Below are 41,510 nucleotides of genomic sequence, written 5' to 3' on the forward strand. Positions count from 1 at the left end.
ATGCCGATTATATCGTGCTGATGGGATATGATCAGCATTGGTCTGGATCGCCGAAAGCCGGATCCGTCTCTTCCCAGCCCTGGCTATCCGGTGCGGTGAACAAGCTGCTCACCCAGGTGCCGGCCAGCAAAAGCATCCTCGCCGCCCCGCTGTATACGCGGGACTGGCAGCTCGGGCCGGCGGTGACCTCCCAGGACATCAGCCTGGTGGAGCAGGGCAACCGGATCCGCCAGCGCCGGGCTCAGCTGGCCTGGGATGAGGTGATGGGGCAATACACGGCTTCTTATACGCTCAGCGGGAATGCGCATCGCATTTGGACCGAGGATGCGCGTTCCTTGTCGCTCAAGCATGCGATTGGCGCGAGCCGCGGTCTAGCGGGGTATGCTTACTGGTACATGGGCGGAGAGACAGCGGATGTGTGGCCTGCCATCTCGAATGCACTGCAATTTACGGATTATCGGTTCAAGCTGTAGGTACGCGTTCAGCCTGAACACAGCAGAAAAGCACCGGCTCGCCGGTGCTTTTTCATGTTTGGCTGAATCACTACAGGCTCGAGCCTGATGATTTACGGATATGGGACAGGGCTTTTCAGCCAGTCGAACATCCGCTCAATGGCAGCCGCATGCTGCAGGGCAGGGAAGTGATGCCGCAGCCCCAGGTAAAAATGCGCGTCCACGTGGTAACGCAGCTCCTTCAGCCTGTGGAGCATCCGGTGGCTATGCTCAATTGCCACCAGCTCATCGCTGGTGCCATGCACAAGCAGAACCGGGCAGCGTAGCTGCTCCGCCAAATGGAGCGGAGAGCGCTGTCTGTACTTATCCGGCACTTTGTTGGGCGTGCCGCCGATCACTCTTTTCATCATCCGCCGTAAATCGATCCGTTCTTCATAGGTTTGGGTCAGATCGGACACGCCGCTCCACAGGATCAGGCGTGAGATGTGGCTGCACCTTACAGCTGCCTGTGCCGCATTAATTGCGCCTCGGGAAAAGCCGAGCATATGCATCCGTGCCGAATCGATCCAGGCCAGCTGTGACAGCCAGTGGATAGCGGTCAATACATCATGGGTATCCGAGCCGCCGAACTCATCCCGGCCTTGACTTCCCTCGTTGCCGCGATAGGCAGGCGCGAATACGATATAGCCCTGGGCGGCAAACTCTTCGATCCACTTGAGCTTCACTGCGCCGACTCTTCCGATGCCGCCCCGGCAATAGATGATGAGCGGGAATTTGACTTTGCCTGGGGAGGAGACAACCTGAGAGCCAGCTAAAGTGTCAGCATTAAGGCCGGCCACGCCAGGCTGCCCCGTATCCGGGATGTTCTCGCCATGGTTCGTTCCCGACTGATCATGATGTCCATACGCCAGCCCATCGGCTGACTGGAGATCAAGCGTGCGCGGTGCGTCATGACGCGTGTCAAGGTCAGAGGCCTGAACAGGGCAGGCCCCTGCATCGCTGCTTGGAAGTGAAGCTGTGTCTTTATGAAGATCCCCGCTCGCGGAGCGGTGATGAAGGGAACAGGCCAAAGTGTTCATGACACAGACCTGATCCATGCGCTGAATGTGCTGAAGCATCGCTTTGATTGTATCGATCGAGGTGTCGGGTGGAAATCCGAGATACCCCTTCACCCGCAGCTGATCGGATATGTAGTCGATCTGATAAATCATGGGTTGATTCCTCCAGTGATTGAACAAGCCTCGCCATAATCGGGCATCCGCCCGCGCGAGGTGAATGCTCCACCAGTATAGACCATTGCAGTTGGGAGAGCAAATGCCGGTCGGCATCGAACTTTGGAATGTGAACAATTACCATTTGCCTTTTGGGGTGATTTCTGCTACATTATTGTTCTGGACGACTTGATGCGTTCAACATATATGGCGGTCGTGGCGAAGGGGTTAACGCACCGGATTGTGGCTCCGGCATTCGTGGGTTCAAGTCCCATCGATCGCCCTTATTTTCTAGTACAATGGAAAAGCCTGGTTACATATTGTGAGGGATTGGCCGAGCGGAAATCCAGAGCTCTGACTCATTGATAGACTCGGTTCTAGTCTGATCACGTACCAGCTACATAGATTAAGCTCTTAGGTTTATGGAAACCTGAGAGCTTTTTTAGTGCTTAAATTATGGAAACGGCTGAATAGAGTGCTTGAATTATGGAACCGCTGAGTAGAAGGAAGAGCAGATAAGAGCAGAGCTTTAAATGATAATTGGGATTATACGAGGGGAGGAAATGACAATAGCCTGAAGCATATGTGGATGTGTGACGAGCCTATGTACCTGATACCAACTGCTGGACTGTGATGATCGTCGGAGGAAGCGGCGCATGCATGCTGCGACAAAGCTTCCCCCCCCGGGAGAGAAACTTATTAATGGATATGAGCGTATATGAGCGTTTTATAAATTCGGCTTCACTACAGTCACTGTCGTTCCTATATTTTTGAAGTGGGTAATATAATCGATCGGCGCCGCGTCGTCGGTAATCAGATGGTGTATTTTGTCCAGGGAACACACATATGCAGTATGAGCCTTTCCAAATTTGCTGTGATCGGCGACGAGCACAACCTTTTGAGAGTTTTCGATCATTTGTGCCTTAATGTTGGCAGCGGATAGATAAGGGTCGGTTATACCGCTCTTGATGTCAATGCCCGGCGTACCGATAAAGCAGATATTGGCGCGCAGCTGTGAAATCATCTGTTCCGCCAGCGGCCCTACGATACCTGCCTTGGAGTTTCGTTCGGGCCGGGCTCCTCCGCATACATATACATTGGCACGTTCCTGCATCATAAACTTGTAAGCGATATCTATACTGTTCGTGACAATCGTGATGTCGTCCAAATCCGGAAGGGAGACCAAATGATCGGCAATGATGCTGTTCGTTGAACCGTAATCAATAAATACGGTATCTCCTGGGTTCACAAGCGCACTCACCGCTGAAGCGATCGCTTTCTTATAAGGCAGCATCGCGTCCTCGTCTTGGCTTGTCTTGGCCATACCGCCCCGCTTCGAGTCGTCCTTTCGCAGCATAGCCCCTCCAGGAATTCTTACGATAACTCCAGCGTCCTCCATTTCCGTCAAGTCTCTTCGCGCCGTGGCAGGGGAAACATTAAGTAAGCTGCATAACTCCTGGATCTTCAACAGTGTATGTTCATGTAACAGCTCCACGATCATTTGCTGCCGTTTATTTTTCAATGTTCTCACTCCATTCATATTTTCCAATACAACTATATCAAATGAAAAATATGAAAGTAAATGATCATTTTTAATCAAATTGATCATTTCTATTGATTTCAATCAAAAATGATTACGAATAATCATAAAATTTACACAAATTGATCTTAAAATAACATTCTAATAACAGTACGACGCTAAGATGGAGTGGAAAAGTGATTGAAATGAATATTTGCAGAAAAAGGAGTGATTGATTTTAATCATGAAAAATGAAGTGAATCCCTTGAGAATGACTCCACAGACCGTAAGGATTGCCGGGCATCGGGGACATAGTGCAGGCGCCCCGGAGAACACCTATGCGGCTTTTCGAAAGGCACGTGAACTTGGTGGGGAGGGTGTGACTTGTGAGACTGACCTCGCGCTAACCAGTGATGGTGAGTTGATATTGATTCATGATGATACTGTAGAACGCACCACGAACGGGCATGGTCTTGTTCGAAACATGACCTATTCGGACATTGCCAAGCTAGACGCTGGCCGGTGGTTTGGAGAAGAATTTGCCGGAGAACGTGTTCCGCGGTTAAGAGAAGCGCTGCAGTTTGCCCGCGAGCTCGGAATCATCTATCAACTTGAGCTGAAAATATATGATCGGGATGACGAGATTTTCCCGAAATTGCGGGCGCTGATTGATGAGCTCGGATGTGCTGATCTTCTACAGTTCTCCTCATTCGACTTCGTTCAATTAAAAGCGCTGAAGAGCGCTTTTCCTGAAATTCCAACGGTGGGTCTAACACATTCCCGGCTCATTGATCCCGTCGCACCTGCGAGGGATGCAAACGTGGATGCAATCAATCTTGAAATTTATCATTTTCCAAGCGGTGAAGCCAGACAGCTCCATGAAGCGGGGATTGCGACATTTCTGCATGTGCCGCGTCAAGAGCGAATCGATAAGCTCAAGTCCTATGGTGTAGACCTGCGTGCTCAGGTTGTGCAATGGGTTCGCGAAGGGCAGATGGACCAAATTATCAGTGATGACGTAGCGCTGGTAACGAGCATAAGGAACGAAGCGAATGGACACTGAACGAAACGGTGCGATAGCTCCTGAGCACACGATAAAGTCAGCCGTCGAGAACATTGCACGACAAGCAGGAGAAATTGCACTGGATTATTTTCGCTCACGCTCGCGTGTTCTTGTCGAGCAGAAGGGACACCTTGATCTGGTCACCAAGGTAGATCGAGAAATCGAGGAATTTCTGACGGTTCGCTTGCGCAAGGAATTCCCCAATGACGGCATCTACGGTGAGGAAGGCGGTGACATCCCCGGCGATTCAGGGCGGATCTGGGTCATCGATCCGATCGATGGGACGTTCAATTATGTACGAGGCAGCGAGAACTGGGCGATATCGATTGGACTCTATGAGAACAGCCAGCCGGTGTTTGGCGTGATCTATGCGCCTGTCCGTGACCTTATGCTAAGCGGAGGGGAGGCCATCGAAACTGAGCTGAACGGCAAACCGCTGCCGAATTTACCTCCATTCGAACCATCACTAGCTTCGGTGGGAATCGGACTGCATCCGTCTATCGCCACGGAAGACTGCTTGGAGGTGCTACGCTACATCTCTGACGAACTCCGTATCAGCTTCCGCTGCTGCGGTTCTGCAACCATCTCGCTGCTGGAGGTGGCCATGGGCCATACAGACGGCTATCTTTCTCTGGGCGATTCGACTTGGGATGTAATGGCAGCACTGCCTATACTGAAAAACTTGGGACTATCCCATACCATCGATTGGAGCAACCATACTGACCTTCAGACTAAGCTCCGTTTCGCTTGTGGAAATGAGGATTTTCTGGTAAGCGTGCGTCCGCTATTGGCAAGTGTCGGCGGCAACGTGGTATGTAAAGACATTTAACATTTCAAACCAAGAGGTGAAAGTGATGAATAAGTTCAAGAAGTTTGTTGGTCTATTATCTATAGTGTCTTTAATCGTTGTGTCAGGGTGTGGGACGGCGAGTAATAATGCGTCTCCAGAAGAATCTTCTGCAACGACGACCGATCAACCGCTCCCTAAAATCTCCATTTTCCAAACGAAAGTAGAGATTGCGGAATCCTTGGAAGCGCTGGCGAAGGTGTATACGGCTGAAACGGGCAATGAGGTAGAAGTATGGGGCTCGGCGGGAGATAATTATTCAACCCAACTCCAGATCCATCTTGGTGCCAACTCGGGCCCGACTATTTTTACCGTAAGCTTCGGCTCTGACGCGGATAAGCTGCAATCGTACTTCTCTGATCTTTCCGATGTTCCAACAACGAAGGATATTGCACCGAATATGGCGCTGGAGAGAGATGGCAAGATTGTCGGCATTCCTTTAGGCGTAGAAGGCTTCGGGATTGTATACAACAAGGACATTGTGGATCCGGGTGACGTAACAGACCTGGCGTCGTTCACGAACACGCTGGAGCAGTTGAAAGCTGACGGCTTGCAGCCATTCAGCTTATCTCAAGAAAATTCATTCTTGATCACCCATATCCTCAATACGCCGTTCGCTTTGCAGCCAGATCCTCAGGACTTTATTGAAAAATTAAATGATGGCGAAGTTAAAATCACGGATACAAAGGAGTTTCAGGAGTTCGCGAAATTTATGGATGTCATCAAAGCATACGGCAAAAATCCAATGGAGGTTACCTATGATACGCAGATGGGTGACTTTGCAACTGGCAAAACCGCGATGATTCATCAAGGGAACTGGAGCTATACAATGCTTGATGATTACGACAATATGGATGACAAACTGGGCATGATGCCGCTTCCGATAGAGGGGAACTCGAAATTGTCCGTAGGAGTAAGTCAATTCTGGGTAGTCAACGCAGATGCGAGCGCGGATGAAATTGAAGCCGGCAAACAATTCTTGAACTGGCTGTATACAAGCGATGCAGGGAAAACGGCCATCGTGCAGGATTTCAAACTCATTCCAGCTTTTACGACGATTCAAGCGGATCTGAATCCATTGTCCAATGCAGTATATGAAGCGGCGGAGAGCGGACAAACCATTCCTTGGGCCTTCAGATATTTCCCGCAAAATGTCGATTTGATCCCTGTCACGCAGCAATATTTCCTTGATCAAAATATGACCGGTCAAGAGCTGCTAGAGAAATTTGATGAAGAATGGGCGAAAGCGACAAGATCGGTTTCCTAGATTTGCATGGTGTAATAAGAGCCCAACCTCAATCAATGTGTCAAACGTTGAGCGTTGGGCTTTTGGCTTATTATCGGAGTAAATGGGGGAGAGAATATGAACACGAAGGAACGAGCATGGTTTCTCTTATTTACTGTGCCCCTCCTATTTATCTTTACTACCGTTGTTGTTGTCCCTTTCACCATCGGTATCTTTTATTCATTCATAGCATGGGACGGCATTTCTGCCAATCCGAAAACATTTGTCGGCTTTAAAAACTTCATCGATCTGTTTCGGGACGAACAATTTTATTCATCCGCTTGGCACACGGTGAAATTTACCGTACTATCCCTGCTTGGCGTAAATATCGTGGGCATTGTATTGTCGCTGCTCGTTACCAGCAACCTGAAGGTGAAACATGCTGCGCGCACCATGTTTTTTCTGCCCAATCTCATTGGCGGACTAATATTGGGCTATATTTGGAAGTTCATTTTTAGCGATGTGACGACCTTGCTTGGCGAAAAGACGGGGATGGATGTCCTTTTCTTCAACTGGCTCCTCAATCCGCAATCTGCACTATACGCCATGGTGATCGTATTCGCCTGGCAAATGGCGGGATACACGATGCTGATTTATGTTGCTGGCATTCTAGGGATTCCTGATGAGATGCTTGAAGCAGCGAAGGTGGACGGCGCAAATTTGTGGCAAAGAACTACTAGAATCATTTTTCCTTTGTTGATGCCTGCCTTTACGATTTGTTTGTTCCTCACGCTCTCGGGCGCGTTCAAGGTGTATGACATCAACCTGTCTTTGACCGGAGGCGGGCCTTTCAAAGCGACCGAAATGTTCGCGATGAACATTTTTAACGAAATGTTTACCTTCTCGCATTATGGACTCGGTCAAGCTAAGGCCATCATCTTTTTCATTGTTGTGGCACTTATCACTCTACTGCAGGTTGTAATCACAAAGAAGCGAGAGGTGCAAATGTAATGGTGAAGGCAAGAGTTTATATATTCGAAGTGTTTCTTTTCATTCTTGCACTCGTTTTTCTTTCTCCAATCTACATTATGGTTGTGAACTCATTTAAGAGTCGTGCGGAGCTGTATGAGAATCCATTAGCCTTGCCAACCTCCTTTAGTTTCGAATATTACATCCAGGCGTTTGAGAAAATGAATTTTTTAAGCGGGTTTGTGAATTCCCTGTATGTGACGGTGGCTTCGGTGGTGCTTACGGTGATCTTAGCGTCCATGACGGCATGGATGCTGGCGAGAACGGATAATAAATGGAGCAAGACCATTTACCTGGTATTCGTCGCCACGATGCTGATTCCGTTTCAAACGATCATGATGCCTTTAATGCAATCGATGAATTGGGTGCAAACGCATCTGAATATTCCTATGATGAACACGCATGAGGGACTGATCTATATGAACGTAGGCTTTAACGCGAGTATGGCGGTGTTTCTGTATCATGGCTTCATCAAAACGATTCCGGTTGCCTTGGAGGAGGCAGCTGAGCTAGAGGGTTGTAATAAATTCAGGCTCTTCTGGTCCATAGTCTTTCCAATGCTAAAGACGATTACAGTGACGATCGCGATTATCAATATTATGGGGGTTTGGAATGATTTCCTTCTGCCTTCCCTGGTGCTGACCGATAAATCGCTGCGGACAATCCCGCTGAGCATGTTCTATTTCTTTGGTGAATTCACCATTGTGTGGAATCTGGCCATGGCAGGACTAACACTTACGATTATTCCAGTTGTCATTTTCTACATGTTTGCTCAGAAATATATGATTAAAGGGATTACAGCCGGAGCTTTAAAATAAAACGTGATGAACACAATGGAGTGATTAATTTGATTAGAGTCACGATCTGGAATGAAAATATACATGAAAAAAGCAATGCCGAAACGCAAGTGATTTACCCGGAAGGGATCCATGTTGCAATACAACAAGGAATTGAACATCATGATTTTGTGATTAGAACGGCGACAATGGACGAGCCGGAGCAGGGGCTGTCAGACGAAGTGCTGCAGAGCACAGATGTGCTGATATGGTGGGGACATAAAGGACACCGATTGGTTGAGGATGGGATTGTTGATAAAGTGCATCAAAGGGTGCTGGACGGCATGGGATTAATTGTGCTGCACTCTGCGCATTTTTCGAAGATCTTCAAAAAAACTGATGGGCACCACATGCAACCTGAAGTGGAGAGAAGCCAATGAAAAGGAAAGGTTATGGGTCGTAAATCCTGCACATCCGATAACGGAAGGCATTGGGGCGTTCATTGAGCTTGAACAGGAAGAGATGTACGGGGAACACTTTGATATTCCGGTACCGGATGAGCTTGTGTTCATCAGCTGGTTTGAAGGCGGGGAAGTTTTTCGCAGCGGGTGCACCTATTACAGAGGGAAAGGAAAAGTGTTTTATTTCCGTCCTGGACACGAGACATATCCGACCTATCATAACAAGGATATTCTTCGTGTGATTAGCAACGCTGTGCGTTGGGCAGGCTTGCCACGTGGAGCAAAACCCGTGTATGGCAACGCTCAACCGCTGGAGACCATTGCCAATCCTTAACGGACATGATGGAGTCAGCACAACTATTCAAGCGAAGGAGAATGAGGATGAACAAGCTTAAGCTGGGTGTTATTGGAGCAGGAAGTATCTTTAGAAATGCACACGTGAACGCGTGGCATGCGCATCCTGATGTTGAAATTCATGCCGTATGTGATGTGATCAAAGAAAAAGCAGATGCGGTTGCCGCTCAGTATGACATCCCTCATGTGTATACCGATTACCTAGAGCTGATAAACAACGAAGAAATCGATATGATCGATATTTGCACCGGCAATATTTATCATTCGGAGATCGCGATCGCAGCGCTGGAGGCTGGAAAGCATGTATTTTGTGAAAAGCCCGATGCCATCAACGTAGAAGAAGCCGAAAAAATGCTGGCCGCTTCTGAAAAAAGCGGTAAAGTGCTTATGACGATGCGGAATAATCGTTTTCGTGCCCATGCTCAGTTTTTGAAAAAATATATTACCGCTGGCCACATGGGTGAAATTTATACAGGTCGCTGCGGATGGATACGGAGACGGGGAATTCCAGGTAAAGGCGGCTGGTTTACGAATAAAGCTCTTTCCGGCGGTGGCCCGCTCATTGATCTGGGTGTCCATTTCATTGACCTCGCGATTTGGCTTATGGGGAATCCAAAGCCCGTTTCCGTGTTTGGTGCAACCTACCGCAAGTTTGCCGACTCCACAATTTCCGATTCAAAGCACAGTCAATTTGGTGAGAGGAACGAGAATGGGATATTTGATGTTGAGGATTTAGCCACAGGCTTTATTCGATTCGAAAATGGAGAAACGCTGCAAATTGAGTTCAGCTGGGCATCGAATATTGAGCATGAAATGAATTTTTTAGAGCTTCGAGGCACTCAGGCCGGGTTCAGCATGAAAAATGATGAGCTGAAATTATTTACGGAGTTAGAAGGCGCGCTATGCGATATTTATCCTAGAATTCCGATTGAAAAAGGGGACCAAGGTCACAGCAAACACATTGATCATTTTGTCGATTGTATCGCGAATGGAACCGAGCCGATTATATTGCCTGAACACGGCGTTGATATGATTAAAATATTAATGGCCCTGTACGAATCAGCGGAAACTGGAGAACTGGTCAAACTCTAAACCTATCCACCCTATGGGTGTCTATGAATCCGATTGTGCATTCCCCACAGAAAAGGTCGAAGACGGCGCTACACTGAGCCGAATCTTCGGCCTTTTTCGGTTATCATCCGGTCAAGAACGACAATATAATGAGAAGGCGGGCCCATCGGCTTGCACAGATGAGGTTGATGAAGCCGGTATTTTTATATCCGTCATTTACGCTGCGCTAGCTTCCGAGTATGATATTGATGTTGGGTTGCTCGGTATTACTTGCGAAAAGGGGACTACATAAAGTATGGAATCTGCATTGCTGGGAAGTCTCATATCTGCGATGGCGACGGTGCTAGGCGCTGTTCCGCTGCTGTTCGTCAAGACGTTGTCGGAAAAATGGAAGGACATTCTGATCGCTTTTACAGCGGGCATCATGGTGTCTGCGTCTACATTCGGGCTGATGCCGCAGGCGCTGGAGGAATCGGGGATGATTCCGCTGACGATCGGGCTGCTCGTCGGCATCCTCGTTCTGGATTTGATCGAAAGGAATATTCCTCATATCGATGTAGAGAACCGGGCAGGCATCAGTTCGTTTGATACCTCATCTCTGCTGGTCATCATTGCGCTGTGCATCCATAATATTCCCGAGGGCTTGAGCACCGGCTTCAGTTATGCCAGCCAGAACGAGGGGCTGGGACCGATGGTGGCGATCTCGATCGGGGCGCAGAACATGCCGGAGGGGCTGGTGCTGGCCGTGTTCCTGATCAATTCCCGGGTGAGCAAGGCGAAGTCGTTTCTTGTCGTATTTTTGACCGGTTTGATGGAGATGATCTCGGCCGTTATAGGCTATTTCGCCGCCAGTTATATCGAGTGGATGATCGGTTACGGTCTGGCGTTTGCGGCAGGGGCGATGATGTTTATCGTCTACAAGGAATTGATTCCGGAAAGCCACGGCCACGGGTATGAGCGCCCTTCTACGTACTCCTTCATCGCGGGTCTGCTGATCATGGTCTACATCAGCTATTTCTTTGTCTGACGGCTTGCTGTCAGGCGGCTGATAAAGCAGCCCGGAGATGCTATAATAAGGGGGAAACCGAGGTGAGCAGAATTGGCGAAGAAAAAGCGTAATATGCATACGCCGAGACCGGAGCCGTCCGACAAGCCCGCAACGTTAAAGGATATGCTGAATCCGCAGGTGCTGGAGCAGCTGAAGGCGACAACCGAAGCGCTGAAGGCCAGCGAGTCCGAGCGTCTGGAGAAGGAGCGCCAGCAGCGGGAAGCGGAGCGGAAGGCCGAGCAGAAGCGCCGCGACAATGATTTCGAATATTTGCTCGAGCATAGCGAAATGGATTGGCGCAAATATAAATAACAGGCAGCCTATGGCTGTCTGTTTTATTTGGCTGCATCAGTCACCAGGCAGATGACCCTGATTACATCACCTGCTTTTCGGCTCGAAGCAGACCAGATGTGAAGGATAGCCGGAAGCCATTGCAGTAGGACGGATAGAAGGTTACAATTAGTAAGCGGATCGTTTTGAATTTTATGTGAAAAAAGAGGGGGCCTTCGGGATGCAAGTGGAGATTTGGTCGGATTATGGGTGTCCGTTTTGTTATATTGGCAAGCGCCGTTTTGAGCAGGCGCTGGAGCAATTTCCTCATCGGGATCAGGTTCAGGTCGTTTATCGCAGCTTCGAGCTTGATCCGAACGCCAATTATAAGCCGGGCTTGACGCTGGATGAACTGCTGAGCGGCAAGTACGGCATGTCCATCGAACAAGCGAAAGCAGCGAATGAGAATGTGACCCGGCAGGCAGCAAGCGTCGGTCTCGAATACCGCATGGATCAAGCCGTGCCGGCAAATTCCTTCGATGCGCACCGGCTCGCGCATTATGCGTCCCAGCACGGTGTGATGAAGGAAATGACGGAGCGCTTGTTCAAGGCTTATTTTACGGAAGGGCAAAACCTGCAGGACCGGGCGGTCCTTGCCGATCTTGCCGCCGAAGTCGGCTTGTCCCGGGATGAAGCGGCCGCTGTGCTGGATAGCGAGGCGTTCAGCACCGAGGTTCGTGCTGACGAAGAGGCGGCGGCCAAGCTGGGCGTACGGGGCGTGCCCTTCTTTGTGCTCGGCGGCCGGTATGCCGTGTCCGGCGCCCAGCCGCTGGAAGTGTTCACAGATGCCCTTCAGCGGGCTTATGCGGAGTCGAATCCGCTCGTCATCGTCAATGAGGACGGGGATGGCGGAGTATGCACGGATGAAACCTGCGAAGTGAAAGGTAAGGAAAACCAATAACGAAGTCACTGGAACCAGGGAACAGCGCCCGAAGAACGGCCACGGCTTGTGGCAGCCCTTCGGGCGCTGTTGTTGTTGGTGACTGAATGCGCACCCTAATACGAACGTGATTTTTTTGTAGGACCCGGGGATCTTTTTCCTTTATACTAGAAGAAATTGTCCAGAGAAATGGGTGGATTCATTGTATATATCGTTGGGTAATATGGATATCATGTCTTATTTCACAGAAAGCAACCTGGAGCTATGGCTGGAAAATTTCCGTTCCCTTGGCCCGCTGCCGGGCATTTTGCTTACCTTTCTCAAGTCCTTCATCCCGCCGCTGCCCACGATTGTCATCGTCGGGGTCAATGCTGCTGTATATGGCATGTGGCCGGGATTTCTATATTCCTGGATCGGGATGGTTGCAGGCTGTCTGACGACGTTTCTCATCGTCCGGAAGGTGTCCTCCTCGGCGTTCATTGAGCGCTGGGCAGCGAAGCCGAAGGTGCAAAGAGGCCGGCTCTGGATTCAGGAGAACGGATTCAGTTATGTATTTCTGCTAGGCATATTGCCAGTCGGGCCGTTCGTTGCCGTCAACATTGCTGCCGGTCTGGCCCGGATGAACATCATGTCCTACTTGCTGGCTGTTACGCTTGGGAAAGGGATTATGGTGTTCTGCGTATCCTATATTGGAGCGAATGTGTCGGATCTGCTGTCCCAGCCGTTCAAGCTGGTAGGCGTGCTGGCCTTCATTATCGTGTCGCTGGTGCTCAGCCGCAAGCTGGAGAGCTATTACATTCGAAGACATGCTCCCCAGCAGTAACGAAAGCCGCGCGTGAAGCGCCGCTAGAGTGCGGCGGTCGTGGAGACGGAGGGGTCCTTCCGCTCGCGAAACAACCGGTAATAAAGGATGGATGATACGACATACAGCACGCCCGTAATGCAGAAGGTAATGGCATAGCCCCAATAACTGCCGTACGTTGTCACCAGCGAGGATTGAACAGGCCCCATCGTCGCCCAGCCGAGCATGAACGCCGTTTGGGTGATGGAGTTGGCAATGCCTCTGCGGTGGTCAGGCACCCGGTCGATCAGAATGGACGCCTGAATCGGATTGGCTGCATTCATCAAGGCCTGCCGGAACAGGAATCCGAGCGACGCCACTAACAATATGTTGGTGAAGCCGGTCAGCAGCAAGAATGGCAGGGACAGCACCTGGAAGAAGACGACCGCTTTGATCGCTCCGATGCGGTTCACCAGTGTCGGTCCGATCATCATGGACACAATGGTCATTACCTGTCCGAGTGAGATCAGGATGCCGACAGCCGACAAGGAGACGGAGAACCGGTTCGTAAAATATAGATTCAGGTAAGGCACGACGAGGCCTGAGCCTAGCCCGATAAGCAGCTGGGTGGCAGCGAATTGACCGATGATCTTGAACTCGCCGCGCCGATCCTGCAGCTGTAGCTGCGGATTGGGGGCAGCGTCTGCCGCAGCTTTAGGCGGTTCGGATTTTCGCTGTTCGCTCTTCTTCATCTCGGTTGTGAACAACAATGGAATAAAAGCCAGAAAGGTGGCCGTTCCGCCGATAAATAGCGAGATTTTCAGACTGTCGATTCGGTTTAACCCGAGCACTTGCAGGAAGTCGGCCAGAAATCCGCCGCCCATGCTGCCCAGCACCTGGGATGCCAGCACAAGCGAGGCGTGAATGCTGAAGATGCGCATCCGGTCCGCTTTGGTTGTGTTTTCCGCCAGGAACGGAATGGCAAGCACCTGGAAGAAGGAAGAGAACAGTCCGGTATAAATCGCAAGTCCGAGCAAGCTCCATTCGCTTTCGAGAAATGAGCGGACAATGAGTCCGGCACCGCTAAGCAGTGCGCCGAGCACCAGAATGTTTTTGCGGCTTGTCCGGTCTCCCATGAATCCGATAGGAATAAACATAAGGGCCGTTGCCAGCGACTGAACGCTGACGACCGTACCGTTCATGGAGTCATCATACCCCAGGTTTTGTATGTACAGATTGTAGAGCACGCTGAACATGCCGGTTCCGATCTGGTAAAGCACGTTGGCCAGGAAAAACAGCTTGATATTTCGGGGCCATTGTTTCAAATCTTTCGCTGACTGATGTAATAGTTTCATAATGATGAATGCCTCCTGTTTGCAGCAACCTTTATATTTTAACAGTTTCTGTATGGAGGGGAAAGGAAAAATGCAACACTGCTGGTAAGAGGCGTGACGAGTTATCATCGCCCGACCAGCCCTCTTTAGCCCGAGGCTTCGAGGCGGCTTAATGTTTTCCATTTGCATGCTTGGCCCGGGTAGTCTATCATTGTTGTTTAAAGCGGTATCATTTCAGATGCCGTAGATGAATAATGAAAGCGAGACGTGAGCAGCAATTATGAGATCCATTGCATGGGTGACCGACAGCACTTGCACCATTGATCCTTTTTTTGCCAGGGATAACCACGTGTATATCGTCCCGTTACGATTGATCGTGGGGGAGGAAGTGTACAGAGAGAGCATTGACATTTCAGCAGAAGACTTCTATGAAAAAATGAAGAACGAAAGCAAAATCAGCAGCTCGCAGCCGCCAGTCGGCGAATTTATCGAGCTGTACGAGCAATTGAAGGACAAGTACGATGATGTTATTGCCATCCATTGTTCATCGGAGCTTAGCGGTACTCTCCATGCGTCCTTGCAGGCAGCAGAGATCGCTGAAGTGAATGTCGTCGGGATTGATTCCCAAGCAGGCGCATTCCCGCTGCGTGAAATGATTGAATCCGGCATCGAATGGTACAAGCAGGGAGATACGGTAGGGGTTATTAAGGAGAAGATCCAGAACATGGTGCAAAATTTGCGGTTCTATCTGATTCCGGCGAGCCTGCACCGGCTGCACAGCAGCGGCCGTGTATCCGGCACACAGCTTGCGGTCAGCCAGCTGCTTCGCATCCATCTGCTGCTTCGCTTCGATCAAGGGAAGATCGTTGTTGCAGAGAAGATTCGGACGTTCAAAAAAGCCCGCCAGCGTATGATGGACGTGCTGAAGGAGGATATTAAGAAAATCCGCAAAGTATGTATTATGCATGCCAACAATGAGGAAGAGGCCAAGCAGATGGAGCAGGAGATCACCAGTTCCCATCCATCCTTGCAGACGGAGATTATGACCTTTATTCCTGTGGTCGGCATTCATGCCGGTGAAGGAACGATCGCCATGTCATGGATTCGCAATCATACAAGGTAAGAAGCAGCACATTAGCATCGCAAGTTGCGTGCGAGAGGGGGCGGGGACAAGATGTTCAGGAAATGGTCGATAGCGTCCTGGCTGCTGCTTGTTGTCCTCCTGGTGCCGCTCGGCAGCTGCGCTGGGGGCGCTAGCTCAGGCACGGGAGCGACAGATGCCCCGCACGAGGCGTCTGAGTCTGGGGCCGGCGGAGATACGTCAGGGCAGGAGTCCTCTTCGCCGGAAGAGCCCGGTGAGCAGGATGCGGGGAACGGAAGCGATGACTTGGCACCTGTTGAGGATGAAGGGGAAGACAACGGTTCAGGCCCGGACTCCGATGCTATGCTCCAGGCTGCAGCCGAACTGAGCCGCCTTGAGCTTGATGAGAAGATCGGCCAGCTCGTCATGGTAGGCATCGACGGGACGAAGATGGATGAGACCACCCGCCGCCTGATCCGAGACGATCATATCGGCGGCATTATCTTGTTCAGGGATAACATCGATAGCATGGAACAGGCGGTAGGGCTCATCAATGAGTTGAAGAGGGAAAATGCCGACAATCCGGTTCCGCTGTGGCTCAGTATCGATGAGGAAGGCGGGCGTGTCACCCGCTTCCCCGAGTCGTATGTGAAACTGCCGTCAAGCCGCGACGTCGGCGGCAAGGGGGATCGCGAGCTTACCGAAACCTTCGGTTCGCTCATAGGGGCAAGGGTGGCCTCGCTGGGGCTGAACATGGTCTATGCACCGGTGCTGGATGTGGATAGCAATCCGGACAATCCGGTCATCGGCGACCGTTCCTTCGGTACGACGCCGGACAGAGTGGCCAAGCACGGCATCGCATCGATGAAAGGCATCCAGCGCGAAGGCGTCGTGCCGGTGGTGAAACATTTTCCCGGCCATGGCGATACCGCGGTTGATTCCCACATCGGATTGCCTGTTGTAAAGCATAGTCTCGAACGTCTGCACGAGATCGAACTGGTGCCGTTTCAGCAGGCGATCGAGCAAGGAGCCGATGTGGTCATGGTGGCCCATCTGCTGATGGAAAGCATCGATCCGGATACGCCTGCGTCCTACTCCAAGCCGGTCATTACCGGTTTGCTGCGCGGGGAGCTTGGCTTTACCGGCGTTGTCATCACGGATGATCTGACGATGGGCGCTGTTGCCGCCACCGCGGACATCGGCGAGGCGGCTGTGGCCTCGATAGAAGCCGGAAGCAATATCGTCATGGTCGGGCATGATTATGCCCAGGAGGAGGCTGTCATCAAGGCGCTGCAGCAGGCGGTTGAATCGGGGCGCATATCCGAGCAGATGCTCGATGACAGGGTTCTAGCCACTCTGGCGCTGAAGCAGAAGTACAATCTGGATCACGAGGAAGTGCCGATCCCGGATATCAACAGGCTGAACAGCGAGGCGGAAGCGGTGCGCAAGGCCATTAAATAGGTCCGGGCTCAGGCAGGCCTGGCGCTTCCTATAACATGATAAAACCCGATCTCAGGAAGAGATCGGGTTATGATGGTTCATTAATTATACTAAAATGTTGAAAAAAAATCGAAAACATGATAGAATGAGGGGTAAATAATTATTGGGCATTTGTCATAATAATCTAATATTAGATTAGCACAAAATATTGGGAATGTCAACAGGGGGGCATAGAATGGAAAACCGTCAGAGTGCGGATTTTGCATTGGAACGTGAGATGGAAGAGGCGGAAAAAACGGCAGCTTCTCCAGCAGAAGATTTTTCCGTTCATGATGATCTATCGCTTCCGCCAGGCATCAAGATCAGCGATCCAGTTCGTATGTACCTGAAAGAAATCGGTCGTGTTCCCCTTCTCTCGGCAGATGAGGAAGTGGAATTATCGAAACGAATAGAGCAGGGGGACGAGGACGCCAAACGCCGGCTTGCGGAAGCCAATCTTCGTCTCGTCGTCAGCATTGCCAGACGCTATGCAGGCCGAGGCATGCAGTTTCTTGACTTGATCCAGGAAGGCAACATGGGTCTGATCAAGGCAGTTGAGAAATTCGACTACTCCAAAGGGTTCAAATTCAGCACATACGCAACCTGGTGGATTCGTCAGGCAATCACGCGTTCTATTGCGGATCAGGCCAGAACCATCCGGATTCCGGTTCACATGGTTGAAACGATCAACAAGCTGGTCAGAGTGTCAAGACAGCTTCTGCAGGAGCTGGGGCGCGAACCGACGCCGGAGGAAATTGCTAAAGAGATGGACATCAGTCCGGAGAAGGTCAGAGAGATACAGAAGGTATCCCAAGAGCCTGTATCGCTGGAAACCCCGGTCGGGGAAGAGAGCGATTCGAATCTTGGCGATTTTATCGAGGATCAGGACGCGCTTGCTCCGGCAGACGCGGCAGCGTTCGAGCTGCTGCGGGAACAGCTGGAGGAAGTGCTGGATACGCTCACCGAGCGTGAAGAGAATGTGCTTCGCCTCCGCTTCGGGCTCGAGGACGGAAGAACCCGTACCCTGGAGGAAGTCGGTCAGGTATTCGGCGTTACCCGGGAACGGATTCGCCAGATTGAAGCCAAGGCGCTGCGCAAGCTGCGTCATCCGAGCCGGAGCAAGCGGCTGAAGGACTTTCTGGAATAATTCGGTACGATATGATGCTTTAAGCATACGATGTTCTGCAGATCCCTTGAGACGGGCAGCTCGCTGCCGTTTCAAGGGATTTTTGTTTAATCTGTCGCTTGTGACGGCTCAGATTGACACCGGTCAAGGTGTTGCATCATAATGATGTAGCATCCCGCAATGGATTAGAAACTGTCCCAACAAGCGGGCGGTAGAGGGAGTGACAGACAATATGAATGTACATAATTCCGCTGTAGAGCGACTGTGCAGGCGCAATGTCCCTTTGGCGAAATTTTCAACATATGGCATCGGCGGTAACGCCAACTATCTGGCTATGCCCGAGACGAGCGAGGAACTGGCCGAGCTGCTGCAGGACTGCAAGCGGCGCGGAATGCCCTGGTTTATCTTTGGCATGGGCTCCAACATTCTTTTTCCGGACGAACCGGGGAGGGACACGGTGTTTATCACCTTGAAAAATATGGCGGAGATCAAGGCGAACGAAGATCGGTGGTATGTATCTGCGGGCACGCCGATGTCATTGTTATCGCTGCTCGGACTCGTTGGCGGAACCGATATGCTGGATTTCACATTCCTGCTGCCGGGATGCCTGGGAGCTGGCATTTATATGAATGCCAAATACAATGCACAGCAAATTTGCGACATCGTGGATGTTGTCTATTATATCGATACCGAGGACCCTTCGCTTCAGGTGCGTTCCATTTCTGCCGAGGACTGCCGGTTTGCTTACAAGCAATCGATCTTTCAGCAGCATCCCTGGATCGTGCTCGGAGCGGATCTGAAGCTTTGCGTCAGCTCCGAGGAACAGGTGAGAACCGCCGCTGTATTGCTGGCAGAGTGGAAGGCCCGGGGGAGTCACCCGTCTTCGTTGCCGAGCTTCTTTTCATTCTTCCTCGGAGAGATCCATTCTTTGGCCGGACGGGGCATTCAGACACCGCAAACGATGCTCGATATTATCCGCTACCGTACAGGCAAGAAGCACTTCGATTATCCATCATGCGGCTCGGTGTTTAAGAACAATTATGATTACGGTGTTGCGACAGGCTTCCTGGTTGACAAGCTGAACCTGAAAGGGACGGAGCATGGGGGAGCGATCATCTCGCCGCATCATGGCAACATGATTTTGAATTACAATCAGGCGACCGCCGCGGATGTCATCTATCTGATTAATCTCATTACCGAGGCTGTCCATAAGGAATTCGGCTTTGTTCCGGAGCCGGAAATTGTGCTGGTTGAAGAGAAGGACAAAAATTCTCTGTAAAGGAATTGGAATAAGTAGATTTTAACGCTATAATCAGATAGGTGAGCCTCTTTTATCGAGGTCGAAGAGGAATATGAATAGAATGAAAGGAGCAGTATACATGGCAAAAACATTGATCTTTGGTCACAAAAATCCGGATACGGATACGATTTGTTCTGCGATTGCCTATGCGGATCTGAAAAATCAACTGGGTCTGTCCGCCGAGCCTGTACGTCTGGGCGAAGTGAATGGAGAGACGCGTTACGCACTGGATTATTTCAAGGTGGAAGCGCCGCGTCTGGTTGAAACGGTAGCGAATGAGGCGGAGGAAGTCATCCTGGTCGATCATAACGAGCGCCAGCAAAGCGCTAGCGATATCGATAAAGTGCGCGTGGTGGAGGTTATTGACCATCACCGGATCGCTAATTTTGAAACAAGCCAGCCGCTGTACTATCGTGCTGAGCCTGTCGGCTGCACAGCGACGATTCTGAACAAGCTGTACAAGGAGAAAGGCGTGGCCATTCGCAAGGAGATCGCCGGACTTATGCTATCCGCCATTATCTCGGACTCGCTGCTGTTCAAATCCCCGACCTGCACGGAGGAAGACGTTGCCGCTGCGCGCGAGCTTGCCGAAATCGCAGGCGTGGATGCGGAAAGCTATGGCCTGAGCATGCTCAAGGCCGGTGCGGATGTCAGCGACAAAACGATCGCCCAGCTGCTGTCGCTGGATGCAAAAGAATTCCAGATGGGAGAAGCGAAAGTGGAGATCGCCCAGGTGAACACGGTGGATACCAACGATGTGCTGTCCCGCCAAGCTGAGCTGGAAGATGCAATCCACGCAATCATCGCTGACAAAAATCTCGATCTGTTTGTGTTTGTAGTAACCGACATCCTGAACAATGATTCGGTTGCGCTCGCGCTTGGAAAAGGGTCACAGGCGGTTGAGAAGGCCTACAATGTCACGTTGTCTGATAACAAGGCGCTTCTGAAAGGTGTCGTTTCCCGGAAATCCCAGATCGTCCCAGTACTTACGCAAGCTTTCACAAGCTAATCGCTTGCAAGCTGACCGGCCTCTTGCACAGAGACCGGTCTTTTTTGCGTTTTAATATACAATCCCCCGCCCCCAGTACGGCTGCTCCTGGACGAAGATTGAAATATTGTCATGTAAATTATAACAATCTGAAACCTTTATTCCGGAAATCAGATCATATAATAAGGATGCATATACTTATAAAAGGCGCGTTTGAGACGGCCAGCCTCCGGGTAATTTTTTCTGAAGGCAAAGCCTGCCCATATTAGACCTATCAATCACATCCCAACGTGAAGGAGCGACGACGGGAAATGAAAAAATCAGCATGGAGAATGGTATTGTTCACTATCATTGTGCTCATGATGACAACCACCTCAGGAATGGCGTCAAGCAATAGCTATGAGCCTGTTCCGGAAGCTTCCAACCAGCAGGCGGTGTACATTCACTCCCTCGACATCCGGGGTGGTCAGCTGTACCTGGATGTGGATCCGATCACCTGGTATGAAGGAGAGGAAGCGGACAAGGTGTTCCGCGAGCGGGTACAGGATCCTGAGATGACAGAAGCGCCGGACGGTTATTATATCGTGAACGATACCGAGGAGCATATAACACTGCCAGTGGATGAGCATGCGGAGATTCTGCTACAAATTTATGATCGCACAGGCCAGTGGGAAGATGTGCAAATCGTCTGGAATGAGAAAGTAGCCCTGTCACGCTTTGGGGAGCTGTTCGCCAACGATGAGCTTGTAGATATGAAGTGGTTTCCGTATCACATCACCGTCAAGGACGGTGTGGTTGTCAAAGTGATCCAGCAGTACATTCCATAAAATAATCTGACACGCCATAACGATCAGCATAACAGAAAGCTGCCCGCGACCGGGACCGGCCACTGTCTGAAGGACAGGGAGGAGGTTCTCCGGATTTCGCGGGCAGCTTTTTCTAATGGTCGCGGCTTGTACGTATTCCGCGGTGCAATCAGGCACTGTGGTTTTCACCTTCGCCTCAGCGCGAACCGTAGCGCCATGCTTCCGGCATCAGCTGTGATGGCCGGCCGGGGGCTGCTTCGGGTACATCAGCTTGCCATGTACAAAATCAGTCACAAACTGGTTCAGCTTGGCGATGCGCTCGTCATATTTTTCCTTGCTGATCTTTCCGTCTTTCAGCTTCTGGTCCAGGCGCTGCGTAATGGATTTGACCTGGAAATCGATCACGTCCTGTACCGGCACGCCCTGCGCTTTGGCAATCTCGGCAAGGCTTTTGCCTGCCTGAAGCTGTTGTCTCAGCTGCTCCGGTGTCATCTTTAACAGCCTAGCAAGCTCGTTGCTGTCGGCCATCGCTTTGCCGTAGTGGTACGCCCGCGCATGCCAGCCGCCTTTTGAATCAAGCAGCCGATCCGCTGCGGCGGAGTAATCCACCGTTTTTCCGGATGTGGATGGATGGGAAGTGGCGCGATCCTTCATGATTTCCATCACTTTTTCCTTGATTTGCTCACGGGGAATGCCCTGTTGCTTGGCGATTTCAGCCAGTGAAGAAGTTTTCAGCTTTTCTTTCAGCACCTGCGGTTCCAGCTTCACATAGTCAGCCAAGGCCCGGAACCATTTGCCATGCTTCCCTTCTGCATGCGGATGGCCCCCCGGCTGCTGTGACCGGACTGACGGCATTGTTTCTTTCGGATTCTGCGCAGACAGCGCTTCTGCAAATGCAGGAAGACTGCATCCGAGGGCAAGGATTAACAGCAAAGGCAGCAGCGCTGCCAGTTTCAGATTGTTCCTGTTCATATGTGTAACCACCTTTCTTGATGATGGGCTTTGGATTGGCCCATGGTTGTCCAGTATGCCAAGTTCATCTTTTAAAGTAACCGTATCCCTGGAGAAAAATACATAAAATGGATCTCGATTTGCCGAGTTGTCATCCATGTGGCCGGGTTGAAAACGTTTAATATTTTCGGTTGACGAATGCATCATGTCGGCGTTATTATTTGTTTAAGTAAATGATGAATTGTTTTAATTAAATGTGTAAAAAAGAAAACGTGAGGAGAGAAGAAGCGATGAGTCATGAAATCACGATTAATACGGATGTAACAAGAGGGAAGATTAACCGCAATATTTATGGCCATTTCTCGGAGCATTTGGGACGCTGCATCTATGAAGGAATCTGGGTCGGAGAGGATTCGCCGATTCCGAATACCGAAGGGATCCGCAACGACGTTGTGGAAGCGCTTAAGAATTTAAATATCCCCGTATTGCGCTGGCCGGGCGGCTGTTTTGCCGACGAGTATCATTGGAAGGATGGCGTGGGACCGAGGTCGCAGCGCAAATCGATGATCAATACCCACTGGGGCGGCGTGGTGGAGAACAACCATTTCGGCACGCATGAATTCCTTCGCCTGTGCGAGTTGCTGGAATGCGAGCCTTACATATCCGGCAACGTGGGAAGCGGTACGGTTCAGGAGATGTCCGAATGGGTGGAGTACATGACCTTTGATGGGGTGTCTCCGATGGCGGACTGGCGCAAGGAGAACGGCCGGGAGCAGCCGTGGAAGCTGAAATATTTCGGGGTCGGCAACGAGAACTGGGGCTGCGGGGGCAACATGCGGCCAGAGTATTATGCGGATCTGTACAGACAATATCAGACCTACGTGCGGAATTATGGCGATAATACCATTTATAAAATTGCCTGCGGTCCGAACGTTGACGATTACCGCTGGATGGAAGTGGTCATGAGAGAGGCGCATCGCTTTATGGATGCGATCAGTCTGCATTACTATACCGTGCCTAGAGAATGGTCGGATAAGGGGGCGGCGACCGGATTCCCGGTTCAGGAATGGTTCCAGACGCTCAAGAAGGCGCTGTATATGGACGAGCTGATCACAAGACACTCCGCCATTATGGATCAGTATGATCCGGACAAGCGGGTCGGGTTGATCGTGGATGAATGGGGCACCTGGTATAATGTGGAGCCGGGAACGAACCCTGGATTTCTGTATCAGCAAAATACGATTCGCGATGCGCTGGTGGCCGGACTTACGCTCAACATCTTCCACGAGCATAATGACCGGGTGGTCATGGCCAATATCGCCCAGATTGTGAACGTGCTTCAATCGGTTATCTTGACGGAAGGGGAGAAGATGCTGCTGACCCCAACCTATCATGTGTTTGAAATGTATAAAGTGCACCAGGATGCCGAGCGTCTTGACACACACTACAGCGGTGGTGCCTATGAGATGGACGGAGAGTCGATTCCGCATGTATCGGTGTCGGCGTCCAGAACCGAAGACGGCAAAATCAACGTCAGCTTGTGCAACTTGAGCCACGCGTCGAAGGCGGAAGTGTCAGTGGCTCTGCGAGGCTTGAAGGGATCGCTGTCCAAAGTGAGCGGTCGTCAGCTGACAGCGGGAGCGCCGGATGCTCACAATACGTTTGAGGCGGCAGACAACGTCAAGCCGGCAGCCTTCACCGACTTCGAGGTTGAAGATCAGACGCTTCGCGCCAAGCTGGCCCCGATGTCGGTCACGGTGCTGGAGTTGAGCGCCGGGTAAAGGAGGGGGAAGCATGCGGCAGCAGGAATCCGGCTGCAAGGGCTGCAGGGAAGAGTACAAGGTAACGGAGGAACAGATCCAGCGTGTGCTGTCCTCCCCGATGTTCAGCGAAGAGCGCTGTGTGCCGAACGATCAATACGAGGCGCGTCTAAACGCCTGCTCCTCGTGCCCGAAGCTTCAAAGCGGGACCACCTGCACCCTGTGCGGCTGCATCGTGCAGATTACAGCGAAGCTGATTGAGAAGCGTTGCCCGTATCCCGGTCAGGACCGGTGGGCTGCAGCGACAGCCGCCGTCTAGCAGATCGAAAGCCTGCCTCCCAGATAATGGGGGCAGGCTTTCCTTATGTCTTTATGTGATGAATCATATCAGCTGTTTGCGTGCTTTCAGATAACGGTACAGCATCATGCCAAAAACAGAGCAAAGCAGCGCGCACAGTCCGATGAAGCCGTAACCGGCCTGAAGGCCCCGCAGCAGGCCCAGCTCGGTATCCTGCCCGAACAGCTGCTTAAAGCCATTCGTAATCGCCCCGATCAGATAGTTACCGATGACACTGCCGATGCCCATCATCGTCACCACGAAGGTGATGGCGGTGTCGCTCTCTCTCGGATAGCGTCTGGCAATCAGCGCCATCACCGTCGGATAGATCGGGGCAATCCCGATCCCTGCTGCCGCAAACAGAAAGGCATAGCTTTCGCCTCCGAAGATGGCGGCAAAGGTGCATACCCCCGTTAGACCGGACAAGATGATGATCGACAGAGTAAAGCCGATCCGGTCCGTGATCGGGCCGAGCAGCAGCCTCGCGGCAGAGAAGCACAGGAAGAACGCGGACAGCATGCCGGCTGCGGCCGAAGGCTCCCAGCGGTAGGACTTTTCGAGATAATTGACGAGCCAGCCTCCAACGGCCATCTCGGATACGACGCCAAAGGACAGAATAAGGACAATCAGCCACAGCGCCCGGTCCTTGACCAGCTGTTTCAGCGGAATTCGCTGCAGGCCTGTTGCATCATCCGGGGCATCGCTTGGAAACTTGCTCATGGCAGCCGGAATCATCGGAAGCACCGAGAGCATCAGCATGGCAAAATACATCCCTCGCCAGTCCAGTGTATGACCAGCTATCGTAACGGTCATCAGTCCCGTTGCAATCATCGGGGCGACCGTGGAGCTGATGCCGTAGAAGAAGTGGGATAAATTCATCATCGTGCCGGTATTTCTGACAAAGATGCGTGCTGACAGAATAGCGAGGCCGATTTCAAGCATCCCGTTGCCGATATACATCAGGAAATAGGAAGCTGAAAACCAGGAATAACTATGGGCCCAAAAAATAAATATCCCGGATATCGCCATCGTGCCAAAAGCGAGCATGCTCACCCATTTAATCCCGATCTTGCGCGTCAAAATGGCCGTGAACGAGCAGGCGATCAGGTATCCGAGCGCATTGAGCGACAGCAAGGTGCCGATCTGCATTTCATTCAGATTGAAATCGAGCTGGATGCGTGGAATGGCCGGCCCCTTGATGTTCTCGGAGATGCCAAAAATAATAAATCCCAGAAAAATCGTAGCCAGATGCAGGATGTAGGTCCTGTTCAGCTTGCGCCCCGCAGGGCGGTTCGTTTGCTGCTCGGTGATCATCGCGGTTTCGTTCTCCTATCCGGTGGTATATACACGACTTATTAAACGTGTTTAGTAAGTATCTGTAGCAGATTACCACATCTGTTTGCACTTTAGCAATCTAAATTTTTTTGTGGAAACACCTCTGTTTTTTTCGGAAAAGCAGTTGACTTAACAAGGGGCGCATGAGAAAATGTACGCGCGTACATTATTTGCTGAAGGAATGATGCATTATTGCTAGCCGTAAAGAAGTTGCACAGATCGCCGGCGTATCGGAAGCTACCGTCTCACGTGTACTGAACGGGGTGGGCCCGATGAAGGAAGAGACGAGGCAGCGGGTGCTGGCTGCAGCGCGGCAGGTTGGCTATACGCCGAATGCCATCGCCAGGAGCTTTGCTACGCGCCGAAGCGGCCATCTCGGTGTTGTCATGCCGTACGTTCCGAAGGCCAGACTGTTCTCCGCCTATTATTTCTCCGAAATTCTAAGCGGAATCGGAAGCCGTGCCCAGGCGAACAAGTATGATCTCCTGATGCTGTTTCGGGAGCCGGGCGGGACGATGGACTATATGAACTTGTTCCGGTCCCGGAAGGTGGATGCATGCATTATTCTCGGCGCGAAGGACGAGCTGGGCGAGCGGGAAGCGATACGCGAGCTGGATCAGGGGGGACATCCGTACTGTCTGATCAATCAGCGCTTTGACGGCGAGAACTTCCACGTGGTGGACGCCGATCATGCCGAAGGAGGCTACCGTGCCGTTCGCCATCTGCTGCAGGCCGGATATCGCCGAATTGCCTTCCTGAACGGACCGGACGTATATTCCAACAGCCGTGACCGACTGGCCGGATACCGCCGGGCGCTGGATGAAGCCGGCATTACGCCGGATGAGTCGCTGCTGTTCGAAGGCAATTTCAGCCGGAAGAGCGGCCACGCTGCGGCAGAGTTTATCGCTCCGCTTCTCCCGGGAATCGACGCGGTGTTCGCGGCGAATGACCGGATGGCCATCGGTCTGTCGCAAGGATTGCGCGCCCGAGGCGTCAAGCCGGAGCATATGCCAGCCCTGGTCGGCTATGATGATTCCGATTCGGCGGAGATGTCCGATCCTCCGCTGACCAGCGTGCGGGTTCCATTCTATCAGCTTGGCGAGCTTGCGGCATCGCATGTGCTTCGTTTGCTTGAGGAGCAAGGCGGTCCGGCAGATCGCCGGGAGCGGATGCACTTACAGCTGCCGACCGAACTGGTTGTCCGTGCTTCTTCCCTGAATCGTACAATGTAAAGGAGGATATTCTCATGAAACAATTGCGAGTTGGAATGATCGGCTATAAATTTATGGGCAAGGCGCACAGTAACGCTTACCGCAGTGTGCCTATGTTTTTTCCGGATGCACTGAAGCCGGAGATGGTGGCCATCTGCGGCCGTAACGAAGCGGCGGTGCAGGAAGCGGCCACCCAGTTGGGCTGGAATGAAAGCGTTACCGATTGGAAAGCGCTGATCGCTCGCGATGACATCGACCTGATCGATATCAACGCGCCAAGCGATGCGCATAAGGAAATCGCAATTGCTGCAGCCAAGGCTGGAAAGCATATCTTCTGTGAGAAGCCGCTGGCACTCACGCTGTCGGATGCCCGGGAAATGCTCCAGGCAGCTGAGGAAGCCGGCATCGTGCATATGGTTGGCTTTAACTATAGATTTTCCCCGGCCGTAAAACTGGCCAAAAAGCTTATCGAGAGCGGCAGGCTCGGCAAGATCTATCATTTCCGCGGCTGGTTTTTGCAGGACTGGATTCTGGACCCGCAGTTCCCGCTCGTATGGCGACTTCAGAAGGATATTGCCGGCTCCGGCTCTCACGGCGATCTGGGGGCTCACATCATTGATATGGCCCATTATCTGGTCGGCGATATCGCAGAGGTGATCGGCATGAGCGAAACCTTCATCAAGGAGCGGCCGCTGGCCAGCGAGATGACGGGCCTGAGCGCCACAGGCAGCGCTGACGGTCCGAAAGGGCAGGTTACCGTTGATGATGCCACCTTGTTCCTGGCCCGCTTCGAGAATGGCGCGCTTGGAAGCTTCGAGGCGACCCGCTTTGCGGCTGGTCACCGCTGTACGAACTCCTTCGAAATTAACGGCAGTCTCGGCAGCATCAAGTTCGACTTTGAGCGCATGAACGAGCTGCAGGTGTATTTTACCAACGATGATGAGGATGTCCAGGGCTTCAGACGCGTTCTGGCTACGGACCCGGCTCATGATTACATGGATGCCTGGTGGCCGCCGGGCCATACGATCGGCTTTGAGCACACGTTCACGCATGAGGTGCTTGAACTGGCGAATGCTGTCGCCGAGGGGCGCCAGCCCGAGCCGAATTTCCGCGACGGCGTCAAGTGCCAGGCGGTGCTTGAAGCGGTGGATAAATCGATTGAGGAGCGGCGGTGGGTTCCGCTGTCCGAAATGTAACGGGATGAGGAGAGACTACACGCTGGAGAGAACAATAACAAAGGAGAGCTGACCAATGAAAAAAGCGCTGATCGTATGGGGAGGCTGGGACGGACATGAGCCCCGGCAAGTAGCGGACATTTTTGCATCGCTGCTGCGTGAGGAACAATTTGAGGTTGAGGTATCGGATACGCTGGATGCATTTAATGACGGGGAGAAGCTGCTCGGACTGGATCTGATTGTACCGGTATGGACGATGGGCGAGATCAGCCAGGATCAAGTGAACAACGTGTCGAACGCCGTGCAGCGCGGAACCGGACTGGCCGGCTGCCATGGCGGCATGTGCGATGCCTTCCGGAACAATGTGGACTGGCAGTTCATGACCGGGGGGCAATGGGTAGCGCATCCGGGCAATGACGGTGTCACATACAAGGTCGAAATCAAGCAAAGCTCTAGTCCGCTGGTGGATGGCATGGAGGATTTCAACGTCGTTTCCGAGCAGTATTATCTTCATGTCGATCCAGCGGTTGAGGTGCTGGCGACGACAAGATTTCCGGTAGCGCCCGGACCGCATATGCTGAATAAATCGGTGGATATGCCGGTTGTCTGGACGAAGCGCTGGGGCTTCGGACGAGTCTATTACAACTCGCTCGGGCATCATGCTGATATCGTGGATATGCCGCAGGTGAAGGAGCTGATGCGCCGCGGGCTGCTGTGGGCTGCCGAAGGCAAAGCGCTCGCCGCTGGCCGCGATGTGTCCCTGTTCACGCATGGTGAAGGATATACCGGAATGGGAGACAGCCAGTAATCGACGGCAGAAGGAGACGAAACCAAGATGAAAAAAGTAAAAGTAGGCATCATCGGCTGCGGTAAAATCAGCGGCATCTATATGGAGAACTGCCATAAGTTCGATATTCTGGAGCTGTGGGCATGCGCCGATATCGACCGCGCCCGTGCGGAAGAGCAGGCTGCCAAGTACCAAATTCCGAACGTCTATACGACGGAGGAACTGCTGGCTGATCCGGAGATCGAGCTAGTGATCAATCTGACTATACCAGCCCAGCATGCCGCGATTAATCTGGCTGCGCTTGAGGCGGGCAAGCATGTGTATGTGGAGAAGCCGCTCGCTGTCACCCGGGAAGAAGGGCTTAAGGTGCTGGAGACGGCCAAGGCGAAAGGGCTGCTTGTCGGATGCGCACCGGAAACCTTTCTCGGCGCAGGCATTCAGACGGCATTGAAGCTGGTCAGAGAAGGGCGGATCGGCAAGCCGGTTGCCGCTACCGCCTTCATGATGAGCCGCGGGCATGAGCATTGGCATCCGGATCCGGAATTCTATTATGCCGCTGGCGGGGGGCCGATGTTTGATATGGGGCCATACTATCTTACCGCGCTCGTTCAGCTGCTGGGTCCCATCCGGAGTGTTGCCGGCATGACAGGGGCTGCCCTTGCTGAACGCACCATCACAAGCGAGAAGAAATACGGGCAGAAGGTGCCGGTAGACATTCCAACTCACGTGGCCGGGCTGCTGCAATTCCAGGAAGGTGCGATTGGCACCATCATTACGAGCTTCGATATTTTCGGTGACAGCGATCTTCCCCGGATCGAAATTTACGGCACGCAGGGCATATTGTCCGTTCCCGATCCGAACACCTTCGGCGGCCCGGTGTTATACCGGTTGACCGGGGAGTCGGAATGGACCGAGGAGCCGCTGCTGCCAGGATATAGCGAGAACACAAGAGGAATCGGCCCGGCCGACATGGCGTATGCGATTCGAAGCGGACGTGCGCACCGTGCCAGCGGCGAGCTCGCCTACCACGTACTGGAAGCGATGTGGGCCTTCCACGATTCATCAGACGAGGGCAAGTTCTATCAGATGCGCAGCACAAGCGACGCCCCGCGTCCGTTGCCTCTGGACTTGCCGGCGTATACGCTGGATTCATAAACCGGGATCAGAAGGCTGTCGGCTGCTGCACTGCATGGCCGGTGACCGAGCTGAATCGAAAGGAAACGTAATTGATCGATTCGCAGGAAGCTCTTTAGCGGTATATTCCGGGTCGTAATAACCATACTAACCTTGATCAGACCTGATGGAGGTAGAGACAACGATGAACAAACAACGTGCCCAGGAAATCGCCGCATCCCCGATTATGCACAATGTAACGCTGAGCGGGGTCCCTGTCTATATTCAGCATGTCGACGAACATACCGATACTGCCCGGGTTTATCCGCTCGATGATCCAGAGCATGAGCTGAACGTGTCTCTGGGACAGCTTATCGAAGAATAGCAATACGCATGTGCAGCACATCCATCCGCCCCGAAGTTCCGGGGCGGATTTTTACTATGTTGATTTCCCAGAAATCATAGGGGCAAGCGCGATCGGAAGTTCGCTCATTCCCCGGGAGCGGCATGCTTTGCTGGAGGCCAAGCACGGACGTTTGATATGAGCAGATTTGCCGAAGCTAAGCCTTCATTAATATGGTAAACTATTGTGAAATATAGATTAGGCGGGGATGAGGATGGAGATCAGACAAGCGGATATCCGTGATGCCGAAGGCATCGCCGTGGTTCATGTAGAGAGCTGGAGAACGACCTATAAAGGAATTGTGTCTGACGAGTATCTTCAGTCCTTATCAGCGGAGAAGCGGGTGGAGGGCTGGCGGCGCATGATGGCCAATCTGCGTGAGGATGAAGATGTGCTGGTCATTGCGGACGAGCATGGGAAGATCTATGGTTTTATGAGTTTCGGCATGGAGCGGGATAACAAACAGGCTGAGGACGGTGAGCTGTATGCCGTCTATTTACTGGAGGAAATCCAGGGGCAAGGCTGGGGAAGACAGCTGTTCAAGCGCATGGTTGATATTTTAAAGGCGAAAGGGTTCTCGACGCTGCTCGTCTGGGTGCTGGATGGCAACCCGGCGATTCAATTTTACCGTGCGATGGGCGGGGAAGTGACGAAGCAGAAGGAGATTGTCATCGGGGGCGAGACGCACCTCGAATATGCACTCAGCTGGCAAATTTAAAAAACCAATCTACAGCAGTTTGAAAGCCCGCTTTCCGGAAGGAGCGGGTTTTATCGAATGGAAGCACTGCGGATTTTTCACCGGCTGGTCAAATAGCTATGCCGCCTTCTCTTCTAGGGGAATATAATACATAAACTCTGGGGGAGGAGGAATCATCGTGCAGCAAATTCCGCTTTCGGCAGATTCATGCAGAGGGTATGTCGGCAAACATGTATGCGCAGTGCTCCAAGACGGAACAGAAGTCGTGGGCACGTTGCGCGGCGTACATGACAAAGGCCTGGAGATCGAATTTGTGAATCCGACAGCCTCGGTATTGTCTGCCAAAGGCAAACAGGGCGGCCCTTCTAAAAAATCCAAATCATCCAAAGGCAGCAAAGCAGCAACCTCGGCCTTCGGTCCGGGATATGGATATGGTTACGGAGGTTACTCGCCATACTGGGGTGGCGGCAACTTCTTGGCCTGGGAAGCCATCGCCTTATTGTTCCTTATTCCGTTTCTGTTCATCTAAGCCAAAGGTGCGAAGCAAGCAGGGCATCCGGAGGGTTCTCCGGCTGCCCTGTTTTTTGATTGACTCAAGAGAACTGCCAGCTTCATGGAAGGAATCACAAGAAGTCCGTCAGCCTGAATAGGTTGTATTCGAGGTATAGGTGCGCCGCATGAAAAGCGCAACAGGAATAAGCGCCACCAGGAAGCATAAAACCGCGGTTAATGGCAGAATGGCCCACTCGAATATGGACAATCCGAGCAGCGTCTGCCAGCCCATTGCGGCCAGACCAAGCAGGAACGAGATACCTGACAGATGAAGCATACGATGTCTTAACCGTCGATCATCTGCCGCTTTTCTCACGGATAGCCATGAGACCAAAGGCATGAACTGCAGCGCGTGGAATCCAATTCCGTGCAGCCAGATCATATTGCCGCCCGTCCCGATCTCACGTCCTTGATTCAATACAATCCCTATACCCGCAGCAAACGACAAGGTGATGGCAGCCATGGCATACCGAATCGCGATGGCCAACTCGGGATTCGCTTCATACACGCTGCGCTTGAAGTATTGAACCGCAGCCCAGAGGTAGAACAGGATGAGCAGAATAGCTACAACAGCAAAAACCGCCGCCATCGTGAGGTCAAAAACGCCGCTGCCTTGCGGAAAGCGGGGATTTACGCCCCGGAAATGCTGTACGGTCTCCACGAAATAGCTAAAGAGCGACAGCATAATATAGATGGATGTGAACACCATTTTCTTTCGTGAACTCATTCCCGAATACGGCATAATCATCGCTGTGGACAGCAAAAAAATGCCTAAAGCCGCATTGAACGAGAAGGCTTTGCCCACATCGCCGTAAGGGGCGACGGCCGCTCCGTTAACAAGGACCCACACGGCACATATGCCCGCCAGCAGCATGCCGAGCAGTCCGGTATAGATCAGCCATTGTTCCTGCTTCAATACATAGAATCGCATGTTCTTCCTCTCACCCTTCGCCTGATTTGATAACTTCACTTTAGCGTCGGCAAGCGCAGGGCTGAACGGTCTGAGGAATGAATATCGAAGGCGCTAAAGATGGATTTGAGCTCGTTCCAGAGACGGAGCAGCTACCCCGATCCCAGTCCAGGTTTATTCAAACAAACAAAAACGGAAGTTTTGAAATCGCTAACAATCAATTATTGAGTTTTGTAAATCTTTAAAAATACACCTATTCAAAAATAAACGGGCGTGATAAGATACAAACAAACAAAACAAATACGATGTTCTGATGCGGAGGGAGAGACAAACATGGTTCAGAATTTATGGGAACAATCGAAGGCGGCACTGGCCAGCGGAACACTTGAGCAACTTGTCTACCGGTCCAATCTGATCGGCGCCGACCGGCGGGTGTGCAACTGGGGCGGGGGCAACACGTCCAGCAAAACGACGATCAAGGATTTTCGCGGCAGAGAGGTTGAAGTGATGTATGTGAAGGGCAGCGGCTCGGATCTGGCATCGATGAAGGCGGCCAACTTCACGGCGCTCCGGCTCGAGGACATCCGGCCATTGCTGGAGCGCGAATCGATGACAGATGAAGAGATGGTTGCTTATTTGGGACACTGCATGGTGGATGCGAAGCATCCGCGGGCATCGATCGAGACGCTGCTGCATGCTTTTCTGCCGTTCCCGCATGTGGATCACACCCATCCCGATGCGATCATCAGCCTCTGCTGTGCTCATAACGGGCAGGAGCTGGCTGCGGAAATTTTCGGCGACCGGTTTGTCTGGGTCCCTTATGTTCGCCCCGGGTTTACGCTATCGAAGATGATTGCGGAAGGCGTCAGAAACCATCCGAAGGCGGAGCTTGTGCTTATGGAGAAGCACGGGCTGGTCACCTGGGGGGACACCTCGGAAGCATGTTATGCCAAGACGATTGATATCATTAATGAAGCCGAAAGCTTTATCGCCGCCAGAAGCGAGGGCAAGGAGCCGTTCGGCGGACGGGTGGTCGAGGCGCTGCCGGCAGAGATCCGCAGGTCGCTCGCAGCCGAGATCATGCCGATCATCCGCGGCGCGGTTAGCGACAGCAAACGCATGATTCTGTCATTTGACGATGAGGCGGATGTGCTGGAATTTGTATGCGGCCGCGACGCTGCACAGTTATCCCAGGTTGGCGCAGCTTGCCCGGATCACCTGGTACATACGAAGATGACACCGCTTTTCATTGAGTGGACACCGGATCCGGAGGATAAGGCAGGACTTCGCCAGAAGCTGATCGAAGGCATACAGAATTACAAAAGCAACTACGAAGCCTACTTCCAGCGCAACCGGCATGAAGGCGACGTCATGTTTGAAGCCGCTCCGCGCGTCATTCTTATTCCTGGTATCGGCATGGTCAACACCGGGAAGAGCTGGGCGATGTCCAAAGTCAGCGGGGCGCTCTATCATCGGGCAATTGCTGTGATGCGGGGAGCGACGGCACTCGGGCAGTTTGTCTCGCTCAGCGAGAACGAATCCTACAATGTGGAATACTGGCCGCTTGAGCTGTATAAGCTGACGCTGGCTCCGGCCGAAGCGGAATTCTCGCGGCAGGTTGCCTTCATTACAGGCGGCGCAGGGGGGATTGGCAGCGCTACCGCCCGCCGGCTGGTGGCGGAGGGCGCCCATGTCGTGCTCGCTGATCTGAACGCGGAAGGGGCCCGAAAGGTCGCCGAGGAGATTAACGAGCAGTTCGGGGAGAACCGTGCGCTTGCCGTTGCCATGGATGTCACCGTTGAGGAAGCGGTGCAGGCGGCATACCGCGACAGCGTTCTTGCCTACGGCGGCATTGATATCGTGGTGAACAATGCCGGGCTTGCGACCTCCAGTCCGTTTGACGAAACGTCGCTTGAGGAATGGAATTTGAATATGAACGTGCTTGGCACCGGCTATTTCCTGGTGGCCAGAGAGGCGTTCAAACTGATGAAGCAGCAGGATATCGGCGGATGCATGGTGTTTGTCGGCTCGAAAAACTCCGTGTATGCAGGGAAGAACGCAGCGGCGTACAGCTCGGCCAAGGCGCTGGAGGCCCATCTGGCCCGCTGCATCGCTGCCGAAGGCGGGGAATACGGCATCCGGGTGAACACGGTGCTGCCTGATGCGATTCTTCAAGGATCGGCGATCTGGAATTCCGGCTGGCGCAATGAAAGAGCCGCCGCATACGGCATTGAGCCGGATGAGCTGGAGGAATATTACCGCAAGCGGACAACACTTCAGGTCAACATTTATCCGCATGATATCGCTGAAGGGATTGCGTTTTTTGCATCGGCGAGGTCTGCCAAAACGACGGGCTGCCTGCTGACGATTGACGGCGGGGTTCCAGCCGCGTTTACAAGGTAAAGGCGGGCCAGCGGCAGCAGCAGGAATACTCGGCCTGGCCGCGAGTTTAATACATGTCATTATATGGCAAGGAGGCAAAGGGGAATGCGTGAGGATATTGTACGCAATTATGAAGCCGCCAAGGAGCTGTACGGCAAGTATGACATCGATGTAGATCAGGCTCTGCAAGCGCTGGAACACATTAAAATCTCCATCCATTGCTGGCAAGGGGACGATGTGCGGGGCTTCCTGTTTCAAGATCAGGAGCTGTCCGGCGGCATTTCGGTGACCGGGGAATACCCCGGCGCCGCACGGACGCCGGCGGAGCTACGTCAGGACCTGGAGAAGGCGCTGTCGCTCATTCCGGGCAAGCATAAAGTGAATTTGCATGCGATCTATGCCGACACGGAGGAGAAGGTTGATCTGGATGAGCTTGCACCGAGGCACTTTCAGACCTGGGTGGACTGGGCGAAGCAGCAGGGGATCGGGCTTGATTTCAATCCGACCTGCTTCTCCCATGACAAGTCCAAGGACGGCTTCACGCTCAGCCACCCGGATCCCGACATACGCCGCTTCTGGATTGACCACTGCAAAGCAGCGCGCAAGATCGGCGCTTATTTTGGAGAACAGCTGGGACAGACGTGCGTCACCAACATCTGGATTCCGGACGGCTACAAGGATGTGCCGGTAGACCGGCTGGCGCCAAGACAACGGCTGAAGGAAGCGCTGGATGACATATTCTCCGAACCGCTCGATTCGGCAATCCATCTGGATGCGGTCGAGAGCAAGCTGTTTGGCATCGGATCGGAGGCGTATGTCGTCGGTTCCCATGAATTTTACATGGGCTACGGGATACAGAACAACAAGCTGATCTGTCTGGATGCCGGACATTTTCACCCGACGGAAGGCATCGCAGGCAAGCTATCGGCCCTGTCACTGTTCACCGAAGGCATTCTTCTTCATGTGAGCAGACCGATGCGCTGGGATAGCGACCATGTTGTGACGATGGATGATGAGCTGATCGAGATCGGCCGGGAGCTGGTGCGAAATGGGCTGCTGGAGAAAACGTTCATCGGTCTTGATTTCTTTGATGGCAGCATCAATCGGGTCGCCGCCTGGGTCATCGGGACGCGCAACACAATCAAGGCGCTGCTGCGGGCGATGCTGGAGCCGACTGAGGCGCTCAGACAGGCCGAGCGCAAGGGCGATTATACAACGCGCCTGGCGCTGCTGGAGGAATTCAAGTCCTATCCGTTCGGAGCGGTATGGGATTACTACTGTGCGAAGATGGGCGTGCCGGTCAGGGAGCAGTGGCTGGAGGAAGTGAAGGCTTATGAGCAGCAGGTGCTGGTTCAGCGCGGACATCTTGAAGCTGAGCCTTCGGCTTTCGGCCTGAATGTTGGCCAATAAGGTGACTTGAGATCCAAGATCGACTCATGAAATGGAAGGAGGTTGTCTGCACTTGAGCGTGCTTGCATTTGATCTCGGGGCCAGCAGCGGTAGAGCGCTTATCGGCCAGTTGAAAGACCGAACGATCCAGGTGGAGGAGATTCACCGATTTCCGAACGAGCCGGTGCAGATTGGCGGCAGACTGCACTGGGACATCCTGCGTTTATTCCATGAGCTGAAGCAGGGACTGCTCCGGACCAAAGCTTCGGGCATACAGGTGGAAAGCCTGGGGATCGACTCTTGGGCCGTCGATTTCGGTCTGCTCGACCAGCGGGGCGAGCTGATGGCCAATCCGTATCATTATCGTGATTCGCATACCGACGGTGTGATGGAAAAGGTGTTTGAGACTGTGCCGGCGCAAGCGATTTTTGCCAAGACAGGCATTCAATTTCTGTCGTTCAATACGATTTACCAGCTTGCGGCGATCCGCCAATCCAGACCTTATCTGTTGCAGGAGGCCAGCCGCCTGCTCATGATTCCTGATCTGCTGCGTTACTGGCTGACCGGCGAGATGGCCAATGAGTTTACGAATGCAACCACGACCCAGCTGTTCAATCCTTCGCTGCAGCGCTGGGACCCGGAGCTGCTCAACAGCCTGCATCTCCCGTCTCACCTGTTCGAGCAGGTTGTCCATCCAGGCACGGAGACGGGCGCTTTAAGAGCTGCCATCACTGAGGAGCTTGGCCTGCCGAAGATGAAGGTATATACCGTTGCCGAACATGATACCGCTTCCGCTGTTGTGGCGGTGCCGGCCCTGGAGCGGTCCTTTGCTTATCTGAGCTGCGGAACCTGGTCGCTGATGGGTACGGAGGTGGCGCAGCCGGTCATTCATGATCGTGCACGCGAGCTGAATTTTACGAACGAAGGCGGGGCATACGGCACGTACAGGCTGCTCAAGAACATTATGGGGCTGTGGATTTTGCAGGAATGCCAGCGGACGTGGCAGCGTCAGGGATTATTGTATTCCTATCCGGAATTGGTTATGATGTCGGAAGCGGAACCGGCGTTCTCCTGTTTCATCAACCCGGATGATCCGCTGTTTCTGCCTGCCGGCGATATGCCGCAGCGCATTGCAGCTTATGCCCGCCGGACCGGGCAGCAGGTGCCGCAAAGCCCTGGCGCGATCGTGCGCTGCATTATGGAAAGCCTTGCGCTGCAGTATCGGCATGTGCTGGAATGTACCGAGGAGCTGTCGAATCAGCGCTTCAGCGGTTTGCACATGGTAGGCGGCGGCATTCATAACGAGACGCTGTGTCAGTGGACGGCGAGTGCAATCGGCAAGCCGGTATGGGCCGGTCCGGCTGAGGGCAGCGCGATCGGCAATATGGCGGTTCAGTGGATCGCAAGCGGCGAGCTGTCGGACATGTGGGAAGCGAGGGCGCTTATACGCGATTCTTTTCCTGTCACCATATACGAGCCTGCCGACCGGGAAGCATGGGAGAACGCATTCGGACGATTTTGCCAAATCACGAAATCGACAACCTATATATAAAGTAAGAAGGATGAGGCGGTATCATGCTGGTTGCGGAACGATATGAAAAAATAGTGCAGTTGGTCAACGAGAGAGGAAGCATTCGCGTCTCGGAGCTAAGCCACATCTGCGGCGTGACCGAGGAGACGATTCGCCGCGATCTCGATCGGCTGGAGGAGGCCGGAAGGCTTCGCCGCTCCCACGGCGGGGCGGTCAGCGTGAAGGATCAGCCGGCGGCTCAGCGGTCCCAGCCGGAAATCCCGTATGCGGAACGCGAGATTATGAACGCTGAGGAGAAGCGGCGAATTGCGGAGGAGGCTGTGAAGCTGATTCAGCCGAGTGAGCGCATATTGCTGGATGCAAGCTCCACGGCCTGGTATATGGCCCGGATCATTCCCGATGTGCCATTAACGGTGCTGACGAATTCGATCAAGGTGGCAGCGGAGCTTGGTCCGAAGGAGAAGATACAGGTCATTTCCACCGGCGGCATTCTTGCCGGTCGCTCCATGTCCTTTGTAGGGCCGCTGGCCGAGCGCTCGCTGGATGCTTATTATGTAGACAAGGCGTTTATCTCGTCCAAGGGCGTGCATATCGAGCGCGGACTTAGCGAATCCAATGAACTTCAGGCCAGAATCAAGCAGCGGATGATCGGCATGGCTGACGAGGTGATTGTGCTGGCCGATGCCAGCAAATTTGGGCTGCAGGCGTTCACCCAGGTCGCAGATCTGTCGCAGGTGCACCGAATCATTACAGACCGGAGACTGGCTGAAGCGGAGGCCGATTCATACCGAGAGCTCGGCATTATCGTTCAGTCCGTATAACTAGCGATCCCTCGGCATTGATCCGGGGGCTTTCATTATCTATTCCAAGATCTATTCCAAGTTCAAGATGAATACCAACATTCCAATTCTGAAACGGGGGGATCTGCAGTGAAAATATCCCTGTTCGTCACTTGTCTAAGCGATGTTTTGTTTCCGCAGGTGGCGGAAGCGATGGCCAGATTGCTGGCCAGGCACGGTGTGAAGCTGGAGTTTCCGAAGGTCCAAACCTGCTGCGGGCAGCCGGCCTACAACAGCGGCTATTGGGAAGAGTCCCGCCAGAGCGCTCGCACGATCCTGGACGCCTTCGAGGACAGTGATTTTGTGATCGCGCCGTCCGGCTCATGTACACATATGATCCACCAGTATCCCGGCTTGTTTCGTGAGGACCCCGTCTATTGGGCCAAAGCGAAAGCGCTTCACCATAAAACCTATGAATTCACACAGTTTATGGTCCAGGTGCTGGGCGTCACCGATCTCGGCGCTCAATTTCCTCATAAAGTGACGTATCACCCTTCCTGCCACGGCAGCCGCCTGCTCGGTGTAAAGGAAGAGCCGATGGCGCTTCTCGGCAGTGTGAGGGGGCTTGAGCTGGTGCCGCTGCCGTATGCGGAAGATTGCTGCGGCTTCGGCGGGACATTTGCTATCAAAATGGCCGATATATCTGGAGCCATGGTGACGGAAAAAAGCGATCATGTGCTGGAGACGGAGGCGGAGGTGCTCGTGGGGCTCGACATGGCATGCCTGATGAACATCGCCGGCAATCTGCGCCACAGAGGGGAACAGGTGCGGGTCATGCACCTGGCAGAGCTGCTGTATGAGGGGGTGAGCCATACATGAGCAGAGCGGATGCAGGAGCTCAAACGGTCAAGGAGCGAGCCGGGCTGGCGCTGAACAACGAGTTTCTGCGCAGTGCGGTCCGCTTCACGACCGAGCGGCTTCGGAACGGCAAACAGGCGGCAACGGCGGAGCATGGCAACTGGGATGACTGGCGGGAGCGCGGGCGGCAAATCCGGCTGCATACGATCGCACATCTGGATTATTATTTGAACGCGTTTGCCGAGAATGCAAGAGCGAACGGGGCGTTTGTGCATTTTGCCGAGACAGCGGCGGAGGCGGTAGATATCGCGCTGACCATTGCCAAGCATAAGGCTGCCTCCTCGGTCGTCAAATCCAAGTCGATGGTGTCCGAGGAGCTTCATCTCAATCAGGCGCTTGAAGCCATTGGGGTGGAGGCCGTGGAGACGGATCTTGGTGAATATATTATTCAGCTTGCGAAGGAGACGCCTTCGCATATCATTATTCCGGCGATTCACAAGAACCGGTTTCAGATTGCCGAGCTGCTATCCAAGGAGGCAGGGGAGACGCTGCCGCCCGATACCGCGATTCTGGCCGGATTCGTCCGGATGAAGCTGCGTGAGAAGTTTCTGGAGGCGGATATCGGCATGACCGGCTGCAACTTTGGCATTGCGGAGACGGGATCGATGGTGCTGTTCGAGAACGAAGGGAACGCGCGAATGGTTACGACCGTCCCGAAGACGCAGATTACGCTGATGGGGATGGAGCGGCTGATTCCATCCTGGGCGGATCTGGAGGTGATGGCTACGCTTCTGCCCCGGTCGGCAACAGGCCAGAAGCTGACCGTCTACATGTCCGGAATTACCGGACCGCGCCGGAGCGAAGATGCCGACGGGCCGGACGAACAGCATATCATCATTATCGACAACGGCCGTTCGCTGCAGCTTGGCGATCCCGAATTCCAGGAGCTGCTGAACTGCATACGCTGCGGCGCATGCCTGAACGCATGCCCTGTGTACCGCCATATCGGCGGCCATGCTTATGGCGGAACCTACAGCGGCCCGATCGGAGCCGTGCTCACCCCGGCCTTGAAGGGCAACGTAGCCGAATGGGATGACATTGCGAATGCCTCCAGCCTTTGCGGGGCCTGCTATGAAGCCTGTCCGGTCAAGATCCCCCTGCATGATATGCTGGTCTACCTGCGGCGAAGAAAGAATGAGGCAGGCAGAGGCGACAAGCTGGAGACGGCCGGGATGAAAGGCTTTGCGGCTGTGATGGGCAGCAGCGGCAGGTACCGCAGTGCGGTGTCGGCCCTGAAGCTTGGGCAGCGGCTGGTGGTCCGAAATGGAGAGATTCGCACCAGAATCGGCCCGTTAAAGGGCTGGAACAAATATCGGGTGACGCCGGCACTGCCGAAGCAAAGCTTCCGTGACCGGTGGGGAACGGTGGAGGCGGAGCTTCGCCGCGATGTGAAGGAAATGGCGCCTGAGACGGAAGCGAAGCTGCAAGCCTTGATCAGGCAGCGCAGGAACGGAGGGGATGAGCATGACGGCTAAACCGGGCGGGAACCCTATTGCAGCTGCGGCGCAATGGGCGGATCAGCTGGCAGAGCTGGAAGCCGCATCGCGCCGGAAGCAGGAGAAATTCATGAACGGCATCGCTGACCGGCTGGGCAGGGAGCGGATTCGTCAGCGGCCGGAGCATCCGTACCGGGGTGCACCGGAGGAATGGGGGCGCTTCGAATGGTCCGGGGAGGAGCGCATCCGCCAGTTCACCGCCAATTTCGAGATGGCAGGAGGCCATGTCGTTCACCTTGCCAATATGGAGCAGGCAGCAAGATTTATGGCCGACAAGTGTGCGGAAATGAGCGCCAAGACGCTGCTTAGACAGCATGAACCGGCGCTGGAGCAGCTGGGCCTGGAACGGCTTCTGCCTGATTCGGAGATTCATGTTTGGAATGCACATGAAGAGATGAATTGGCGAGCCATCGCTGCCAGGGCGGATATCGGGATTGTAATCGCCGACCATGCGGTGGCTTACACGGGCTCCTTGGTGGTGATGTCGTCGGAGCATAAGGGCAGAGCCGTCAGCCTGCTCCCGGCTGTGCTGATGGCTGTCATTCCGGTCGAGCGTCTGCGAACGCGCCTGGGAGAGGTGCTGGTCCGGCTGGATGAAGCGGGGCGGGAGCAGCTGCCCGCCG

The 41,510-nt window shown here is 53.2% G+C and carries 40 protein-coding genes, 1 tRNA gene and 1 pseudogene (1 of these 42 only partly in view); 36 read left to right on the forward strand and 6 right to left on the reverse strand.

The window, feature by feature from the left end; genetic code table 11:
- Positions 1–473 carry the 3' end of an S-layer homology domain-containing protein gene (locus CHH67_RS16150; RefSeq protein ID WP_095266235.1) on the forward strand. The gene continues 1,141 nt to the left of window position 1, outside the view, so 473 of the gene's 1,614 nt are visible here — the last part of the coding sequence; the start codon falls outside the window, past its left edge; the stop codon is at positions 471–473.
- A 92-nt stretch (positions 474–565) separates the two neighbouring features.
- On the opposite strand, the gene CHH67_RS16155 is transcribed toward CHH67_RS16150, so the two are convergent.
- The gene (locus tag CHH67_RS16155) at positions 566–1,663 is read right to left on the reverse strand and encodes an alpha/beta hydrolase family protein (RefSeq protein WP_244908219.1); all 1,098 of its coding nucleotides are present in this window, start codon (positions 1,661–1,663) and stop codon (positions 566–568) included.
- A 210-nt stretch (positions 1,664–1,873) separates the two neighbouring features.
- Here CHH67_RS16155 and CHH67_RS16160 point away from each other — a divergent pair.
- Positions 1,874–1,946 (forward strand) — tRNA-His (locus CHH67_RS16160).
- A 444-nt stretch (positions 1,947–2,390) separates the two neighbouring features.
- Here CHH67_RS16160 and CHH67_RS16165 read toward each other — a convergent pair.
- On the reverse strand, positions 2,391–3,185 hold the full coding sequence (locus CHH67_RS16165) for a DeoR/GlpR family DNA-binding transcription regulator (RefSeq protein ID WP_179292147.1): 795 nt from the start codon (positions 3,183–3,185) through the stop codon (positions 2,391–2,393).
- A 241-nt stretch (positions 3,186–3,426) separates the two neighbouring features.
- On the opposite strand from CHH67_RS16165, the gene CHH67_RS16170 reads away from it, so the two are divergent.
- From CHH67_RS16170 to CHH67_RS16225, 12 genes and pseudogenes are all read left to right on the forward strand, one after another.
- Positions 3,427–4,245 (forward strand): glycerophosphodiester phosphodiesterase, encoded by an 819-nt coding sequence (locus CHH67_RS16170; RefSeq protein ID WP_218832025.1) that lies wholly within the window; start codon positions 3,427–3,429, stop codon positions 4,243–4,245.
- On the forward strand, positions 4,235–5,074 hold the full coding sequence (locus tag CHH67_RS16175; protein ID WP_095266237.1) for an inositol monophosphatase family protein: 840 nt from the start codon (positions 4,235–4,237) through the stop codon (positions 5,072–5,074). The genes CHH67_RS16170 and CHH67_RS16175 overlap by 11 nt, the downstream gene beginning before the upstream one ends.
- Positions 5,075–5,099: 25 nt before the next feature.
- The gene (locus CHH67_RS16180) at positions 5,100–6,359 is read left to right on the forward strand and encodes a sugar ABC transporter substrate-binding protein (RefSeq protein WP_095266238.1); all 1,260 of its coding nucleotides are present in this window, start codon (positions 5,100–5,102) and stop codon (positions 6,357–6,359) included.
- Positions 6,360–6,455: 96 nt separating this feature from the next.
- Positions 6,456–7,328 (forward strand): carbohydrate ABC transporter permease, encoded by an 873-nt coding sequence (locus CHH67_RS16185; protein ID WP_095266239.1) that lies wholly within the window; start codon positions 6,456–6,458, stop codon positions 7,326–7,328.
- Positions 7,328–8,164 carry a carbohydrate ABC transporter permease gene (locus CHH67_RS16190; protein ID WP_095266240.1) on the forward strand — a complete coding sequence of 279 codons (837 nt, stop codon included), beginning with the start codon at positions 7,328–7,330 and terminating at the stop codon, positions 8,162–8,164. The genes CHH67_RS16185 and CHH67_RS16190 overlap by 1 nt, the downstream gene beginning before the upstream one ends.
- A 29-nt stretch (positions 8,165–8,193) precedes the next feature.
- A pseudogene (locus CHH67_RS16195) lies at positions 8,194–8,917 on the forward strand (ThuA domain-containing protein).
- A gap of 47 nt (positions 8,918–8,964) precedes the next feature.
- Positions 8,965–10,029, forward strand: a complete 1,065-nt coding sequence (locus CHH67_RS16200; protein ID WP_095266241.1) for a Gfo/Idh/MocA family protein — start codon at positions 8,965–8,967, stop codon at positions 10,027–10,029.
- A 13-nt stretch (positions 10,030–10,042) separates the two neighbouring features.
- Positions 10,043–10,300, forward strand: a complete 258-nt coding sequence (locus CHH67_RS26520; protein WP_095266242.1) for a hypothetical protein — start codon at positions 10,043–10,045, stop codon at positions 10,298–10,300.
- A 3-nt stretch (positions 10,301–10,303) separates the two neighbouring features.
- Positions 10,304–11,035 carry a ZIP family metal transporter gene (locus tag CHH67_RS16210; protein WP_095266243.1) on the forward strand — a complete coding sequence of 244 codons (732 nt, stop codon included), beginning with the start codon at positions 10,304–10,306 and terminating at the stop codon, positions 11,033–11,035.
- A 72-nt stretch (positions 11,036–11,107) separates the two neighbouring features.
- Entirely contained in the window at positions 11,108–11,368 is a 261-nt protein-coding gene (locus CHH67_RS16215; protein WP_095266244.1) for a YqkE family protein, read from the forward strand.
- 199 nt (positions 11,369–11,567) lie between these two features.
- The gene (locus tag CHH67_RS16220) at positions 11,568–12,287 is read left to right on the forward strand and encodes a DsbA family oxidoreductase (protein ID WP_095266245.1); all 720 of its coding nucleotides are present in this window, start codon (positions 11,568–11,570) and stop codon (positions 12,285–12,287) included.
- 211 nt (positions 12,288–12,498) lie between these two features.
- Positions 12,499–13,089, forward strand: coding sequence for a TVP38/TMEM64 family protein (locus CHH67_RS16225; protein WP_095266277.1), 591 nt, complete (start codon positions 12,499–12,501; stop codon positions 13,087–13,089).
- Between the two features lie 23 nt (positions 13,090–13,112).
- On the opposite strand, the gene CHH67_RS16230 is transcribed toward CHH67_RS16225, so the two are convergent.
- Positions 13,113–14,402 (reverse strand): MFS transporter, encoded by a 1,290-nt coding sequence (locus tag CHH67_RS16230; protein ID WP_095266246.1) that lies wholly within the window; start codon positions 14,400–14,402, stop codon positions 13,113–13,115.
- A 259-nt stretch (positions 14,403–14,661) separates the two neighbouring features.
- Between CHH67_RS16230 and CHH67_RS16235 the strand changes: the two genes are divergently transcribed.
- The 6 genes from CHH67_RS16235 to CHH67_RS16260 all read left to right on the forward strand — a co-directional run bounded on the left by CHH67_RS16235 (position 14,662) and on the right by CHH67_RS16260 (position 21,182).
- On the forward strand, positions 14,662–15,504 hold the full coding sequence (locus CHH67_RS16235) for a DegV family protein (protein WP_095266247.1): 843 nt from the start codon (positions 14,662–14,664) through the stop codon (positions 15,502–15,504).
- A 51-nt stretch (positions 15,505–15,555) separates the two neighbouring features.
- Entirely contained in the window at positions 15,556–16,923 is a 1,368-nt protein-coding gene (gene nagZ, locus CHH67_RS16240; RefSeq protein ID WP_095266248.1) for a beta-N-acetylhexosaminidase, read from the forward strand.
- Positions 16,924–17,179: 256 nt separating this feature from the next.
- Positions 17,180–18,088, forward strand: coding sequence for an RNA polymerase sigma factor RpoD (gene rpoD, locus CHH67_RS16245; RefSeq protein ID WP_230875876.1), 909 nt, complete (start codon positions 17,180–17,182; stop codon positions 18,086–18,088).
- 211 nt (positions 18,089–18,299) lie between these two features.
- Entirely contained in the window at positions 18,300–19,346 is a 1,047-nt protein-coding gene (locus tag CHH67_RS16250) for a UDP-N-acetylmuramate dehydrogenase (protein WP_095266250.1), read from the forward strand.
- A gap of 100 nt (positions 19,347–19,446) precedes the next feature.
- Positions 19,447–20,376: a manganese-dependent inorganic pyrophosphatase gene (locus CHH67_RS16255; RefSeq protein ID WP_095266251.1), complete on the forward strand. Its 930-nt coding sequence runs from the start codon at positions 19,447–19,449 to the stop codon at positions 20,374–20,376.
- Between the two features lie 290 nt (positions 20,377–20,666).
- Positions 20,667–21,182, forward strand: a complete 516-nt coding sequence (locus CHH67_RS16260) for a hypothetical protein (RefSeq protein WP_095266252.1) — start codon at positions 20,667–20,669, stop codon at positions 21,180–21,182.
- Positions 21,183–21,389: 207 nt separating this feature from the next.
- Here CHH67_RS16260 and CHH67_RS16265 read toward each other — a convergent pair whose 3' ends face one another.
- Entirely contained in the window at positions 21,390–22,133 is a 744-nt protein-coding gene (locus CHH67_RS16265; protein ID WP_095266253.1) for a hypothetical protein, read from the reverse strand.
- Positions 22,134–22,402: 269 nt separating this feature from the next.
- Between CHH67_RS16265 and CHH67_RS16270 the strand changes: the two genes are divergently transcribed.
- Both CHH67_RS16270 and CHH67_RS16275 read left to right on the forward strand, forming a co-directional pair.
- Entirely contained in the window at positions 22,403–23,893 is a 1,491-nt protein-coding gene (locus CHH67_RS16270) for an alpha-N-arabinofuranosidase (RefSeq protein ID WP_095266254.1), read from the forward strand.
- A 13-nt stretch (positions 23,894–23,906) separates the two neighbouring features.
- Positions 23,907–24,191: a DUF6171 family protein gene (locus tag CHH67_RS16275; protein ID WP_095266255.1), complete on the forward strand. Its 285-nt coding sequence runs from the start codon at positions 23,907–23,909 to the stop codon at positions 24,189–24,191.
- A 63-nt stretch (positions 24,192–24,254) separates the two neighbouring features.
- Here CHH67_RS16275 and CHH67_RS16280 read toward each other — a convergent pair whose 3' ends face one another.
- On the reverse strand, positions 24,255–25,523 hold the full coding sequence (locus CHH67_RS16280; protein ID WP_095266256.1) for an MFS transporter: 1,269 nt from the start codon (positions 25,521–25,523) through the stop codon (positions 24,255–24,257).
- Between the two features lie 212 nt (positions 25,524–25,735).
- Between CHH67_RS16280 and CHH67_RS16285 the strand changes: the two genes are divergently transcribed.
- From CHH67_RS16285 to CHH67_RS16315, 7 genes are all read left to right on the forward strand, one after another.
- A complete protein-coding gene (locus CHH67_RS16285; RefSeq protein ID WP_095266257.1) occupies positions 25,736–26,776 on the forward strand; it encodes a LacI family DNA-binding transcriptional regulator in 1,041 nt (346 codons plus the stop codon).
- Between the two features lie 14 nt (positions 26,777–26,790).
- Positions 26,791–27,951 carry a Gfo/Idh/MocA family protein gene (locus CHH67_RS16290; RefSeq protein WP_095266258.1) on the forward strand — a complete coding sequence of 387 codons (1,161 nt, stop codon included), beginning with the start codon at positions 26,791–26,793 and terminating at the stop codon, positions 27,949–27,951.
- 55 nt (positions 27,952–28,006) lie between these two features.
- Positions 28,007–28,738, forward strand: a complete 732-nt coding sequence (locus tag CHH67_RS16295; RefSeq protein WP_095266259.1) for a ThuA domain-containing protein — start codon at positions 28,007–28,009, stop codon at positions 28,736–28,738.
- Positions 28,739–28,765: 27 nt separating this feature from the next.
- A complete protein-coding gene (locus CHH67_RS16300) occupies positions 28,766–29,872 on the forward strand; it encodes a Gfo/Idh/MocA family protein (RefSeq protein WP_095266260.1) in 1,107 nt (368 codons plus the stop codon).
- A gap of 163 nt (positions 29,873–30,035) precedes the next feature.
- The gene (locus CHH67_RS16305) at positions 30,036–30,215 is read left to right on the forward strand and encodes an H-type small acid-soluble spore protein (RefSeq protein ID WP_095266261.1); all 180 of its coding nucleotides are present in this window, start codon (positions 30,036–30,038) and stop codon (positions 30,213–30,215) included.
- 232 nt (positions 30,216–30,447) lie between these two features.
- The gene (locus CHH67_RS16310) at positions 30,448–30,951 is read left to right on the forward strand and encodes a GNAT family N-acetyltransferase (RefSeq protein WP_095266262.1); all 504 of its coding nucleotides are present in this window, start codon (positions 30,448–30,450) and stop codon (positions 30,949–30,951) included.
- Positions 30,952–31,108: 157 nt separating this feature from the next.
- Entirely contained in the window at positions 31,109–31,459 is a 351-nt protein-coding gene (locus CHH67_RS16315) for a hypothetical protein (RefSeq protein ID WP_095266263.1), read from the forward strand.
- Between the two features lie 108 nt (positions 31,460–31,567).
- On the opposite strand, the gene CHH67_RS16320 is transcribed toward CHH67_RS16315, so the two are convergent.
- A complete protein-coding gene (locus CHH67_RS16320; protein ID WP_244908221.1) occupies positions 31,568–32,398 on the reverse strand; it encodes a hypothetical protein in 831 nt (276 codons plus the stop codon).
- A 327-nt stretch (positions 32,399–32,725) separates the two neighbouring features.
- Here CHH67_RS16320 and CHH67_RS16325 point away from each other — a divergent pair, with 327 nt between their 5' ends.
- From CHH67_RS16325 to CHH67_RS16355, 7 genes are all read left to right on the forward strand, one after another.
- Positions 32,726–34,795, forward strand: a complete 2,070-nt coding sequence (locus CHH67_RS16325) for a bifunctional aldolase/short-chain dehydrogenase (protein WP_095266265.1) — start codon at positions 32,726–32,728, stop codon at positions 34,793–34,795.
- Between the two features lie 84 nt (positions 34,796–34,879).
- Positions 34,880–36,184, forward strand: coding sequence for an L-rhamnose isomerase (gene rhaA, locus CHH67_RS16330; RefSeq protein WP_095266266.1), 1,305 nt, complete (start codon positions 34,880–34,882; stop codon positions 36,182–36,184).
- Between the two features lie 52 nt (positions 36,185–36,236).
- Positions 36,237–37,715: a rhamnulokinase gene (locus CHH67_RS16335; RefSeq protein WP_095266267.1), complete on the forward strand. Its 1,479-nt coding sequence runs from the start codon at positions 36,237–36,239 to the stop codon at positions 37,713–37,715.
- 23 nt (positions 37,716–37,738) lie between these two features.
- Complete coding sequence (locus tag CHH67_RS16340; protein WP_095266268.1) at positions 37,739–38,515, forward strand: DeoR/GlpR family DNA-binding transcription regulator; 777 nt, start codon at positions 37,739–37,741, stop codon at positions 38,513–38,515.
- Between the two features lie 108 nt (positions 38,516–38,623).
- Positions 38,624–39,352 carry a (Fe-S)-binding protein gene (locus CHH67_RS16345; protein WP_095266269.1) on the forward strand — a complete coding sequence of 243 codons (729 nt, stop codon included), beginning with the start codon at positions 38,624–38,626 and terminating at the stop codon, positions 39,350–39,352.
- The gene (locus CHH67_RS16350) at positions 39,349–40,866 is read left to right on the forward strand and encodes a LutB/LldF family L-lactate oxidation iron-sulfur protein (RefSeq protein ID WP_095266270.1); all 1,518 of its coding nucleotides are present in this window, start codon (positions 39,349–39,351) and stop codon (positions 40,864–40,866) included. The genes CHH67_RS16345 and CHH67_RS16350 overlap by 4 nt, the downstream gene beginning before the upstream one ends.
- The coding region (locus tag CHH67_RS16355) for a LutC/YkgG family protein (RefSeq protein ID WP_095266271.1) at positions 40,856–41,510 on the forward strand (655 nt) is incomplete at its 3' end. The genes CHH67_RS16350 and CHH67_RS16355, both read left to right, overlap by 11 nt.

This window comes from Paenibacillus campinasensis (assembly GCF_002272015.1).
GTDB lineage: Bacteria > Bacillota > Bacilli > Paenibacillales > Paenibacillaceae > Paenibacillus_AQ > Paenibacillus_AQ campinasensis.

What these genes read in the sequence shown, in the direction of transcription:
- CHH67_RS16155 (WP_244908219.1), bottom strand. Translation starts at nt 1,663, where the DNA reads ATGATTTATCAGATCGACTACATATCCGATCAGCTGCGGGTGAAGGGG.
- CHH67_RS16170 (WP_218832025.1), top strand. Translation starts at nt 3,427, where the DNA reads ATGAAAAATGAAGTGAATCCCTTGAGAATGACTCCACAGACCGTAAGG.
- CHH67_RS16175 (WP_095266237.1), top strand. Translation starts at nt 4,235, where the DNA reads ATGGACACTGAACGAAACGGTGCGATAGCTCCTGAGCACACGATAAAG.
- CHH67_RS16180 (WP_095266238.1), top strand. Translation starts at nt 5,100, where the DNA reads ATGAATAAGTTCAAGAAGTTTGTTGGTCTATTATCTATAGTGTCTTTA.
- CHH67_RS16185 (WP_095266239.1), top strand. Translation starts at nt 6,456, where the DNA reads ATGAACACGAAGGAACGAGCATGGTTTCTCTTATTTACTGTGCCCCTC.
- CHH67_RS16190 (WP_095266240.1), top strand. Translation starts at nt 7,328, where the DNA reads ATGGTGAAGGCAAGAGTTTATATATTCGAAGTGTTTCTTTTCATTCTT.
- CHH67_RS16200 (WP_095266241.1), top strand. Translation starts at nt 8,965, where the DNA reads ATGAACAAGCTTAAGCTGGGTGTTATTGGAGCAGGAAGTATCTTTAGA.
- CHH67_RS26520 (WP_095266242.1), top strand. Translation starts at nt 10,043, where the DNA reads ATGGGTGTCTATGAATCCGATTGTGCATTCCCCACAGAAAAGGTCGAA.
- CHH67_RS16210 (WP_095266243.1), top strand. Translation starts at nt 10,304, where the DNA reads ATGGAATCTGCATTGCTGGGAAGTCTCATATCTGCGATGGCGACGGTG.
- CHH67_RS16220 (WP_095266245.1), top strand. Translation starts at nt 11,568, where the DNA reads ATGCAAGTGGAGATTTGGTCGGATTATGGGTGTCCGTTTTGTTATATT.
- CHH67_RS16225 (WP_095266277.1), top strand. Translation starts at nt 12,499, where the DNA reads ATGTCTTATTTCACAGAAAGCAACCTGGAGCTATGGCTGGAAAATTTC.
- CHH67_RS16230 (WP_095266246.1), bottom strand. Translation starts at nt 14,402, where the DNA reads ATGAAACTATTACATCAGTCAGCGAAAGATTTGAAACAATGGCCCCGA.
- CHH67_RS16235 (WP_095266247.1), top strand. Translation starts at nt 14,662, where the DNA reads ATGAGATCCATTGCATGGGTGACCGACAGCACTTGCACCATTGATCCT.
- nagZ (WP_095266248.1), top strand. Translation starts at nt 15,556, where the DNA reads ATGTTCAGGAAATGGTCGATAGCGTCCTGGCTGCTGCTTGTTGTCCTC.
- rpoD (WP_230875876.1), top strand. Translation starts at nt 17,180, where the DNA reads ATGGAAGAGGCGGAAAAAACGGCAGCTTCTCCAGCAGAAGATTTTTCC.
- CHH67_RS16250 (WP_095266250.1), top strand. Translation starts at nt 18,300, where the DNA reads ATGAATGTACATAATTCCGCTGTAGAGCGACTGTGCAGGCGCAATGTC.
- CHH67_RS16255 (WP_095266251.1), top strand. Translation starts at nt 19,447, where the DNA reads ATGGCAAAAACATTGATCTTTGGTCACAAAAATCCGGATACGGATACG.
- CHH67_RS16260 (WP_095266252.1), top strand. Translation starts at nt 20,667, where the DNA reads ATGAAAAAATCAGCATGGAGAATGGTATTGTTCACTATCATTGTGCTC.
- CHH67_RS16265 (WP_095266253.1), bottom strand. Translation starts at nt 22,133, where the DNA reads ATGAACAGGAACAATCTGAAACTGGCAGCGCTGCTGCCTTTGCTGTTA.
- CHH67_RS16270 (WP_095266254.1), top strand. Translation starts at nt 22,403, where the DNA reads ATGAGTCATGAAATCACGATTAATACGGATGTAACAAGAGGGAAGATT.
- CHH67_RS16275 (WP_095266255.1), top strand. Translation starts at nt 23,907, where the DNA reads ATGCGGCAGCAGGAATCCGGCTGCAAGGGCTGCAGGGAAGAGTACAAG.
- CHH67_RS16280 (WP_095266256.1), bottom strand. Translation starts at nt 25,523, where the DNA reads ATGATCACCGAGCAGCAAACGAACCGCCCTGCGGGGCGCAAGCTGAAC.
- CHH67_RS16290 (WP_095266258.1), top strand. Translation starts at nt 26,791, where the DNA reads ATGAAACAATTGCGAGTTGGAATGATCGGCTATAAATTTATGGGCAAG.
- CHH67_RS16295 (WP_095266259.1), top strand. Translation starts at nt 28,007, where the DNA reads ATGAAAAAAGCGCTGATCGTATGGGGAGGCTGGGACGGACATGAGCCC.
- CHH67_RS16300 (WP_095266260.1), top strand. Translation starts at nt 28,766, where the DNA reads ATGAAAAAAGTAAAAGTAGGCATCATCGGCTGCGGTAAAATCAGCGGC.
- CHH67_RS16305 (WP_095266261.1), top strand. Translation starts at nt 30,036, where the DNA reads ATGAACAAACAACGTGCCCAGGAAATCGCCGCATCCCCGATTATGCAC.
- CHH67_RS16310 (WP_095266262.1), top strand. Translation starts at nt 30,448, where the DNA reads ATGGAGATCAGACAAGCGGATATCCGTGATGCCGAAGGCATCGCCGTG.
- CHH67_RS16325 (WP_095266265.1), top strand. Translation starts at nt 32,726, where the DNA reads ATGGTTCAGAATTTATGGGAACAATCGAAGGCGGCACTGGCCAGCGGA.
- rhaA (WP_095266266.1), top strand. Translation starts at nt 34,880, where the DNA reads ATGCGTGAGGATATTGTACGCAATTATGAAGCCGCCAAGGAGCTGTAC.
- CHH67_RS16340 (WP_095266268.1), top strand. Translation starts at nt 37,739, where the DNA reads ATGCTGGTTGCGGAACGATATGAAAAAATAGTGCAGTTGGTCAACGAG.
- CHH67_RS16350 (WP_095266270.1), top strand. Translation starts at nt 39,349, where the DNA reads ATGAGCAGAGCGGATGCAGGAGCTCAAACGGTCAAGGAGCGAGCCGGG.